Source organism: Xanthomonas arboricola pv. juglandis (genome assembly GCF_001013475.1).
Classification (GTDB): Bacteria; Pseudomonadota; Gammaproteobacteria; order Xanthomonadales; family Xanthomonadaceae; genus Xanthomonas; species Xanthomonas arboricola.
Genome location: NZ_JZEF01000001.1, coordinates 1,260,791 through 1,301,316, shown reverse-complemented (window position 1 = coordinate 1,301,316; position 40,526 = coordinate 1,260,791). Strand labels below are relative to the sequence as shown.

The 40,526-nt window shown below is 60.4% G+C and carries 32 protein-coding genes and 2 pseudogenes (1 of these 34 cut by a window edge); 18 read left to right on the top strand and 16 right to left on the bottom strand.

Annotation, left to right across the window (positions count from 1 at the left end; genetic code table 11):
- Positions 1-458: 458 nt before the first annotated feature.
- The 3 genes from XARJCFBP2528_RS05385 to XARJCFBP2528_RS05375 all read right to left on the bottom strand — a co-directional run bounded on the left by XARJCFBP2528_RS05385 (position 459) and on the right by XARJCFBP2528_RS05375 (position 4,846).
- Positions 459-1,208 (bottom strand): hypothetical protein, encoded by a 750-nt coding sequence (locus XARJCFBP2528_RS05385; RefSeq protein WP_016904156.1) that lies wholly within the window; start codon positions 1,206-1,208, stop codon positions 459-461.
- Positions 1,208-1,681 carry a hypothetical protein gene (locus tag XARJCFBP2528_RS05380; RefSeq protein ID WP_016904155.1) on the bottom strand — a complete coding sequence of 158 codons (474 nt, stop codon included), beginning with the start codon at positions 1,679-1,681 and terminating at the stop codon, positions 1,208-1,210. Before XARJCFBP2528_RS05380 ends, XARJCFBP2528_RS05385 begins: the two co-directional genes overlap by 1 nt.
- A 63-nt stretch (positions 1,682-1,744) precedes the next feature.
- A complete protein-coding gene (locus XARJCFBP2528_RS05375) occupies positions 1,745-4,846 on the bottom strand; it encodes a hypothetical protein (RefSeq protein WP_016904154.1) in 3,102 nt (1,033 codons plus the stop codon).
- A 298-nt stretch (positions 4,847-5,144) separates the two neighbouring features.
- Here XARJCFBP2528_RS05375 and XARJCFBP2528_RS05370 point away from each other — a divergent pair, with 298 nt between their 5' ends.
- From XARJCFBP2528_RS05370 to XARJCFBP2528_RS24410, 5 genes and pseudogenes are all read left to right on the top strand, one after another.
- Positions 5,145-6,611 (top strand): DUF3375 domain-containing protein, encoded by a 1,467-nt coding sequence (locus XARJCFBP2528_RS05370; protein ID WP_016904153.1) that lies wholly within the window; start codon positions 5,145-5,147, stop codon positions 6,609-6,611.
- Positions 6,595-7,254: a DUF4194 domain-containing protein gene (locus XARJCFBP2528_RS05365; RefSeq protein ID WP_016904152.1), complete on the top strand. Its 660-nt coding sequence runs from the start codon at positions 6,595-6,597 to the stop codon at positions 7,252-7,254. The genes XARJCFBP2528_RS05370 and XARJCFBP2528_RS05365 overlap by 17 nt, the downstream gene beginning before the upstream one ends.
- Positions 7,247-10,606 (top strand): ATP-binding protein, encoded by a 3,360-nt coding sequence (locus XARJCFBP2528_RS05360; protein ID WP_047124431.1) that lies wholly within the window; start codon positions 7,247-7,249, stop codon positions 10,604-10,606. Before XARJCFBP2528_RS05365 ends, XARJCFBP2528_RS05360 begins: the two co-directional genes overlap by 8 nt.
- Positions 10,603-11,823, top strand: coding sequence for a Wadjet anti-phage system protein JetD domain-containing protein (locus tag XARJCFBP2528_RS05355; protein WP_016904150.1), 1,221 nt, complete (start codon positions 10,603-10,605; stop codon positions 11,821-11,823). The genes XARJCFBP2528_RS05360 and XARJCFBP2528_RS05355 overlap by 4 nt, the downstream gene beginning before the upstream one ends.
- A gap of 16 nt (positions 11,824-11,839) precedes the next feature.
- A pseudogene (locus XARJCFBP2528_RS24410) lies at positions 11,840-11,965 on the top strand (AAA family ATPase); the annotation flags it as partial.
- Between the two features lie 126 nt (positions 11,966-12,091).
- Here the strand turns inward: XARJCFBP2528_RS24410 and XARJCFBP2528_RS23825 are convergent.
- Together XARJCFBP2528_RS23825 and XARJCFBP2528_RS05345 are read right to left on the bottom strand one after the other, a co-directional pair.
- Positions 12,092-12,454, bottom strand: coding sequence for a hypothetical protein (locus XARJCFBP2528_RS23825; RefSeq protein WP_047124430.1), 363 nt, complete (start codon positions 12,452-12,454; stop codon positions 12,092-12,094).
- A 130-nt stretch (positions 12,455-12,584) separates the two neighbouring features.
- The gene (locus tag XARJCFBP2528_RS05345) at positions 12,585-13,604 is read right to left on the bottom strand and encodes an IS5 family transposase (RefSeq protein WP_047124271.1); all 1,020 of its coding nucleotides are present in this window, start codon (positions 13,602-13,604) and stop codon (positions 12,585-12,587) included.
- Positions 13,605-13,684: 80 nt separating this feature from the next.
- Between XARJCFBP2528_RS05345 and XARJCFBP2528_RS05340 the strand changes: the two genes are divergently transcribed.
- Together XARJCFBP2528_RS05340 and XARJCFBP2528_RS05335 are read left to right on the top strand one after the other, a co-directional pair.
- On the top strand, positions 13,685-15,328 hold the full coding sequence (locus XARJCFBP2528_RS05340; protein WP_052767991.1) for an ATP-dependent nuclease: 1,644 nt from the start codon (positions 13,685-13,687) through the stop codon (positions 15,326-15,328).
- Positions 15,325-17,172, top strand: coding sequence for a UvrD-helicase domain-containing protein (locus tag XARJCFBP2528_RS05335; protein WP_047124429.1), 1,848 nt, complete (start codon positions 15,325-15,327; stop codon positions 17,170-17,172). The genes XARJCFBP2528_RS05340 and XARJCFBP2528_RS05335 overlap by 4 nt, the downstream gene beginning before the upstream one ends.
- Positions 17,173-17,273: 101 nt before the next feature.
- On the opposite strand, the pseudogene XARJCFBP2528_RS05330 reads toward XARJCFBP2528_RS05335, so the two are convergent.
- Both XARJCFBP2528_RS05330 and XARJCFBP2528_RS05325 read right to left on the bottom strand, forming a co-directional pair.
- A pseudogene (locus XARJCFBP2528_RS05330) lies at positions 17,274-17,867 on the bottom strand (site-specific integrase); the annotation flags it as partial.
- 745 nt (positions 17,868-18,612) lie between these two features.
- Positions 18,613-19,715, bottom strand: a protein-coding gene (locus tag XARJCFBP2528_RS05325) for an IS3-like element IS1403 family transposase (RefSeq protein ID WP_102596355.1) whose coding sequence is annotated in 2 segments (ribosomal slippage) — positions 18,613-19,457 and positions 19,457-19,715 — 1,104 coding nt in all. Because the reading frame shifts where the segments join, the coding sequence is not laid out codon by codon here.
- 88 nt (positions 19,716-19,803) lie between these two features.
- Between XARJCFBP2528_RS05325 and XARJCFBP2528_RS23245 the strand changes: the two genes are divergently transcribed.
- On the top strand, positions 19,804-21,210 hold the full coding sequence (locus tag XARJCFBP2528_RS23245; RefSeq protein WP_144422020.1) for a hypothetical protein: 1,407 nt from the start codon (positions 19,804-19,806) through the stop codon (positions 21,208-21,210).
- Here the strand turns inward: XARJCFBP2528_RS23245 and XARJCFBP2528_RS05315 are convergent.
- Positions 21,164-22,213, bottom strand: a complete 1,050-nt coding sequence (locus XARJCFBP2528_RS05315) for a hypothetical protein (RefSeq protein WP_119106957.1) — start codon at positions 22,211-22,213, stop codon at positions 21,164-21,166. The genes XARJCFBP2528_RS23245 and XARJCFBP2528_RS05315 overlap by 47 nt on opposite strands.
- 330 nt (positions 22,214-22,543) lie before the next feature.
- On the opposite strand from XARJCFBP2528_RS05315, the gene XARJCFBP2528_RS05310 reads away from it, so the two are divergent.
- From XARJCFBP2528_RS05310 to XARJCFBP2528_RS23240, 4 genes are read left to right on the top strand one after another with little or no spacing between them, the layout of a single operon-like run.
- The gene (locus tag XARJCFBP2528_RS05310) at positions 22,544-23,179 is read left to right on the top strand and encodes a hypothetical protein (protein ID WP_047124427.1); all 636 of its coding nucleotides are present in this window, start codon (positions 22,544-22,546) and stop codon (positions 23,177-23,179) included.
- Positions 23,172-25,157 carry a hypothetical protein gene (locus XARJCFBP2528_RS05305; protein WP_047124426.1) on the top strand — a complete coding sequence of 662 codons (1,986 nt, stop codon included), beginning with the start codon at positions 23,172-23,174 and terminating at the stop codon, positions 25,155-25,157. The genes XARJCFBP2528_RS05310 and XARJCFBP2528_RS05305 overlap by 8 nt, the downstream gene beginning before the upstream one ends.
- Positions 25,147-26,067, top strand: a complete 921-nt coding sequence (locus XARJCFBP2528_RS05300) for an ATP-binding protein (RefSeq protein WP_047124425.1) — start codon at positions 25,147-25,149, stop codon at positions 26,065-26,067. The genes XARJCFBP2528_RS05305 and XARJCFBP2528_RS05300 overlap by 11 nt, the downstream gene beginning before the upstream one ends.
- Complete coding sequence (locus tag XARJCFBP2528_RS23240; protein ID WP_144422023.1) at positions 26,057-27,403, top strand: hypothetical protein; 1,347 nt, start codon at positions 26,057-26,059, stop codon at positions 27,401-27,403. Before XARJCFBP2528_RS05300 ends, XARJCFBP2528_RS23240 begins: the two co-directional genes overlap by 11 nt.
- Positions 27,404-27,674: 271 nt before the next feature.
- On the opposite strand, the gene XARJCFBP2528_RS05295 is transcribed toward XARJCFBP2528_RS23240, so the two are convergent.
- A complete protein-coding gene (locus tag XARJCFBP2528_RS05295; RefSeq protein ID WP_230673844.1) occupies positions 27,675-28,457 on the bottom strand; it encodes a hypothetical protein in 783 nt (260 codons plus the stop codon).
- A gap of 119 nt (positions 28,458-28,576) precedes the next feature.
- Here XARJCFBP2528_RS05295 and XARJCFBP2528_RS05290 point away from each other — a divergent pair, with 119 nt between their 5' ends.
- Positions 28,577-28,924, top strand: a complete 348-nt coding sequence (locus tag XARJCFBP2528_RS05290) for a helix-turn-helix domain-containing protein (RefSeq protein ID WP_016905014.1) — start codon at positions 28,577-28,579, stop codon at positions 28,922-28,924.
- A 357-nt stretch (positions 28,925-29,281) separates the two neighbouring features.
- The gene (locus XARJCFBP2528_RS05285) at positions 29,282-30,073 is read left to right on the top strand and encodes a single-stranded DNA-binding protein (protein WP_047124424.1); all 792 of its coding nucleotides are present in this window, start codon (positions 29,282-29,284) and stop codon (positions 30,071-30,073) included.
- A gap of 260 nt (positions 30,074-30,333) precedes the next feature.
- Here the strand turns inward: XARJCFBP2528_RS05285 and XARJCFBP2528_RS05280 are convergent, their stop codons facing one another.
- From XARJCFBP2528_RS05280 to XARJCFBP2528_RS05255, 6 genes are all read right to left on the bottom strand, one after another.
- Complete coding sequence (locus tag XARJCFBP2528_RS05280; RefSeq protein WP_016903431.1) at positions 30,334-31,455, bottom strand: FAD-dependent monooxygenase; 1,122 nt, start codon at positions 31,453-31,455, stop codon at positions 30,334-30,336.
- Positions 31,456-31,542: 87 nt separating this feature from the next.
- A complete protein-coding gene (locus XARJCFBP2528_RS05275; protein ID WP_016903430.1) occupies positions 31,543-32,148 on the bottom strand; it encodes an isochorismatase family protein in 606 nt (201 codons plus the stop codon).
- Positions 32,149-32,169: 21 nt separating this feature from the next.
- Positions 32,170-32,922, bottom strand: coding sequence for a pirin family protein (locus tag XARJCFBP2528_RS05270; RefSeq protein WP_016903429.1), 753 nt, complete (start codon positions 32,920-32,922; stop codon positions 32,170-32,172).
- Between the two features lie 142 nt (positions 32,923-33,064).
- A complete protein-coding gene (locus XARJCFBP2528_RS05265) occupies positions 33,065-34,123 on the bottom strand; it encodes a DUF2955 domain-containing protein (RefSeq protein WP_026064554.1) in 1,059 nt (352 codons plus the stop codon).
- Positions 34,113-35,186, bottom strand: coding sequence for an HlyD family secretion protein (locus tag XARJCFBP2528_RS05260; protein WP_053052088.1), 1,074 nt, complete (start codon positions 35,184-35,186; stop codon positions 34,113-34,115). The genes XARJCFBP2528_RS05265 and XARJCFBP2528_RS05260 overlap by 11 nt, the downstream gene beginning before the upstream one ends.
- The gene (locus tag XARJCFBP2528_RS05255; protein WP_016903426.1) at positions 35,183-36,040 is read right to left on the bottom strand and encodes a pirin family protein; all 858 of its coding nucleotides are present in this window, start codon (positions 36,038-36,040) and stop codon (positions 35,183-35,185) included. The genes XARJCFBP2528_RS05260 and XARJCFBP2528_RS05255 overlap by 4 nt, the downstream gene beginning before the upstream one ends.
- Positions 36,041-36,161: 121 nt before the next feature.
- Here XARJCFBP2528_RS05255 and XARJCFBP2528_RS05250 point away from each other — a divergent pair, with 121 nt between their 5' ends.
- Complete coding sequence (locus XARJCFBP2528_RS05250; RefSeq protein WP_026064552.1) at positions 36,162-37,088, top strand: LysR substrate-binding domain-containing protein; 927 nt, start codon at positions 36,162-36,164, stop codon at positions 37,086-37,088.
- A 13-nt stretch (positions 37,089-37,101) separates the two neighbouring features.
- Here XARJCFBP2528_RS05250 and XARJCFBP2528_RS05245 read toward each other — a convergent pair whose 3' ends face one another.
- Positions 37,102-38,001 carry a LysR family transcriptional regulator gene (locus tag XARJCFBP2528_RS05245; RefSeq protein ID WP_016903424.1) on the bottom strand — a complete coding sequence of 300 codons (900 nt, stop codon included), beginning with the start codon at positions 37,999-38,001 and terminating at the stop codon, positions 37,102-37,104.
- Positions 38,002-38,118: 117 nt separating this feature from the next.
- Here XARJCFBP2528_RS05245 and XARJCFBP2528_RS05240 point away from each other — a divergent pair, with 117 nt between their 5' ends.
- The 3 genes from XARJCFBP2528_RS05240 to XARJCFBP2528_RS05230 all read left to right on the top strand — a co-directional run.
- A complete protein-coding gene (locus tag XARJCFBP2528_RS05240) occupies positions 38,119-39,180 on the top strand; it encodes an alkene reductase (RefSeq protein ID WP_026064551.1) in 1,062 nt (353 codons plus the stop codon).
- A 38-nt stretch (positions 39,181-39,218) separates the two neighbouring features.
- A complete protein-coding gene (locus tag XARJCFBP2528_RS05235; RefSeq protein ID WP_016903422.1) occupies positions 39,219-40,037 on the top strand; it encodes an SDR family NAD(P)-dependent oxidoreductase in 819 nt (272 codons plus the stop codon).
- A gap of 327 nt (positions 40,038-40,364) precedes the next feature.
- Positions 40,365-40,526 carry the 5' end (the start) of an ApeA N-terminal domain 1-containing protein gene (locus XARJCFBP2528_RS05230; RefSeq protein ID WP_144422025.1) on the top strand. 1,116 nt of this gene lie beyond the right edge of the window, so only the first 162 of its 1,278 coding nucleotides appear in the window; its start codon is at positions 40,365-40,367; its stop codon lies beyond the right edge, outside the window.

Below are 40,526 nucleotides of genomic sequence, written 5' to 3'. Positions count from 1 at the left end.
GAACATCTCAAACGGCAGAATCGAGGTTGTTCGAGGTGCCCGTAAGGTGTTCTCCCGGACGGGATGATGCCATTCTGCAGTCGAGGAGACCACGAGCCGGCGGCTTTACCTGGTGATTCCCCGACAGTAAACGGGCGTAGCTGAGGAGGACAGCTTGGGAGAAAATGTGGCTGTCGATTAGGAAGATTTATCGGGGGTAGGGAGGTGCCAGGGTCTTGAGTCTTGGTCAATATCGTGTGCACCCAGCAGAGGCCATCCGACAAGGCGTACCGGATCGAGAGAGAAGACGTATCCAGCGGCTTGTCATGACAACGGCCCACGAAATGATCCGGGAGCGCGTTCCGGCCGCAGTGAGGATCAATCTGCACATCTACCGCCAGCTGCTCGATCACCTTATCGTTTCAGGTACCGGCTCGAGTTCAATGGCGGCCAGAGGCTACTGATGATCCGCCTTGCTTCTAGGTCAACGGCTCATACCAATGCTGGCTCTGGGTGAGCTCACGGAACTCCCTGCCAGGATGGAGCACGACGCGGCGCACCATGAAGCCTTCAAGGGTACGTATGGAGTAGTCCTCAAACTTTTCCGGATACTCATTTGACCTGATGCCTTGGTGAATGAGGTCAAGTCGTGCCACGGCTATCGCCAAGCCATTCGTAGCGGAAAGAAATGGCACGGGCACTACTGCTTCGACCAGGGCAGGACTTCCCATGGATTTGAGAACAGGGCCGAGCTCCGCGTCTCCGGCGTTCAAGTTGTAGAGTGCTTCACCGCCCCAGTGTCCGAGCAAGGAGCGAACGGCGTACTCTCGGACTTCGTACGCTGGGTAAAAGCAGAACCACGCCTTGCCGGATCGATTGCTATCGCGCACCTGATTGTTCGCAAGCAAACGTTGCGCTTGTTCTTCGGCAAGCTCGCCGCGCGTGACCTGGGACGCAATACGTCTTTCCAGTAAGCCGATGCTGAGCACCTCCAGCCCTTTTTCGCGAATGTGCACCGCTTCTTCTTCGGTCAATCGGGTGAAGTGGTAGCCAAGCAGGCCATGTGGCATGAGAGCTTCGCCAAGCGAGCGGATAGCTGCATCGAACGCGTGCGCGGCGCGGTCCGGTAGGTCTAACTCCCACGAGCGGAATACCGGGCGCAATTCATTGAGGACGTCACGCAGCTCGCCAGCCCACGTATCAGGTTGGGAAAGGTCGAGCGCCGCCATCAGTCGTAAAAGGCGAGCTGGGACACTTCGGGATGCGATGCCATGGCCAAAAACATGACATTGATGGCGGCACGTGCCAGCCTATCGTCATGGCCGGGGTATCGCTGTTGCCGAGCATGCTCCTTACCACCATGCACAAGGTTGTTGCGCACTCGTCGAGCAGCATCTATCAAACGATCGCCCTCAGGCCCGTTACCCAATGGGGCATCCACAAACTCTATCCGGTGCTGTGCGCTGACCTGCATTTTCATCGGGGGCGGGTCATTGGGCCCGGTGCCCAATAGAAGGTCCTTGTCCTCCTGGTTTAGTTGACTTTGGATGTTCCAGCGCACATGGACGTAGAACGCTGACCATTGCGTGTCCGGCGTATTCCCGACGGCTCCATTGACGAACTCCGGGATTTGCTTGAGGGCAAACTCGATTCTGGAGAACGCCATGAGAAGCTTCAGCGCCGTGTGATGCTCTACATTCATGGGATTACCTTGTCGAAAGCAATAGTGAAGTTGTCCCCCACCGCGCGGCTCAAGGGAATTCGATCAGATACCAGGACACCGGCACTTGCCGAATTGCTCCAATAACTGATCCCAATCGCCGACGAAGGTACCTTCGAGCGCCGGAATGGATGCGAACTGCATCGGCACGAGGCCGGCCACGAGGAGGCAAGACCTGATCTTCGGCGCCGCGATGCCCGTAAAGCGAGCGACAGCGGGCAGGTGAGAGGCAGCGCACTCCACCCGCATCAAGTGGCGCTTGAGCTTGTCGGGCTTGCCATTCTTGAAGCCGCCTTGGTAATCCGACAGCAGCGCTGCAATTTCAGAATAGTTCCGACGAAACGACAAGTCCTTGCACTCGACTACGAAGACATCTTCGCCGCCGGGGCACCAGGCGAGGACGTCCACATCACCGTAGTCACGGTCGAGCTTGGCATTGAGAACGGCCGTCAGCTCGATCCCGGCGCGGACCTCCCAGCCCGCTGCGCGAAGCTGATCGGCGACTAGGGCATTGAAGGTATGTCCCTCGTTGGCTTTTCCCCACCACGCGTCGCGCATCGCAGGGGTCTGGAAGAAGCTCTGGTCCAAGGTGCCATGAAATGCGCCGCGAAGAAGATAGAAAAAGCCGCTTCTGACCAGACGGGGGGCGAGCATATACAGGGCATCATCGTCGTCGTTCATCTGCACGATCGGACGAGTGACGATCGAGAGGCGGCGCCCGAAGCGCCAAGGAAGAATTTCGCGCGACTTGAAGCCTTGGGGTGGCTGCGCCCAGCGAGGGCGTCGAGCTAGGAGGAGCTGATCGATGAATCTTTCGGCGGTCGCCGCGTCGCATCGGCTAGCCAGAAGCGCAACGAGCTCGCCGTGCCTGATTTGCAAGGTCGGGGCACGACGCTTGATCGCGTAGTCCTCGATCGCGTCGAGAAGTTGGCGTGCCTCATCAACGCCGAAGCCCATTTCCCCCTGCCAGGCTTCCAGGAACTCAGAGTCCAGGAGGTGTTCCGTGCGGTCGACACCCTCTTGGGGTCCGTAGTGGCGACGGAAGCCGCCGGCCGAGTCGACGTAGTTGCTGCCCACGGCCTGGCTGAGCATAGGGGCCACGACTTCGCGCCCGAACTCGTCGCGAAGGAGGATGTCGCCGAGCGCGGACACGCGCAGGTGTGGCCGCAATACCCCGTAGTGGATTCCGTCCGACAGTCCGCCCAACCGGGTCACGAGCTCGACCTGGGCTAGCAGCGCCTGAATTTGCAAGTCATCCGGCAGGCGCCCACCGGTGAGCGGTGCCTCGCAGGCGGCGATTTCAACAAGAACGCGGCTGGTGATCGCGGCCCCGGCCAACTTGGAAAGCTGCCCGACCACGGCATCGCGCACGTCCTGCAAATCGCCGTGCAGGCAAAGGACCGCCGCCGACGTCCGTTGCCACTGCAGCTCCCGGACATGGGCGGCTTCGTGGTTGAGCAGAATCCGTTCAACCAACGCGGTTCGATCGAGCTCACCAAGGCGGCTTGTCAGGTCGCCCACCTGCGCGTCGACCAGCCGATTCAGCAGTCCGACGCAGGCTTCCGCGCCCTCGACGTTGTTATCGCCGTCATGGACTGACCAGCCTAGCCCGATGCGCTGCGTCGCGCTCTCGATCTCGTCGATTCCCAAGACCTCGCCCGGCAGCGCATCGCGGACGAAATCGGTGAAATCATGCGCGTGGAGAACGTGGAAGTGCCGGCCCGTCTCGTTGGGCAGAAGCGACGCCACGAGCCCGTCGACTTCCGCTTCGGAGTATTCGACGTAGTGGATCCGAAAAACCGCCTGGAGGATCGCGGTCACCAGAGCGCGCTCGCCGGCGTTGGTCGGTTCCCTCCATGCATTGAGGAACCCGCGTGCTGCGTGTACGGTGACGGCCTCTGTACCGACCACTTCAACCCGCAGGAGCTCGAGCGGATCGGTCGGAACCTGAGCGTCCACAGCGTCCAGTTCTGACTGGACGTCCTCGAATGCGATGGTGATCTCTACCGCACCTTCGATGTCGGTGCCGTCCTCGAGCGCTGCCGCGACCGACGCACCCCAACGGCCGACCATGTCCCAGAGCCGGAACTCGGTATCGCGCGAGGACACGCCCGGTGAATCGACACGGAGCCACAGCGTCGTGCGCCCCTCGCAGGCGGCCAACAACGTGCCGGACCGGAGGCACTCGGTGCATGCGTAAAGCCGCTCGGCTGCGGGATGGGAGAACAGCGAACCGCGATCGACCCGGTGTAGATGATGGGGTTCGCTCCGCGGATCGAGCCCGACGTGAGCGTCGACGTTCCGATCGGCGTCTGCCCTGAGATCCCGGAGCAGGTTCAGCGGCAGGGACACCATCAGCCGCTGCTCCGGGGAGATGCGCCCATCGTCGAGGTCGCCGTGCGGGACCAGGTGCCCGTCGTTCTCCTGCATCCAGGCGAAGAGGTTGAGCACGCCGTTGACGTTCATCAACTCGACGCCGGCGTCCACCAGCGCCTTCTCGGCGGAGACCAGGCGCCACAAACGCTGGATCGACATGTCTTCCACGCTGCTGGCGCGGACGAGGTCAGCCACCGACATCGCTTCGCCACGCCAACGCGCGTCGTCAGGGCGCGTCACCGGGACGACCATGCCCTGACCCCATCCGCACATGACGACGAGATGCATCCCACCCCGGAAGTCATCCTGACTCTCGAGTTGCTGGGTATTGGACGCGATCGAGTAGTTGAGGGCCTTCTGCAGCGTCGGATGGATGTCGATGGGACGCTTGAACCAGGTCAGCTCATGCGATGCCACGGACGGCAACACAAAGTGGAGTACGACAAAATGGGCGCGATCGAAAGAGACGACAACTCCAGCGAGCGCGCCTCCCTCTGTCGGATGCCAGACCACTGGGCAGCCTGACTTCCACCCCAGCAACGTCGTGTCCGCGATAGCGTTCGACAGTGCCCGCGCGTACTGACCGTCGAAGTGCAGGACCTGGCGGGTGCCCAGCACAAGGTTGATGACCTGTTGGCGGATCGCCACGGTGACCGCTGTAGGGAGCGCCAGAACCACGCCATCGGGCACGCTGATCAGCGGCCGACGTTCAAGCTCGCTGACTCCTGGCTCCTGATCCATGAGTTCTGCGATGTGCTGGGACTGCAGCAAGAACGGCGCGAGGTCCCTGAGTGCGATGGCACCTGCAAACTGGCCCAGCGCATTTGCTCCTGCATGAACGCTTCGAGGACGTCAATATCAAAGGAGGCGTCTTCGGGTTCGGTCACGTGGAAGGGCTCGCTTTGCTAGGTGCATTCAGGGGAACAGTCTCATGATCTGAGAGCGATAGCGGTTAGGGTACGGGTGAGTCACCGACGTGACCAGAACCGAAGGCCTAATGGTCAATGCTTTTGGGACGCATCAAGGCTACTATCCAAGCTCAGGGAAGATATAGGTCGCAGGGGGCGGTATGAAGCCACAGCTTTACGCAAGCGCTTACGAGCGGCTTCGGGGAGAGGCGGCCTGGTCGCTGCTCACCGCGCACTTGGCACCTGTTGTGCTGGCACTGCTGCAGCATCTGCTCTATGCAAATGAGCGTGTGCTCCCCGCATCCGTCTTGATCGAGCGTTTGCACACGGAGCTTGGAGAGCTGCGGGCCAAGGGGCGGGACCTGACGGGTTCCGCCAGCTACTACGTCGACAGTTGGCGGCGCGAAGGCTGGATCGAGCGGCGCCTGATCGAAGGGGCTGACGAAGAGGAGTTCGAGCTCACAGCCGCCGCGCTCGCCGCGCTCAAGCTCGTGTCCGCGCTGCAAACCACGCGCGCAGTGGCGACCGAGAGCCGCTTGGCGCTCGTCATCGGGCAGCTTGCCCAGCTCGCCGAGCAGACCGACACCAATGCCGCAACGCGGATGGAGCGCCTTTTGGCTGAGCGCGCGCGGATTGATCAGGAGATCGCGCGGGTGTCGGGCGGTCAGGTCGACGTGTTGTCAGACGCGCGCGCGGCCGAAAAGCTGGCGGAGATCGTGGCGCTTGCCAGTGAGCTATCGGACGACTTTCGGCGGGTGCGCGATGACTTCGCGCGCCTCAATCGCGATTTTCGCGAGCGGATCATCCATGACGAGTCTCAGCGGGGCGAACTCCTGACGGATCTGTTCAATGATGTGGACGTGATTTCGCAAAGCGCACAAGGCCAGAGCTTTGAGGCGTTTTGGAGCCTCTTAGTGGACCCAGAAGAAAGCGCGCGACTGGAAGCGGGTCTGAGAGAGGTTGCCGCTCGGCCGTTTGCCGAGCAGCTTGGGCGCAGTGAACGGCGCCTCCTGCGTCACCTCACCCGCACGCTTTTGGATGGGGCCGGCAGCGTCCACAGCACGCGCACGCGCTTTGCCAGGAGTCTGCGCGGCTTCGTGCAGAGCAAGGAGTATCGCGAACAGCGGCGCCTGAGCCAGCTTCTGCGCGACGCCAAGGCACGCGCACTCGAAGTAGCGCCATTGTTCTCACCCAGTCAGAAGATCGGGTTTGAGCTTGAGCTCAGCTCAGCCACCTATCGTTCGATCTCGCGCCTGCGCCCGCATGACCCGGTTCAGGCGATGGAGCAGCCAGATCTCGGCGCTGCCGGCGAGGCAGAAGTGGATCTTCTCGCCATCGCCAATGCGGTGGCCGAATCGGACATCGATTTCCGAAGCCTCGCGGCGAACATCAAGTCGATGCTGACCGAAGTCGCGCAGTGCTCCATTGGCGATGCGATGGCCGTCTTCGCGCCTCAGCAGGGCCTTGGCACGGTCATTGGCTACCTAGCGCTTGGCGTCAAGCATGGCGACGTCGCGCCACTGGACACCGAACGCGTCAGCTGGCAGGGCGGAGATGGCGCGCACCGGAGTGCCGACATTCCACTGATCTATTTCTTAGCGGAGCGCGTTGATGAACTCCCTGGATGACCCTGGCGATGCAGTCGTCGTCGACAAGACGCTTTTCGTTGGCGACGCGGGCACGCTGCCCGTGGACGCGCGGCGCGCGCTCTGCAAGCTGCTCTCGGGCCCATTTCTCGATGACACCCACGGCGCGTGGCCCGCGCTACTGCGCGAGGAGGCGGTGCTTCGAAGCCGCTTGTCTGATCTGTTCCTGGAACTGGTGATCGACCGGGAGCGCAAGGTGGCCTTCGCCCGGCAAGCCGATACCGGAGAGGTCGATGCGCCGGTCTTGATGCGCGCCCAGGCGCTCTCCTTCATGGAGTCGGTGCTGCTCCTGCACCTGCGCCACGCCCTTGTGGAGGCGGAGGGACAAGATCAGCGCGCCGTCGTGTCTCAAAGCGACCTGACGGAGGTGCTGAGCGTTTACTTGGAGCAGGGCGTGTCCGATACGGTCGGCGCCGCGGCGAAGGTGAACTCGGCAATCGAGAAGCTCAGGACCGCTGGGATCCTCCGGATTCTTCGGGGCGGCGAGCGAAGATTTGAGGTCTCGCCGGTCCTGCGCCTCTTGTTCACGGCCGAAGACGTCGAGGCACTTGGGAAGCTCTACGCATCGTCGGCGCAGGCAGGCGGGGCACCTGAGGACATGGAAGAGGAGGGGGAGGATGCATAGTTCGGCCGAGGTGTTTCACTTGTCGGACCTGCCAGACCCGCAGGATGAACAGTTTCGAATGCGTCAGCTCAGCGTCCTCAACTGGGGGACATTCACGGGCCTGCACCGCATGCCGGTGTCCCCCGAAGGCACCCTAATCATCGGTCCGAGCGGCGCGGGTAAGTCCACGCTGCTCGACGCGATCTCCGCGCTGACGGTGTCCCCGCGCACGGTGCGCTTTAACGCGGCGGCCGACGAGAGTGGCAAGCGCGACCCGGATCGCACCTTGATGTCGTATGTGCGTGGCGCTTGGGCGGAGCGCGCGGATGACCAGAGCGCGCGCTCGCTCGCCAAACAGTATCTGCGCACGAATGCGACGTGGACGGCCGTGGCGCTCGAATACGCCAATGCGCTTGGGCGCGTGATGTCGATTGTGCGCGTGCTTTGGGTGCGGGGAGCAGGCTCAAACGCGAAGGTCGAGAGTCATTTTCTGGTCGTTGACGCGCCGTTTGATCTCTCGGAAATCGGCGAGTTCACGGGCGAGCGCAAGGCGCTGACGAAGCGCTTTTCAGATCCCCCCTACCGTTCGCACGAGAGCTTCACGGCCTTCTCGGAGCACTGGTGCCGAGTTGTCGGGATTGTCGAGCCCAACGCGCTGAACCTTCTGCACCAGACCCAGTCGACCAAGAATCTGAGTGATCTGAACGGCTTTCTGCGCGACTACATGCTCGCCGAGCCGAAGACCTTTGAGATCGCCGATAGCCTGGTCAGCGAATTTGTGGATCTGGATGAAGCGCACCGGGCCGTGGTCGTCGCGCGCGAGCAAATTGACGTCCTCGCGCCGTCCCGAGACGCCTACCGAGATCGGGAGGTTGCGGAGGGCCGGGTCCAGCACGTCAGAAGCCTGATCGTGAGCCTTCCGCAGTTTCAGGCGCAGGAGACAGCAAGACTTCTGCGCGATGAGGATGTGCGCCTCGAAAGCGTGATTAGCACGACGCGCATCGAGGCGGAAGAGGCGCATCGGCATCAGCACGCGCTGAGCGAAGCGCTCGAAAACTTGCGCCGCGCTGCGGACGCGGGTGGCGGAGGGGATCTGGCGCAGCTCGAAGCTGCGCGCGGGCAGCTCCTGCTGGATAAGGAACGGGTCGAGCGGAGGCGGACATCGGCCGGGGGCTGGGCCGGCGCGCTCGGACTGACGCTGGCGGATGATCAGGCCACGTTTGCAGCGCAGCTCCTTGCGGCGCGGTCGGAGCAGGCCCGGGCGGAGGAGCGCCTTGCAGGCGCGGAAGGTGAGCGAGACACGCTGCTCGTGGACGAGTCGCGCCTCAGGGAGGAGCTGTCCCTGCTCCGCAAGGAGATCGAGACGCTCGAAGGCAGCACGTCCAGCATCCCCCGCGACAAGCAAGAGATCCGCGCCTGGATGTGCCGTGATCTTGGAATCCCGAAATCGCGCGTCCCCTTCGCAGGTGAGCTGATCTCCGTCAAACCTGAGCACAAGGACTGGGAGGGCGCGGCCAATCGATTGCTGGGCGGCTTTGGCACCTCCCTGCTCGTGGATGTCAACGACTACCGCCAGGTTGCCGCTTGGGTCGATAAGAACCATCTGCGGAGCCGCTGGAGCTATTACCAAGTCGAGCCCACGCCGAGCACCGGCAATCGTGACCGGCGCCCCGGCCTGTTGCTGAACTGCCTAGACGTATCTGAGAGCCCCTACCGCCAATGGGTCTGGAAGGAGCTTTGGCACCAAGCCGACTTTGAGTGCGTCGAGAAGGCGTCGGACCTGATGAAGGGTCAGCGACGCATCACGCGGGCAGGGCAGATTCGTTTCAGCGGCGGTCTCCACCAGAAGGACGACCGGTTTCGCGTCGATGACGAGAGCCGCTGGGTGCTTGGGGACAATCGCGCCAAGCTCGATCGCCTCAAGCGAAACGCGGCCGACACGGCCGGCGCGCTTGCAAAGATTTCCCAAAGGCGTAGCGAAGCGGTGCAGAGCGCGGACGGCATACGGCTGCGCGCGCAGGCGGCGGCGCATCTTGTGGAAGTCGAGTGGCCAAGCATCGATCTGACCGGCGCTCTGCGCAGGATCGAGGAGAACCAGGAGGCACAGCGCGCTCTTTTGGAGCGCACGCCGGGGCTCATCGATCTGCAAGGCCAGCTGGTCCAGAAACAGGACGAAGCCAAACGGGCACTAGCGGACGCAACCCGCCTCACCCTCGACATCGAAGCGCTGGAGCGCCAGCGCGCCGAGAACGCAGGCGAGCTTGAGGCGGCATCCATTCGCGCGCTAGGGCTTCCGCCTGAGGCCGATGCGGGCCTGACGGCGCGGTGCGGCCCATGGACGCCGACCCTCAAAACGATTCATGGCGAACTTGCGCGCGTGCGGGAAGTGCTCGACCGAGAGAAAGATGTACTCAGTGAGGCGATCAGTGCACACGTGCAGTCGATCTTGCAGTGCTTTCAGACCTTCTTGCACCGCTGGCCGGAGGAGCGCGGCAGTCTCCAGCCGAACCTTCCAAGCGCGACGGACTTCTTTGCCAAGCTCGAGCGATTGGAAACGGATGGCCTCCCAAAGCACGAAGCGCGCTTTCAGGAGCTACTCCGAAAGCAAAGCATGCAGCGCCTCGCTGAGCTCTCCCAGCACCTGCACGAGGCGCGCTCGGAAATTGAAAACGGTATGGACGACGTCAACCGGGCGCTGCGGCCGGTGCCCTACAACCCGGACACCTATCTCTACATCCGCACGGAGGATCGGGGCCTCGATGAACCGCGCGAGTTCCGCAGGCGCCTTGGCACGCTGTTCGCGCAGCGGGGGGAGCTGACGGAGGAAACCGCTGAGGCGCAGTTTGAGGGCCTTCGCCGCCTCATTCAGGACCTTCGCGCGGATGACGCGGCCGGAAGGCAGTGGCGAGACCTAGTGCTTGATGTGCGTAAGCACGTTGAGTTTATTGCCGATGAGTGCGACCGCATCAGCGGAGTAGTCGTCGAGAACTATGGCGGGGCCGGCGGCAAGTCTGGCGGTCAGCGGCAAAAGCTCACCGCGACGTGCCTTGCCGCTGCCCTGCGCTTCAAGCTCGGCGGGTCGGACGGCGGCGTGCCGTCGTATGCGGCCGTTGTACTCGATGAGGCTTTCACCAAAACCGACAACGAATTCACCGCCACCTGCATGCGCATTTTCACCGGCATGGGCTTTCAGATGATCGTCGCGACGCCCATGAAGTCGGTGATGACGCTGGAAGAGTTCGTGGGCGGAGCGACCTACGTCTCGATCAAGGATCGCAAGGTGTCGAGTCTTCTGCACATCGCCTACGACGCCGATCAGCGGCGGTTGAGACTCCCCGAAGGCGCGCGGCGGGGGATGGAGCTTGCGGAGTGAAGGCGATCCATGAGGCGCGCGAGCAACTGGGGCGAGCGTGGGAGAACAGGTGGCTCGGGTGGCTCGCGGGCACCGGCACGTGGCCACTGACCCTTGCGCTGGGGCCGCCCTCGCAAAAGGAGGCGCTCTCAGACTGGACGCGCTTTGTTGCGTGGCGCGACGGCTGGCTAATGAGTGGCGTAGCTGTGTCATCGGTCAACCGGGCTTGGCCGAGCCTTGGCGGCGCACAAGTCTTGCCTGCGCATGTGTCGTTTGACGGGCCAGAGACGCTCGCCCATTTCCTCGGAACAGATAAGCTTGCGGCGTGGAAGCAGGCACGAGCGCGACTCTTGTCTTGGCAGGCGAGATGGCCGGGCAGCACGCCGGGTGGGAGAGGCCTTCGCTGGCTCATTGAGGCGCGTGAGGACGACTTCACTCGCATGCAAGCACTCTTAGAGTGGTTGAAAGATAACCCGGATGCGGATCTCTTCATTCGTCAGGTGCCTGTACCCGGCATAGACACCAAGTGGGCGCAGAAAAGCGGCACGGTCGCACTTGAGCTAAGTAGAACCACTGCAAGTAAGGAAGAGGCCGGTTTAGGAACGTTCAAGCAGGACCTTCCGCGTATTCGGATGCGGCTGCTGGACCCCTTGCTTCGCGCGAAGCTAGGAGGTCTTGATGATATATCTGCCCCCATCGCTTCGATCAGTGCGCTCTCGCTCCCCGTACGCTGCGCAGTCGTGGTGGAGAACCTCCAGACTTTTCTCGCGTTTGACGATATTCCCGGCGTTGCGCTCTTCTTTGGCCAGGGATTTGGCGCACGTAGCCTCTCAAAAATTGCGTGGCTGCGTGAGCTACCGATCGTCTACTGGGGTGACATCGACACTGCAGGATTTGAGATCCTGAACGCCGTTCGTAGCGAACTACCTAACGCATCGTCGTTTTCGATGGATGAGGCGACGCTTTCAAACAATCGAGCACTCTGCGTACCAGATCCTAAGCAGCGGCGAGCCGAGCTAAAGCGCCTTACGGCTGCAGAGCAGGCTACCTATTATTTACTTCTCAATGACCAATTCTTCGCGGGCATGCGCCTTGAGCAGGAGCGGCTGGCGTGGGGGCAGCAGTGGCCCAGAGTTCTAGAAGCAGTCGCCAGGATCGCTGCCCGCCATCCTTTGCATAACAGCGGACATCCACTACTGGCCGCGCCAGTGACTACTGATTCGATCGATAAGGAGTAGCGACGTGCTGATAACAATGGTCGAAATCGGGAACTACCGGAAGCTTTTGGCAGCGCGTATCTCCTTCGCTCCCGACAAGACGGTGCTGGTGGGCGCCAACAATAGCGGAAAGACATCCGCCATGACCGCGTTGCGACGTTTCCTTGTCGATACGCGCGGTTTTACCATCAACGATCTCTCGCTCGCGCACTGGCAAGCCCTGAATGCGAAGGGGGAGGCTTGGGAGACAGCGATAGCTGCGGACACAGAGTTGCCCGCGCCCGGCATCCTAGAGTTCCTGCCTCAACTGGATGTGTGGCTCCAGGTCAAGAAAGGCGAGATGCATTACGTGCAAAAGCTGCTTCCTACGCTGGATTGGCAGGCCGCTCCTCTCGGGGTCCGGTTTCGCTTTGAGCCCGAGGACGCCGTCAAGTTCCAGCAGGAGTACATCGCGGCTAGAAGAAAGGCGGCCGACATCACGATCGCTGCGGCCAAAGCTGCGGAAGGCAAGGAGGATCCGCCCCAATTGGAGCTCTGGCCGCTCAATCTGATCGACTTTTTGGAGCGGCGGCTGCGGACCTTCTTCAAAGTGAAGGCATACCTGCTGGACCCGGCGAAAGTGGAAGAGCCCACTGATGGGCACCTCGAACAACCTCGATTCTGCCGTTTGAGATGTTCGGTAAGGCGACAGGCCCCCCTCGCACCTGCCGGTCGAAGGGGCGCGAAGAGCCGACCCATGGCATTTCAAACCCGGATTGCGGCCTGTCAGCCGCCGTTTCCGCTCACGCCGGCACGATCCCCTGGCTCTGCAGCCGCGCCAGCCTCATCAGGTTGTGTGCGGCAACCTTCAGGCCGATCACCACCTGGGCTCGCGCCAGGCCAATCGTGCGCAGGCATTTGCCTCCCTGTTGGGCGAGTCGGGCAAACGGATGCTCGCCGAACGCCCGATCCTTGGCGATGCGATGGTTCCGACGCTGCTGGGCCAGGCTCAGCGGCTTGTCCGTCTGCCCCTTGTGCTGGATGTCCGCGCGGTAGCCTTGTCGCCTGAGTTCGGTTTCCCGAGCCTGGCTGGCATAGGCGCTGTCGGCCCGTACCGTGCGCCCGGTGTTGACTGGATCGAGCAGCGTCTCGAAGTGCCGGCTGTCGTGCACGTTGGCCGCACTCACCTCGTGCCGCCGGATGAACCCCCAGCGCCGATCCGTGTTGGCGTGCAGCTTGTAGCCGTAATGGGCCTTGCCGTGCTTGAGCGTCCAGCGCGCCTGCACGTCCTTCTGCCGCCGCTTGGCATCGCTCCAGTCCTGCACAGCCTCGCCTCGCTTGATCCGGGCGTTCTCCTCGCGCGTATTGCGCTGGATCGGCGCGCTGACGATGCTCGCATCAATGATCTGTCCACCCCGGGCAATGAACCCGGCCCGCTGCAACTGGCCGCTCACCGCCGCGCTGATGTCGCCGATCAGATCGTTCTTCTTGAGCCGCTCACGCCACACCCAGATCGTCTTGGCGTCAGGCACCTTGCCGCTGTGTTCCAACCCCAGGAAGCGCTGGAAGCTGCGACGGTCCAGCACCTGGTACTCCAGCGCCTCGTCGGACAGGTTGTACAACTGCTGCAACAGCAGCAGCCGGATCATCAGCTCCGTCGGCCACGCCGGGCGACCGCCCTTGGCACCCGTGCCCAGGCGAAGGTGGCCATCGATCACCGCCGCGATCGCGACGAAATCGATGTGCCGCGACAGCAGCTCCAGCGGATCGCTCAACTGCTGGCGCTTGGCTTCGCGCTCGGCCCCGGCAAACAGACTGATCATCGGCTCTTACCCTGGATGGCGGTGGAACTATGATGCCAAGGATCGGGGGTTTTTAGAGCTGCCCTGATGGCGTTGCTCGCATGCAGGCCCTCTCCGATGACGCCGAGCCCATTGAGGGCAATCCACTGGACGGCCTCATCCAGATCGATGAGATCAGCGCACAACGAGGTTTCGGGACCACCAGTGACCGCATGCAGCGCGAGGATGCAGGCGCAGACGCTCGCAGTGCAGGTCGACTCTCCACTCAGCTTCGCTCCTACTATGACAGGCACCTGGACTGGCGTGACGCGCCGGAACTGACCGATATCAAAGCCATGGAAGCGCTGGAGAAGGCGCGCAAGGCTTTCGATGACAGGCTATCTGAAGCTTTCGACAAGGCGCTGATCGAACTTCAGAAGCTTGGCTATCCAGGCATATCCGACCCAAAACTGAAGATTGCGACCAAGCTCAAGTTGCAGGACGGCTTGAGCCATGAGTCAGCCATTCTGTATGAAATTCCCGCGGCCGCGGGGGAGCACATGCACCGCTTGCCGGAGGACTCTAACGGGCTTGGTTACCAGAACTTGGTCTCGATGGTCTTCAATTTGATGAGCTACCGCGATGCATGGATGCGGGTGGGCAAGGCCGGAACAGGACACGATGTAAGGCCCACTCCGCCGCTGCACCTGATGTTGGTCGAAGAGCCAGAGGCGTATCTTCATGCCCAGGTGCAACAGGTTTTCATCAGGCACGCCTACGACGTTCTACGCAATGATCCTACCTTGGGAAAGTCGCTTGATTTCAGGACGCAACTCGTCGTGAGCACCCATTCCAGTCACATTGCCCATGCCTGCGATTTTGCGGCGCTTCGCTACTTCCGGCGGCTTCCCCCTTCCGAGGGCCGCAAGACCCCCACCGCCTGCGTGGTCAATCTCTCATCGGTGTTCGGCAAACCGGACCAGACGGCAAAGTTCGTGTCGCGCTATCTCAAAGCGACGCATTGCGACTTGTTTTTCGCTGATGCCGCCATCTTCATCGAAGGCAGTGCTGAGCGCATCCTTGTTCCCCATTTCGTCGAACAGGCCGATTTATTCGAGTACTTGCGGACGCGCTACATCACCTGGCTGGAGGTGGGCGGGAGCCATGCGCACCGGTTTAAAGGTCTGGTGGACACCCTGGGCCTGACAACATTGATCATCACCGACCTCGACGCGAAGGATCCGACTTCCAATCAAGCCAGGACCCCGGCGCTCGGCAAGGGACTTGAAGCGCGCAATGAAACGCTGCGCTCTTGGGCACCCAAGCAGACTGATGTAGATGTCCTCATGAGGCTGGATGAGAAGGAAAAGGCCATCGTGTATTCCAATGGCTATGCCGTGCGCTCCGCGTATCAGACCGGAGAGAAACTGATGCTCGGAGCAGTCGATGTGGAAATCCATGCCAACACGTTCGAAGACGCCTTGCTCTACAGGAATTATGATTTCTTCAAGGCCCGTAAGGCCACTGGCTTGGCGAGCAAGTTCCAGGTGATCGCCGACACCGCCCAAGACAGCAATCAGCTGACAACCGCTGTCGCCGAGGCGATCAAGGACGGTGATAAGGCTGAGTTCGCCCTTGAGCTCTTATTCAGCGACGACATCGAGCAATTACATTTGCCGGCCTACATCGTGCATGGATTGCTGTGGCTGAATGAGCAGCTGAAGCGCAAAGAGGCTGATCTTGCGCCCAAGGCGAGTGCAGCATGATCAGTGAGGCCGCCGCAGTCCCCAACGATGAACTCGATCGTCATGTAGACGAGGAGATCAAGAACTGCCTCGATCCTCGGGCTCCCAGAAGCTTCTTCCTGTTTGCCGGAGCTGGCTCGGGTAAGACCCGCTCGCTGGTTGGGGCACTGGACCACCTCCGCGACACGGCCGGCGCACGCCTGAGAATCCGTGGGCAGAAGGTCGCGGTCATTACCTACACGAAGGCGGCACGTGATGAAATCATCCGGCGCACGCAGTTTGATCCCATCATTGCGGTGTCCACGATCCACAGCTTTGCCTGGACCTTGATCGAAGGATTCAATCACGACATCCGAGAGTGGCTTCGAGTTTCACTCCAGGCCGACATTGAGGATCTGCAGGCCAAGGAAGCCAAGGGACGTGCAGGCACGAAAACATCCGCGGGCAGGATCGCCGACATCGCGTCCAAGACACGACGGCTAGCCCGACTCGACACCACCAAGACCTTCATTTACAGCCCTGACGGAGATAACCGGGGCAGGGGCTCGCTTAATCACGCCGAAGTGCTACATCTGGCTGGGGATTTTTTGAAGTCCAAACCCGTGCTTCGGCACATCCTGCGCGATGGCTATCCCTACATACTTGTTGATGAGAGTCAGGATACAAACCGTCACATTGTGGAAGCCTTGTTCACCTTCCAGGCCGCGCACAAGGACGAAGTTGTAGTGGGCCTCTTCGGCGACTTGATGCAGCGCATCTACGGCGATGGTCACCCGGGCTTGGGCGAAAACCTGCCCAGTGACTGGGCCACACCGACTAAGCGGCTGAACTTTCGGTGCCCCCGGCGAGTCATTGAGCTCATCAACAAGATCCGCGAGTCAACCGATCAGCAGACCCAGATCCCCCGTAGCGCCGCGATCGAGGGGCATGTACGGATGTACGTGCTTCCATCCGAAGGGATCGATAAGGTTGCCGCGGAAAAAGCCATCTGCACACACATGGCCGGCCTTACTGCTGATCAGGAGTGGCTGGATGAGGATGCGGTCAAAGTGCTCATCCTGGAGCATCGTATGGCGGCCCTTCGGATGGGGTTTGATGATTTGCTGGCAGCGCTCTATCCGGTAACACAGTTTCGGACGTCGCTGCTGGATGGCTCACTGCCCGTAGTCAACCTCTTCTCAAACCTGATCCTACCGCTATGGGACGCCAAGGACGACAAATTTGGCACCACACGAATCATGCGGGCAGCGTCACCCTTGCTGAGCCCATCTGCGCTGAAGCATGCTCAAGATCAGTTTGAGCAGCTGGGTAGGGCGCAGGCGGCAGTGGATGCGCTGATTGAACTGCTCGATAGCAATCCGTCCGTGACGTTTGGTGAAGTCCTACATAACGTGGCCAAGACCGGAATTTTTGCGATCCCCGACATGCTCAATGTCGCCTTGGCTGCCGCCACTGCTGAAGCGAACGACGCTGAAGACAAGCAGGAGCGTAGCGATCGAGACAAGGCCATCGCCGAGTTCCTCACGACCCCCTTTCTGCAGGTACGGGCCTATGCCAAGTACGTGAGTGGCAAAGCGCGTTTTGATACGCATCAGGGCGTGAAAGGACTCGAGTTCCCACGCGTCATGGTCGTCATGGACGATCACGAGGCGCGTGGTTTTCTATTCAAGTACGAAAAGCTTTTCGGCGGCGGCGCTGACGACAGCCAAACCGCGTCGACTCGTCGGTTGTTCTACGTTACCTGCAGCCGCGCGCAACGGTCGCTTGCATTGGTTGCCTATGCCTCCAATCCGGCAAGGGTTGGGGATCAGCTCCTGATCACAGGCTGGTTCAAGCCAGAAGAGGTCTTGATCGGCCTGCCGTAAGCCCTTGTAGCCTCTGGCAAGCAGACTGGGGCTGCAGTTCCCGAAGGGAAAGGGAGCACATACGATGAGCGGCATTCGCAGGCCGAGCTTGGGAGATAGGGCTACTTGAGAAGGCGAGCCGCCGGATTGTCTTCTGCGGCACCTGCCTGAAAGTACCCCAGAACCGTTGCCACAGAGCGATGTTCGGTCATAGCCATCACCGCCGGCAGTGGGACACCTTGCTTGCCAGCTTCGGTGACGAACCCCGACCTCAGACTGTGCCCGCCAAAATCCCCCTCTAGTCCTGCCATGGCTGCATGGCGCTTGACGATGGTGGCGATCGACCCTGGGAGTAGGGCGGGTCCCACCCGATCTTTCCAGAGCCTCCGAAACAGCGGCCCCTGCGTGATGTTGGCTGCCGCGAGCCAGGCAGCAAGCGCTTCAGCACTACGCCCAACGATGGGCTTGTCAGGCGTGGAGTCTGAGGTTGCGCCGGCCTGCTGTGTCTTTGAGTGCTCCAGGCGATAGATGTAGCCGCCGTCGCCGGTTTTGCGGAGATCACGCATATCGGCCGCTGCAACTTCACTGCGCCGACGCCCGCCACTGGAAAAGCCAAAGCAGAGGAGGGCGCGGTCACGGATGCCTTCTAAGCTATCGTCGCAGGTGGCCAGCATGGCCTCGAGCTCGAGCCTGGTGATCGCGGTCTTCTTCGTAATTTGAGCAAGCGCTAGAACGCGCACAAGGCAATGTTTCCGAGCTCTGCCAAGACCTCACGATCCAGCAGGCACGCGCTGATGCGCTTGAGGCACAACTGGTCAAATTGAAAGATCTGCCCGCAGCACTCGAAGCAGCCTGGCAGCAACATTTTGGACGGAGTCAGCCCAAGCATCCAAAACCCGTGCGCTCTAGGCAAAGTTGCGGCAAAGCGGCTCCCTGATCCCACGCAAGCCATGGTGCCGTGCTGACTGTGCGGAGAGCACCCAGACGTCACTTAAGATCGTGTCTCGCAGGAGGGAAAAAGCCCTTCAAAATCAATGAGGAGCATGATCCAAACAAAAAGGACACGAATTTAAAAAACTGACACATTGATAGGCCAACCGGGCTCGGCAAACCTGTGAGCACGTTCCCATCCTCTCATGCTATACAAAACAATCACTTATCGATTTTCGAGGGTTTGGTTTGGATCCAATATCACTGTAACAACGAAACAGGGAAACCTGTGACTATTCTGAGGTGAACGTCAAAGCTGTGACTTTTCCGATCCCCTGAATTTCTAGATAAATCGATCAACAATTTTTCCAAGTCATGCTTGGAGAAGGGCCTTGAGCGATGAGAAGTTTGAGCTGTACATACCCTGGGTGCGCGGCGCCTTGCTACCTGGAGAATCAACATATGCATTTCTCAACAAATTGGGCTGGTTCGCAGCAAACGACATCCCCCCGCCCTGAGTAGCGGCTTGGTTTAGAGTCCCGGGTTAATGATATCGGTGTTTGCCAGATGTTGGGCATACGCAGCCGGCGTCATGCCGCCAATTGCTTTCTTGGGTCGGTCCTCGTTGTATTCGCGTCGCCAGCGTTCGATCTCGGTGCGCGCGTGCAGCAACGTCGGGAACCAGTGCTCGTTGAGGCATTCATCGCGTAGCCGGCCGTTGAAGGATTCGACGTAGGCGTTCTGGTTCGGTTTGCCTGGTTGGATCAGCCGCAACTGCACGCCACGGGCATGCGCCCAGGCGACCATTGCCTTACCGCAAAACTCCTTGCCGTTGTCGGTGCGGATCACCTGCGGCAGGCCGCGACTGTGTGCCAACCGATCCAGGACGCGCGCAACCCCGTGCCCAGAGATCGCGCGCTCCACCTCGATGGCGACCGCTTCGTGCGTTGCGTCGTCCACGATCACCAGACACTTGATCACTCGGCCTTCGGCGGAGCGGTCGAACACGAAGTCCATCGACCACACCTGGTTGGCCTGCGCTGGCCGCAGCAGCGGCTGACGCTCGCCTATTGGCACTTTTTTGCGCTTGCGCCGTCGGACCTGTAGCTGCTGTTCGCGGTACAACCGCTCCACGCGTTTGTAGTTCACGATGCGCCCTTCCTGTCGCAGTTTGAGATAGATCATCCCCACGCCATAGCGACGATGGCGATGCGCCAGCGCAAGAATGCGCTCGCGCAGTTCGCCGTTGCGGTCTTGGCGTGGGCAATAGCGCAGCGCGCTGGCGCTCATGCCGATCACTGCCAGCGCACGACGCTCGCTGGCACCACGCCCGATCCACTCGCGCACCAGCATACGACGCGCCGGTGCGCTCACCACTTTTTTCGCAACGCATCCTTGATCAGGTCGTTCTCGAACAACTGCTCGGCCAGCAACTTCTTCAGCCGCGCGTTCTCGGCCTCAAGGTCCTTGAGCCGCTTGGCATCGGGCACGCTCATGCCGCCGAACTTGCTACGCCACAGATAGTACGAGGCCTCGCTGAAGCCATGGCGCCGGCACAGATCCTTGATCGCCACGCCGCCTTCGGCTTCGCGCAGGAAGCCGATGATCTGCTCTTCGGTAAAACGCTTCTTCACGTCCAATCTCCTTGGGGTAGGGAATTGGACTCCAAACTGAGGGGCTACTCAAAATTGGGGGGACGTCGCAAAAGGCCCACTTCAGTTAATGCGTGACCTTCAGGGCAGCGAGAAAAATCAGAAATCCCGTAAACCAGACCGAATCGACTATGCCAGCGTAGTGAGTGAGTTGCGCGACCAGGCGCACAAGTATTGGTGGCCAATCCAGCAAGGGCAGCTAGGCGAGTACTTGATTGAGTCGAATTTCTTGACGCTAAAGGACTACCCATATTGGGCATGGGAAAACAAACGTCTCCGCTTCTGCACAGAATGCGTCGCGCTTGGAATGCACTTCACGGTCGGTCAGCTGAATTATATTGAGTTCTGTCCTTATCACGAACGACGACTGACCTCGCACTGCCCGATCTGCGGGAGGGGGATGAAGTACAGCGCTGCCTTGCCCCGCCCAGCATTTAGCTGCAGTGTCTGCGGCGGCTCTCTTTTGGCAGCCGATATGACCGATATATGCGCGAATCAGCGCATCCGGCGGCGGATTTCACGAACTTATCAAGAGCTTTTTGTGGCAATGAATGCTTGCGCGCCGATTCACTCCATGATGACGGGATCGATTGACAGGCGAGGCCGGCTCCCGGGGGTCAAGGAAGCTACAACAGCGATGTTAGAGCCCGATAGACAATTTTCCGAGAAGCTCCCTTTTGTACCGAGCTTTGCCGCTATCAAAGTCGCTCTCAATGAGCGGGGACAGCCCTCCATCCATAGTGTTAAGAAAACCACCCGTGCCGCAGAAACTTGCTCGATCGAGAAGGAAAGTCGTACCGTCATCCATCAAAGTGCCCAGTTGCGTGCGGGTGCCTGGCTCCTTGGACGGTATTGCGATCACCTTACGTGTATTGCCACTTCTCGGGAGGTGTTCAGAACAAAAATGATAGGGCAGCTTCTTGCTCGAACCATACATAAGCTTTGTTGCATCGGAAACGGGTTTGTGGTGTGGGAGATGTGCCGCATTGACCGCGCACACGAGAAGCTTCCCTACGAACTCTGGGACGCGTGGGGCCTTAGGAGCACCGCCGAGCGATCCTTCGGATCCTACGTCCTTGAAAAGGCAAGTCTGACAAGTTCCATTGCGACCTTCTTGAGAAGCGATCCGGATGAGCTATTAGGGTGGCTAGCAAATAAGTTGCCCACGAGCTTTCGGAGTTGGGAAGCGTCCAGGACAAATGGGGAAACACCGGCGATACTCTGGCAAAACATCAATGACGTCGATTTTTCGGAACTCTGTGAAGTTTCACGCCTTACCGAGGAGGAGAAATGGCAGTTGATTTCGGCTCACTGCACGGAAAGTTATGACGCATTGCAAGAGCCGGCACTAGCTAAGATGCGTGCGGAGTGTGCAGTTAAGAATCTGGAGCGTGAGTACGGGTCGCGCCAGCGTGCGGCGATTTCTATGCCTATTGTGCACGCGAGGATAAACGAGGCGAACGGGTGTTCCTACTAGCCCGTGAATCGCCGGGCAGCCTTTCATATGCGATGTGGTTAGTGCCTGTCGTGATCAGGAGCGACTGATTGTATTCGAGCGAGATATCCCCATGTGTTTTGAGCAACTCCAATCGCAGCGCAATGAGCGCCGCTTCGATGCTCGCATGGGCGGGTGTATATGAGGTCAAGCCCTCAGTTGTCACCTCCAGGGCGCCATCCCGGTAGCGCTCAGGCAACGGATGATCGATTCGTTCGTACCATGCTTCACCGGCCGCATGTAGGCAAGCGCAGGCATCGAGCATGTCCTGGTTTTTCCTCATCAGGAAAGGCAGTACCCAAAGGTCTCCCAGTGCCCGAGGGAGCTTTGAAGGCGCGGATCGGTCACCCCATACCGAGACATTGGCCACGGCGTCTTGCAAGTAAGGTCGAAGCTGTTCGCCCAGTCGCTGGCCGTCTTCGAAGGCGCGTTCGTGCATTGAGGCGGAGAATGCGGTAACCGCGTTGTCAGCTAATTCCCTTGCCTCTTGTGTCCCCCGGTGCCTGCGCCAGGTGACCTCATGCAGAAAGGCGATGGCAAAGAGCAGTGTGCTGGGGGTAGCCGCTTTAATCAGCGCGCTGGTGCATCGGTGCTCAAGATCGGCGTATAGCGCCGGATCCAGGTGCTTCACGGCGGCCATAACGCGCCCAGGCACCAGCAGAAGACCTCGCGAGTTGGTGTAAACCAGCAACTGCTCGCGTGAGTCCAACAATGAGGGCGGATCAAGCTGCATGTAGCGGTTGAAATCGCGCAGCAACCAAGCGCGTGACGCCGGCACACGTTCACATACCCGTTCGAGCAGGTTGAACTTCTTGGTCTTGTCCTTGATCTCTTTCCAATAGGCGCCGTCGGGGTTCTTGCCCGCGTTGTGGATCTCTTCGAAGACCCGAGGTGTCAGCCCCTCATAGATCGCCCCGGTGAAGCCCTCGCAGGGCAAAAGCAGAGTTCGATTCAACCACTCGACGTCGCATTCCAACGACTTCAACAGGTATCGGGTCCATACCCATGCGCCTATCTGACGAAATCCGCTAGCACAGTCCAGCACCATGATCGGGGCTCTTCGGGCGAGGATTGAAAATCAAACCACGGCAGGAGATTGGATCTGACGACCTTCCCTGCGAGTAGTCTGTACGCCAGCACTACTGGAATTAAAAACTAATTCACAAAAAAGAGCCCGCCACGGCAATGGTCGGACTCTTGAGGCCAGGTCGTTTGGAGGACCTGTTGATGCCGAAGACACTATACACCCCTTCCCGCCACGCGGGTCAAGGTCGCACCCGCTTGCCTTCCGCCGCTGGTCTGCGCGGGCAACCTAATGGGTAAGACCCCGGCGCAAAAGAAGCGCAACCAGTACCTGGCCTCCGTGCGTGCCAGAGGGGCCAGCGGCCACAACCTGTGGTTTGTCAGCCCCCCGCAGGACACGCAGGCGCTCCCGCTAACGCTGAGTTCGGACATCGAATTGGAGGCCTTCTTCTACCTAGAAGGTTCACCGGATGTGGCGTTCGTCGACTATTCCCCCCTGCGCCACGGGCGAGCGCACCCGCACCCGGGGCGGCGGCACTTCGCTACCGTCACCACGCTGGAGGGTACCGAGCTCGACGTCGACCTGGCCCTTGAGGCCAACAAGACATCGGTGGCGGGCCGGCGATTGGTCAGCCTGGCGGTGCTCAACGCAGCCAAGGTACGTGTCCAGAGCTGGCGGGCGATCGTTCCCACGATCAACCGGTGCCGATCGCATTCCTTGGGCCCGCTGATCATTCGCTGCCGGCATCTGCTGGAAGAGCATGGCGACTTAGCTGTTCGGGATCTGTGCCAGCAGCTAACCACCGAAAGTACCGCGCTGGTCACAGGCGCAGTGGCCACGCTGCTGCGTTCGCGCGAAATTGAAAGCGATGTAGATACCCACCTGTGGGGTCCCGGTACCGTGCTGCGGACACATCGTCATGGGTAGCCGCCTGACTCTGAAGACGACGCCTCCCGAGCGTTTGGTTCTCGCCAGCTGGGCCATGCCATCACTGGAAGGCCTGGATGCGGCGGAGACGAAGCGGTTCTATTCGCTCAAGGAGGCCATTACCGACTACGTGCACGGCTCACGGATCACGCAACTGTTGCAGGCCAAATCGATCTGGAGAGAGGTGTTCTATCGAGCCTACGACAAATGTGTCGCGCTTGACGGGCGAGGCATGCCGATCGGCTGGGTAGGGCTGCTGCCCTATTTGGAGATCCAGCCGCGGCAGCGACGGAAGCCCTTGCCGAAGCATCAAAGCAAAGGGCTAGCGGGGGCACTTGCGCAGTTCCTACGCCAGAACAGCGACATTGCCGCAGCATTGGAGTCGTACTTGCTGCTCAACGCCAAACGAAAGCCCGGCGGCGAGGCGGGCGTGCGACACAAGTCCGTCCACATGGAATTCTTGCGTCTATGCGAGGCCAAGGATCCCGACATGCAGTCCTGGCCTTTTACCTCCCGTCGGCGCGGGGCGACGGCCGTGCGGGGGTTCACCAAGGCCTTTCTGATCCAACACTACGACGCGATCGTGGCTACCCAGTATGGGGACAAGGCCGCGACCAAAGCCAAAGCCGGCAATGGCCATGGCTCTCGCCTCGTTGCCTGTATGCCAATGGACATCGTCGAGATGGACGAGCATGCCATGGGATGCATCGGCACCGTCAGGATCGAGACGCCTGAGGGTTTCCGGTTTCTGGATGCAGGCCGAATGACGCTCTTGCTGTTGGTTGATCGCCACAAGGGCTGGATCATGGCCTTCAAGGTGATCTTCCGTGAGGCGGCCAACGTCGGCGATGCAATGGACGTGCTTCACGCAGGCGTACTCGGTGAACCGGACTGGGCCCACCGCAAGGACGGTCAGCTGGCCACGCGCCCTTTGGCCGACCTGGACGACCGCTTCGGCTGGTGTGGATTCAACTGTCTGTTGCTGGACAATGCGCTCATCCATCTAGCTGACGAACTGGTCTCACGTGTGATGTCGCTGAGCGGATGCGCGGTGAACTTTGGCCCAATAAAGACTCCAGCCAGGCGCCAGTTAGTGGAGCGCGTTTTCAACGAACTGGAACGCGCAGGCTTTAAACGGCTTCCTCAAACCACCGGTGCTGGACCACAAGATCCTAGGCGACAGAAGGCGGAAGAGGCTGCCCGCGCGTGCATCCTGTCAGAGCGCGAGATTGTGACCCTGGTATCGAATCTGTTGCGCAACTTCAACGAGAAAATGGGCAAAGCCAACTTGGCGGCCAGCCCGGCCCAGCGCATGCACGCGCTCATTTGCGGGCCCGAACGCGATCAGTACCAGTTTCCATTTCTACCTCCGCTCCGGGAAGGCGAGGCAGATCTGTCCAAGTCGATCATCACCGTGCCAATTCGGGGCAACAAAGCCACTGGTCGTCGCCCTTACTTTTCTTTTCTGGAGGTCGACTACACGAACCCGGCCATGGCGAAGGATTGGGCGCTGTTGGATGAGCAGGTCGACCTACAACTGCATGTCGCGCGGACCAATATTCGATTCATTGAGGCGTTCTGCCGTCAGCGCCCCTTGGGCACCTGCCAGGCCGGTGGCCGCTGGCGCTGGAGCGATCACTCGATCGATCTGCGGCGCCAAATCAATCAACTCCTGCGCGAAGGCTACATCGAGAACGACAGGAACGAGGATGTCGTGGCCGCGTTCTTGAAAAAGGTGGCGGACGAATATGTCAGGGCCAAGAGTAAATCCAAGCCGGCCAAGGCGGCCATGCGACATGTGGGCGATCACAACGCCCGTCGCGATGTGCCCGGTGACGCCCCCACCAATTCCACTCAGGTGAAGCAGGCTGAGGTCGCGGTGACGGACCTGCTAGATCGGGCCAGCGAATCAAAAAGTTCCCACTACATGCAGTGGGATGACATAGGTGCCTTCAACGGAGACCGTCATGACTATTGAGGAAATACTGCGTTTGCGTGATCAGGTATGGGATGAGCACCCGGTGATCATCGAGCGAGCGGTGCTGCCTACGCTTGCTGCCAAGGACGTCCTGGGTCGTGTTTGGGCGCTTGGCCGTAAGGGCAGGGGTTCCATTGCCTTCTTCGCCCAGCCGCTGTCGGGTAAGAGTTCATGTGCCGAGTTGTTGTTGGTGGAAATGAAGCGAAAAAAGCCTGGTTGCGGCGTGCTGATCTTTGAGGTGGTCGAAGACACCAATCCGGCCGAAGGGCGCTTACTTTCGGAAATCCTCAACCAGATCGACTATGCGCCCAAGATCGCCAGAGACTTGGCCGGCAAGCGTACCCAAGTGCATCGTGCTCTGCTGGCCCTCTCAGGGGAAGCCCGGCACCTTTTTCTGATCTTCGATGAAGCCCAGGAGCTGAGCTGTGACGAGTTTGCCTGGCTCAAGTCGGTCATCAATCGCCTGGTGCGAGACCGCGTGAAGGTCACGGTCGTTTTGTTCGGGCAGGTCGAGCTCAAAGAGAAACGGCAACAGTTGAAGGCCGCACGCTCGGATCTGGAAAAGCGCTTCATGTCCACATTGAACGAATTCAGGGGGATTCAGAACGCCGCGGAACTGGAACCGCTGCTGGCGGCGATTGACGCCGGTTCTGAGTTTCCTGTGGGTTCGGGCATGAGTTACCTGCAACTGCTACTGCCCAGGTTCTATGAGGGAGGGGGGCGGCTTGCCAGCAGTAGTGCGCTGTTCTGGCGCGAACTAAAACAGCAACGCTTGCCTGGCGTGGGGACCGTCGTGGCCATGTCCAGTGTGGCAGGGTTCTTGGCATCGTTCTTCATTCACCTTCGTGGTGCAGACAGTGCGGAGCTGAAGATCACGTCGGAACTGCTTCAGCAGATTGATGTCATCTGAGGCCTCGGCGCCGATGGGTTTTGTCGCTCATCTTCCAGAGCATTGGGAGAACAACTCCCTTTTAGGGGCATACGCGGCGATCGGCCGATTCAACCTGTGCCGCGCATACGATATTGCCAAACTAATCGAGCGGCCCTTATGCACGTTACAGCCGTGTCGTCCGCCTTCTACCGCCCACCTGTTCGAATTCATGAATTGGGTAGCGCAACTGAAGGTGGCGAGCGACGAAATTACGCATCCGCTACTTCGTCGCGTGATCGCCAAGGCGCGGCAAGATCTCACTGAAGTGCCCTTGGAATGGTATCGAGCTTCGGTCTTTTGGTGCCCCCAGTGCATGAAGCGGAATCATCACAAGGCGATCCACCAGCATCGCTCACTTTGGTTCTGCCCTGAGCATCAAGTTCGCCTTGAACAGTTCTGCAACTATTGTGGCCAGCACAATGGCTATCGTGTCTTCTTTGATCGGGAGCCGCTGCGTTGCGGCGGATGCGGATGTCGTCTGGATGGCGTCGATGACGGCGCCAAATTACAGCCTGCCGCACCTAAAGCGTATTCGGTCGAGGATCTCCGGACCTGCCGGGTAGCTGAGCGGGTCTGGGTTGCCGGCCTGCCATGGTCATCCAGATCCCATCATGCGTTGGGTATTTCGCCCCACGATGTCCGCATTCATGCGGCGGAGAGGATGCGCGCAGCAGAGCCCTCCCCACAAAGCCGGGTGCTCAGCCAGTACTTACGCTTTATCCCGCCTTGGCAGATAGCCAAGGCTCACGTCCGTAATCACGAAGAAGCCATTTCTCGCGTTGCTGCGCAGGCACGCACCTTGGCGCGAAAATCTGGCCATACTTGCATGCAAGGCATGGCTGATGGATCAGGCAAACATCAGCCTACGTGCCCCTGCAGCATTGGATTCTCCCTGTGGTGCTTGCGCACCCGGCGCGGGCAAAACAACAGTGCGTCTTGGTCGGACGATGTCAATCTGTTGGCATATGAAAGTTCACATCTGGGCTTGTGTTTGTCTGTGAGCTGGCTAGCACACGTGCAGGCACAGCGTATGGGAAAGATCTCCGCCCATGAGATGATGCTCGCGTTCTGGGATCTTCCCTTAGAGACACAATCACCCAGCCCGCGTAGGGAGCACATCTCCGAGACGAGAGCCTTTGTCTCACACACCTTTCAATGGTCTGCCGTTCACTGCTGTCATGTCAGTGATCAGGTGATGAGCTTGAGGGAGAGGTTGTCCACTTCGGGACGTCCATCATCGCGTCATGTCCAGAGCGATGTGATCGCAGATGCGCGCTGGATCATGAATCAGATAGGTGTCTCTGCAAGGCACTAACCCCGCTTTCGGGTGTGATACATGGGTGTTACCGGCGCTGATGAGGAGACGGCTGCGCACTTACTCGGAGCGGGTTTGCAAAGCTCTTTCAGACCATCTGTGGCTACGGATACGTGTGAAATCACAGGAGGGTCCGGCGCGTCTACCTGATGAAGCTCAATCAATGTCGTCGCAGCAGATGTAGGCTCTTGGGGCTTCGACCGTGCAGTTGACGAGCAAGACGCTGGATGGCAGTAGTAGCAGATTGGCACACAGGTGTGCGGTGGGGGGGCTAGATCAACTCAAGTGCCGGGGGTGAAATCCAGTACCTGTCACCAAGGCCGGTCGCTATGCCGGCAAACACCGCTGTAAGCGCACAATCCGGGAGTGAATAGGATGGGGAAAAACAGAGCTTTCCCTCGAGGCTACCCTGCGTGAGCTTTAGCCGACGTGGCAGCTCGCTACTCAACGTGAATTTCAAGATCTCGACGTTGCCTGGGTACTGCAGAGAAATCGATGCCATGCTCCGTACGGCCGCCCAGCACGCATAACGCCAGTGCCCTAAGCTGTATCGCGAATCGTATGGCATGAGAAGACCAACCAACTCCCCCAGGAAGATTTCGGGGAAGTGGTGGATGCGCAATTGGTGCTGAAGGTAGGCGGTCACTTCCTGTGGGACGAGCTCCTGCCAAACGCGCAACCAAGTCTCTGCATAGGGAGGCTCTTGAGCCGCAGTTCGTAGGTAGTCCTTGAGTCGCGCATCCAGTTCTGCGAAGGGGACATGTGCCCACGTGTATGACCAGGCAAGCTTGTCCCCGGTAACCGTATTGCTCTCCGGAAAGGCCTGATGATCGAACCGGATGACCCCCAACGCATCCAGTACCGAAAGTACGTTCTGCGTGCCCTCCAAGGTGGGTGCCACACGTACCCCTGCATGGTGCGCCTGTACCAGAGCTAGTAGATAGAGGGCACCACGGCCGCCCAGGTGGTGGACGTCGCCAATGGTTGGGGCATCGGGACGCCCTGGATCCCAAGACTGCGGTTTTGAGTTGTTCATTTGTTCGATGAAGGACACAAGGCGGTCGACCCAGGGCTGCGGGCTGCCTACTGACCGTTGCTATGGCATCTAAGAATATCTTAGTATCCAAGCGCCGGTCACTTCCGCCATCCTTAGCTCTCCTTGAGGGGGCGAAAGTGAACAGGCGGACGGCAGAACATCCGGTTTTTGCGCTGCGGCTAGCACAGGCGCGCGAACGAGCCGGGCTATCTCAGAAGCAGCTCGGCATCCTTGCCGGCTTGGATCCCGCCGTGGCCTCTCCACGTATCAACCAGTACGAACGCGGCAAGCACGAACCCCAGATCAAGACAGCCAAACAGTTGGCTGAGGTGCTTGGCATACCCGCGGCGTTTCTCTACACCGAAGACGAGCTGTTGGCCCAACTGCTTCTGCAGTGGAACGACCTATCCGTTCGTCAGAAGAAGGATCTCATCAAAAGCATTGAGAAGACTCCGGCGAAGCGGGAACCGCGCAAAGGGCGGTGAAGACAGAGGTTGTGCCCCGAACGACCAGGCGAGCCTTGGTTCTTCTGGCGTCGCACGACATGAGATCACGGCCAAGTAGTGTGGCTTGGTCCACCAAGTAGCATGCTCATCGTTTGAGGGTTCCTAGTGTCCGCACGCGCGCATCGCCAGCTCACCGTTCCTTTCGGGATGAAAGACGGACGACTTGTCTTCGTGTCCGATGTCGCATCTGGCTTGGATTGCGAGTGCACGTGTCCGGAGTGTGGACAAGCGCTTGTTGCGCGTAATCGGGATTTTCCCGGACGACGCCGCGTCCGGCACTTTCAGCACTTGCGCGCGTCCTCATGCCCTGGTGGTTATGAAACGGCTGTACACCGCATGGCAAAGGACGTGCTGGCCACGGCAGATGCAGTCCTGCTGCCGCGATGGGCTAGCGGGGATGTTGTTATCGAGCCGGAGCTGTTGGGAATCGCGACCGCTGGGCTGGAAGTGCCGCTGCTCGAAGGGGCCGCCCGGCCCGACGTCCTCGTGCATGGAATGGCCTCGGAGATTGAGTTCAATGTGCTCTGCTTTGAAGTCCGCGTTCGACATGCTGTGGACGAGCCAAAGCGTAGTCTGTTGGCCGCTAACGGTATCGACGCGATCGAAATCGATCTATCAGATCTCGATGACGAAGCCGTAGCCGACCCCTCAACATTTCGGCGCGAGGTGCTGGAAAATTCACAGAACAGGCACTGGATTCATCTATCGCACGCGCCCTACGTCTCCCAGCGTGCTGATAGAGCGCTGATCGAAGTTGAGGACCTGACCGTTACCGAGCGCATGCTGATCACGAAAGCCGGGCGACCGTTCACCATCCGGGAGCAGTGGGCGTTCTTAGTAAAGCCCGGGTCCCGCGACCGCGTGCGGATTCAGATCCCAGACGAGACGGTTGGGGAGCAGGTTCAACCCTATTCGCGCGGAATGCACACAATCTCGAGCCGTTCCATTACGGTCGACGAGTGGGGGCGCCTGCGCCTTCGTTACAAGATGTATCTTGACCAGATTCAGATGAATTCTTCCGAGCCCGAGGGAACCCAGCGGGGTCTGTTCGAACCGTGTGAAGAGAGGGAGACGGGTCCGGGCTTCAGAGTGCGAGTGCGCAACTGGAAGGGGAGCCCTGGCTACTAATCGCTCTTCCTGGGCAAGCCAGGGGAGCAACCCGTGAGCGCGCGGAACGGGCGATCGGTGTCCCGGTTCAGCGGCATGTTGCATGCGTGTCGTCGCCTATGTGAATGACGTTCCTTGTCAGCTATGATCCCCTGAAGTTTCGGCTAAGTGTGCTGCAAGGCATGCAGAGAACAGGCACTGCGAAATCGGGAGATAAGGGATCGTTATCAGGGGTTGGGTAGAGGTCCGCTCCTGGCCGTCAGCGGACATGGGGCTCAAACTCAGCTATTTGCAGCGTACTGAACGTATTCGCGGCTGATTCGACGGGAGTGAGAAACAAGTCCTCTCGCGTAGGGAAGCCGCGTTGAATCGTAGATCGACAACGCCTTGGATATGCCGTGTGCGTCGTCTCTATGGTCAGCCAGCGCCTGCGCCAAGACGCCAGCGTCTTCCACACCAGTCAGGTAGCCTCGCCCTGTCATCGGGGAGACGGTATGTGCGGCGTCTCCGATGATGGCAATTCTCCCTCGAGCCAGGCGTTGTGGCAGGTACTCCGCGATGGGCGCTCCACTCAGAATTTTGTCGCCCGCGATACCTGCCTCGACAGCCTCTGCCCAGATTTCCGGCCATACCGATGGAATGGCGGTGAGAAGTTTCTCGCGGACGGAGGCGTCGATCGTTCCCCGCGCCAAGGTTCCCACGATGCCTCCCGATTCGGTCAGGGAACCAGTGCTGCGCAGTAGCGTCTCTTGGTGCGCATCGAACCACGCGAATGTTATCTGCCTGGTGCCTGGTTCAAGTGACCCATCGCGTCCCGGTAGGACTGCAGCGACCAGTCGATAGCCCGCAACGAAATCAATCCAAAGTCCACCGTCGGAGGGCCACGCAACCGGTTTTGAAAGCAGTCGCTCATCTACAAGGCCGCGCCATACCAGATAGCCTGCATACTGCGCGTACGGCGCCTCCGGAGAGATCGACCTGCGTATCAGGCTACGGTAGCCATCCGCTCCAATGACTGCACGGCCGGTACGGGTGCTTCCGTCCTCCAGCACTATGAACGGTTGACTATGTTCGTCGTTCACCGCCGACACACCCATTCCTTCTTCAATGCTGATACCTGAGGTACTTGAAGCTCGATCATGGAGCCAGCGGTAAAGTGCATTCCAGGTGGTGAGTTCGCGGTAGGCCGGCACCACTGGCAACACGGGCGCGCTGCGCGGATCGAAGCCGGTGACTGCCTTCAGTGCGTTGAGGTCCACGCTCAGGCTGTCGCCTCCCTGCACGTGTCCTGTGGTCCGCTCGATGATGCGTACCGGTATGCCCCGCGTGCTGCATGCCAAGGCGAAGGTCAAGCCTGCCAACGAACCGCCGATGACCAGAACCTCAGACTGCTCGCTTTGCATGCGCTTCAAATGTGCCTCGAACGATAATGCTGATGGTGAGGAGGGCCGGCCGGGGGCAATGCGCCCCGACCGTGTTGCCAACCTGGTTCAGGCAATGCCTGCGCCCATCGCCGGGAATACATCGCTGAACAGCAGGCCGATCAACTGCTGGCCATTGGGCGTGGACCAGTCCTGGGCAATCTCGGCCATCAGGGTGTTTGTGGTGGTGAGCACGACGCCTGCGTCGTGCATGCGCTGGCGGGAAAGCTCCTCGGACAGGTCACTCGGCGAGCCAGACGCGTCCATCACAGCCTGAACTGCAAATCCTTCCAGCGCGGCATCAATGGACGGGAAGATCAGGCACACGTCCGTGGTGACACCTGCCATGATGAGGTTCTTGCGGCCGGTCGCTATCACGGCATCGCGGAACTCCGGGTACGCCCAGGCATTGACTACGCCGGGACGCTTTACGCGGGCTTGGTGCGCTTCAGGAAGGATCTCGGCAATCTCCGGAAGGATCGGGCCCTGCGCGTTGTCTTCCTGGCTTGAGGTGATGATGGTGGGCAGGTTGAGAATCTTCGCCATTTTGGCCAGCGCAATCGACTGCTTGGCGGCCAACGTGGTGTCGATGTTCTTGATCAGCTGCATGGTGCCCACTTGGTGGTCGATCAGCAGCAGGGCGGTGTTTTCGGCAGTGAAGCGTTGCTGTTTCATGGTGGTGCTCCTCGGGGTGGATTAATGCAGTGGGAAGGGTTGGCCGCTGAACAGCACGACCTGGGCAGCGCCCTCTTGCGCGGAGAGAACAAGCGAGCGCGGTGCGTCGTGCTCGGCAAAGACCGGAACGCTGAGATCATCCGGGGTAAACCTGTGGCCTTGGATACTGACGGCGCCATGGATGGGCATCGCGAACAGGGCGACACCAGCCGCCAAGGGAATTTCAACGCTGGCACCTGATTCCAGGCTGATGTCCAGCAGCGTCACATCGGTCGGTGGAATCAACGGTGACTGTTGGCTTCCGTAGCGGCCCACTGGTACCCGGATCTGCACCCCTGGATGATGGATCACTGGCACCGCATCGGGTTCAATGGTCAGCGGGAAGGGCGCGATGTGACGCTTGGATGCGGGCAGGGCCACGAAGATCTGCAACCCATGGACTGACTTGCCCGGTTCCGCTGGAACTTCTTCATGCACCACCCCACTACCGGCAGTTGTCCAATGCAGTCCGCCTGGGCGAATCAGATTCTCGGTACCGATCGAATCGCGGTTGGACATACCCGTCTCCGAATCCTGAAGCAGGTAGGAGACTGCTGACATGGCAGAGTGGGAGTGGGGGGGGAAGGTCGGCCCGCTCATCCGGTAGTGGTCCACCCCCAGGAACGGGGAGAGCGACACTGTCTGGCCGCGCAGCCCGTCGGCGCGGAAATGGCCGCCGTTCCCGGCACGGTGCAGAGGGGCAAGGGAAAAATCGAGGTGGGAGGGGTGAGCCATCGAGGTGCTCCGTCGTTGCGATGGGAGAATCTTGCTCCTCTGCGCGGACGGGATAAAGATGGCCGTTTGGATATGATTGCTGCATCTGTGGGGCAATCATGTGGCGTGTCGCCCTATGCCCTGCGGGCGTCTCCTGGCGATTTCAGCGGGACTGCACCGCCGTTTCCAGCCGCGTGGCTGCGAAGCGGTTCAGTACAAGGTGCGTCGCGTAAAGGAAGAACAAGGTGGCGGCCACAGAGAGCGCAACGGAGCTGATCCGGTAGAGAGAGTTGGTAAACAGGTCCGTGGACGGAGTGGCGAGGCCAAACAGGGCTGCCAGCCCTGTCAGTGCGCCGAAGCCCCGTGCGGGACCTGACGCCTCACGCGCGTGCTCGGCCGCGAACAGGAGCAGCCCGAAGGCGTAGAAGGGAATCACCAACAGAAGTCGGTCATAGTGGGTGTAAAGCAGCAACTGGATAAGGAGGGCAAGCACCGAGCCGACGACGGTACCTGTCATGCGCTGCAGGCTGGCCATCTTCGAACCACTCCAGGTCATCGGAAACAGAATCAGCAGGGTGGCAACCTGTGCGGACAATGAGTCGCGTAGATCCGCGACCTGGAAGACGATGAAGGAGAGCGTTGCACCGATGCTGCCCAGGAGAATCTGATGGCGGATCGTGCTGGCAGTCTTCTTCACACGAGGCGGTGGCTGTCGCGGCGATCTGTCGGGGAACAGTGCATAGGACACTGCTGCCACGGCTACGGCCATTGCAGTGGCCCACGCATGATTGCCGAAGAGATTCAGGACATCGGTCTCAGGATAGCTGGCCAAGTGCACCAGCGTGTGGGTGGATGCCAGCGACATCGCGCCGAAGAGGAAGGCTCTTCCTGTTGCCAGCAGCCAGAAGCACATCATCGAGAACAGCAGAACCAGCAGCGTCATCACAAAGGGAGAACGAATGAAGACGGCCGCGATCAGAGTGGTTGCGGTGATGTTGACTGCCGCGCTGTACAGGAACTGCCGCGCGATGTGGGCATTGAAAAGCGGTACAAGTCCCATCAGCAGCAGCGGGTAGATGGCATAGAACAACCCGTAGTTCCAGCCGAAGGCCTTGGACACGGCAAACGCCAGCGTACCCCCGAAGACCAGGCGCTTGACTTGTGACCAGCCATTCTCGGTCAATGTGTGCCGCAGCGAGGGTGCTTTGGCATCAGTAGACATAGTGCAACCAGCTGATCAAGCGGATCTGTGCACCAGCCAGTGCGTCGGCAATACCGCTGTGGTGTGGGTACAGTTGGATGGTGGCGCGTGCACCGGCAATCAGCGATGCATCAGGCGCATCCAGCAGCCGCAGGTTGACCCTTGCGCGCTCGGCTTGGCGCACCCAGCGGTCCGTCTGTTCGGTGACGGCCAGCTGACCGTCGGCGGCTTGCTGGCCATTGCGAACACCAGCATCGATGCTAATGACCTCCGCACGGAATACTTCGCCTGGGCGGGCGTCAAACACCACGGCAGCACGGTCCCCGGCCACCACGTGGCGCAGCGACTTCTCGCGGAAATCGCCGTAGAGCGTTGGCACAGGTGTCACCAGTGCAAGTCGGGGCACCCCGGCTGCCGCGTATGCCCCTTGCTCCAGCTGCATGTTGCTGACGGTGCCTTCGCTTGCCGCGCGGATGGTGGTTCGACCGAGTCCGGTATGGGCTGACTCCAGTCGAATCAACGCTTGGCGTGCACTCAGGTTGTCGCCCTTCAACGACCCACGCTCAACGGTAAGGCGTTGCAGTTCGCGTGAGGCAATCTGTACCTGGGCGGCGGCGACCGCACTGGCCGATGCCAGCTCATCGGCCGCCTGCCGCGAAACGAACTGGTCAGCCGCAAGCGCCTTGTAGCGCGCCGCCTGGCGCGAGGTTTCCGCGGCTTGCGTACGAGAGGACAGGAGCTGTGCCTTCGCGCCGGCAATGTCTGCATCGATGGCACGGTTATCGCGTTCGGATGCCTCGAGCTGAAGCTGCGCGTCCGCCACCGCCTGCGCGTAATCCGTCGGGTCGATGGTAAACAAGACATCCCCGCGCGCTACCTTCTGATTATTGCGGACGTTGATGGAAACGACACGGCCGCTCACCTCCGGTGCTACCTGGACAACCATGCGGCCAAGGCGTGCCTCCGGGCTCACCGGCATGTGCAGGTCAGCGAAAATGAAATACAGGAACAGCATCAGGCCCAGGGTCAACGAGCTGTATACCCACCGGCGGAACCGCTGCTCCGGAGACAAGGGCGCTTTCATGCGATGCCCTCCAGCGGCAGCAGCCGTCCCATCTCGCCGCGCGTGTAGCGATCCAAAGCCTCGATAAGTTGTTCCTGGTCGTTCATGATGAATGGCCCATGCACAGCCACCGGTTCGGCTAGGTCGGTACCGGTCAGCACCAGAATCTGCGCAGCGCCATTGGGCTCGACCTGTAATGGGCCCGCTTTGGTGAAGCGTGCAGCGGTCGCTTGGAAGGCTCGAATCTTCCGAACCTCGCCCCCGGCCTGGACCTCCACCTCCCCGGACAACGCGTAGACCAGCGCGTGACGGCGTGCCGGTACCGGGTAGATCCAGCTGCCCATCACATGTACATCAAACAGGTCGAAGGGCTCCGCAGGGTCGAGGCGACCAATCGCCCCCGACAGGCGCCCGCTCAGCACGCGGGTTCGGTTGAACTGCTTGTCCATAATGACCGGAACGTCGCAGGCTTTCAGGTGCATTACACGCGGCGGCAGTACCTTCGTCCGCCGCGATTGATTGACGAAGATCTGGATGCCGTGAACCTCTCGACCGATGGCTGCGGGGAACTCCTCGTGGACAATTCCCGATCCTGACTGCGTCCACACGACCGCACCCGGCTCGATGACCACGTCGTGCTGAAGTGAGTCGCGGTTGCGAAGGCCGCCCGCCGAGCTTTCCAGTACGTAGGAGACGGCGGAAAAGCCCGCGTGTGGGTGTGGTGCAAACGTCGGACCGCGCATCCGGTAGTGGTCCAAGGCCATGACCGGTGCAGCCAAACCTTGCAGACCCTCCAGGTCCAGCCGCCGTGCGGAGAAGTGCGCACCGTGCTCTACGTGGATGGCGTCCACCACGCCAGACATGACCTGACTCATGAGTGTTTCCAGAAACAGGGTACAGGTGCCCCGAAGCCGATTACCCTACATTTGCAACAGTGTTGCGATAAGATGTCAAAACCACCAAAGACTGGTGCGGAATTGCACCAATGGCTGCGCGATGGATGACCTGAATGATCTGGCTTACTTTGCTTCGGTAGTTCGCCATGGCGGATTTTCTGCTGCTGCGAGAGCATCCGGCATCGAAAAGACCCGACTAAGTCGTCGGGTTGCGGCGCTGGAAGATGCACTGGGGGTGCGCCTGTTGCAGCGAACCACACGCCGCATCGCCCTGACCGAAGCGGGCGAGCGCTTGTATACCCAGGCCAGCCGTCTGGTGGAAGGCGCAAAGAGTGCCTACGAAAGTGTGGCCCACCTCAAACGCGAACCCTCGGGCACCGTCCGCTTGAGTTGCCCCCAGGTGATGGCGCAGAGCTATCTGGCCCCGATCCTGCCCGGGTACCTGGTGTCTCATTCGAAAGTAAAGCTGGAGCTGGACACGCGCGACCCAGAGGCGGACCTGCTCAGGGAACGCTTCGATCTGGCGGTGCGCGCCAACGTACGCATGGATGACACGGCAGGGCTGGTGGCAAGAGAGCTGGGGCGCGCACGACGTGTGCTGGTCGCGAGCCCGGCGCTGCTTGATCAGACGGGTCGGCCACGGCGGCCTGGCGACCTCGCCGCGATGGACACGATCAGTCGCCTTCGCGACGCCTACGAGGGCCAGGCAAGATGGACGCTGAGTTCCCGCCTTGAAGGCGAGGAGACAGTGATGCACGGCCCGCGGCTGTCCTCTGATGATCTGCGCCTGCAGCTGGAAGCTGCCATTCATGGCTTGGGTGTGGCCCTGCTGCCAGAACCCATCGTGTCCGGTGCGGTGCTCAGTGGCATGTTGGAGGTAGTCCTGCCCGATTGGTCGGCCACCACCCATGTCATCCACCTGCTTTACCCGCCACCGCGCGGCATGCTGCCGTCGGTGCGGAGCCTGATCGACTACCTGGTACTGCACCTGCCGGCCAGCATTCAACAACGCAGCGTGCAGGTCTAGCCGACCTGCTGCTTCAGATGCCTGTTGAGGCGTGGGGCGTCGTGGTGGAAAGCCGGTCACGCAGGAACTCGATGAATCGCTGGGTTTTCGCTGGTAGCAGTCTGGTTTCGGTCATTGCATATGCCGTGAGCGGAACGCCTCTCCAGTGCGGCAGGACCCGCTGCAACCTGCCAGCTGCCACGTCTTCCTCCACCGCCTTGGGTGGCATCAGGATGATCCCCAACCCTAGTCCACCCAGGCGACGCATCATGCCGATGCTGTTGACGATGAAACGGCCTGCCACCAGCACCTTCCGCTTCTCCTTGTCATTCTGAAGGGTCCACTCACCATCGCGCTGCATGTGGAAGCACTGGTGTGCGGTCAGATCCTCGGGATGCTTGGGTTCTCCTGCTTCGGACAAGTACCCAGGTGCGGCGTAGAGCTCTGCCGAGAAGCTGGCAATCGCGCGCGCTATGAGACTTGAGTTCTCCGACTCCCCGATGCGAATGGCGACGTCGAAGGGTTCGGTGAACAGATCGACCCGGCGCGGAGTCAAGTCAAACTCAAAGCTGATGCCGGGATAGGCGCGGGCAAAATCCGCAATGTGCTCTGCCAGGTACATCGCTGCGAAGTCTACCGGCATCGACACGCGCAGGACTCCCGCGGGCTGGGCAAGCATGTTGCCAAGCTGCTCGTGCGCAAGCCTTGCCTCTTCGACGATGTGCTTGCAACGCTCGTAATACAGGTGCCCGGCTTCAGTCAGCTCCAGCTTGCGCGTGGTCCGGTGCATCAGCCGCAGGCCAATCGCCTTCTCCAGGCTGCTGATCCTGCGCGAAATGGTTGAGTTGGGGATGCCGGTGATCTCCGCTGCTCGGCGGAAGCTCATCACCTTAACGACCTCGACAAACAGCGCCATGTCGTTCAACAGTTCCATGATTGCGTCACCTATGGAGCAATATTTTCCAGATTACCAGCTTTATCCCGTAGGCGGAATTCTCCACGATGAAGGCCTTCCCCCAGATGCGAGCCGCAGCGCGGCCAGGAATTGCACATGAGCGCCTTGTTCACCGAAGTTCAAGTGGGTCGTTACACCCTTTCCAACCGCATCGTCATGGCCCCCATGACGCGTTCTCGCGCTAACGATGCCGGAATACCCGACGACATGGTGGCCACCTACTACGAGCAGCGCGCCAGCGCGGGCCTGATCATCAGTGAAGGCGTATTTCCCTCCGCGCTGGGGAAGGGCTATGTGCGCACCCCCGGGATCGCAACCGATGCGCAGGTCGCCGCGTGGAAGCGCGTGACATTCGCCGTGCACGCACGTGGCGGGCGCATTTTCATGCAGATCATGCATACCGGCCGCGTCTCCCACCCGCTGCTCCTCCCGGGCGGCGCACAGCCTGTCGCTCCTTCGGCCATCAGGGCTAGCGGCCAGACCTGGACCCAGGAAGGCCAGAAAGATTTCGTAGTACCCCACGAGCTGAGCACTGCCGAGGTCAAGGAAGTCATTGAAAGCTACCGCCTCGCCACCCGGCGGGCGCTGGAAGCCGGATTCGATGGCGTCGAGCTGCACGGCGCCAGCGGCTACCTGCCCGAACAGTTCCTGTCCTCGTCCACCAATCATCGCACCGACGAGTACGGCGGAAGTCTGGCCAACCGCGCACGATTCGTGCTCGAAGTGCTGCAGGCGATGGCCGAAGAAGCAGGCTCTGATCGGGTAGGTCTGAAGATCTCGCCCGAGATGAACTTCAACAACATCAGCGACGCTGACCCGGTTGAAACCTATACCTACCTGGTGGACCTGTTGAAGCCGCTCAAGTTGGCCTACCTGCATGTAGCCCTGTTCGGCAGCGACACTGACTACCATTCCCTGCTGCGCCCGCGCTTCGCCGGCGCGTATCTGCTGGGCAGCGGGCTGGAAAAGGCGAGCGCGGAAAATGCGTTGCAGGCGGGTCGAGCAGACGCTGCGGTGTTTGGAAGCAGCTTCATCGCGAACCCGGATCTGCCGGCGCGCCTGCTCGCCGACGCGCCACTCAATGCGCCGGACAAGAGCACGTTCTACTCCGGTGGCGCAGCCGGATTCGTCGACTACCCGGCACTCGAAACGGCCTGACAGGCTGTTCTTCCATCCAGCGTCATGCGAGGTGAATCATGAAAAGCAACAATCCAGGCCGCCTTGAAGGCAAACGTGTTCTCATCACTGGAACGGGCGGCGGGCAGGGGGCCGTGGCACAGCGCCTGTTTGCCCAGCAGGGAGCAACTGTCATCGGCTGCGACTTCCGTCCAGGTGCCGCAGAGGCGACAGCCGAGGCATTACGCAACGAGGGATATTCCGCTTTCGCCAACACTGTGGACCTGACCAATCCTGAAGACGCTGGAAAGTGGGTGCGTGAGAGTGCTGAGCGCATGGGCGGCCTCGACGTGCTCTACAACAACGCCGCAGGTTTCGGCTTTGCACCATTTACACAGATGGATCTGAAGTTGTGGCGGCATGTGATGAACGTGGAGCTCGATCTGGTGTTCCACACTACCAGTGCTGCGTGGCCGCTACTGATTGAGGGCGGCGGCTCGCTGATCAACATCGCCTCCTACTCGGCCTTGCTGGGCATTCAGCCGCTGGCGCAGGTTGCCCATGCCACCGCGAAGGGGGGCATTGTTTCAATGACGCGAGCCTTGGCTGCAGAGGGCGCGCCGCACGGCGTGCGGGCGAACTCGATCGCACCAGGGTTCATCAGCACGCCAGCGACGGACAAGGCAGTGGATCCGGAAGCGAAGGCTTGGCAGTTGCGTCACGCGCTTATCCAGCGTGCGGGAACCAGCGAAGACGTCGCCTACATGGCTCTGTATCTGGCATCCGATGAATCCAGTTGGGTCACCGGACAGAACTTCAGCGTGGATGGCGGTGCTACGGCCGGTTGGCGAGACGACCAGGAGACCGCTCGGCTTGCCACTAAGGCCACTGCAGCCTAGCCGTCCCGTTTGCTCGCCACTGTACGGGCGGCTCATGGCTCGCCCGTGCAGGCGCGTCGCGGACGTAGCACAGGTGACGAACCGCTTCCGCGCGCCGATCTTGGTTCCTGGCCGTGTCCGCTGCTGGCCGAAAGCAGACGCTGGGCGGGCAGGGGATTAGGAAGATTTATCGAGGGTAGGACAGTTCTGCACCCAAAGCGGCCATCCTGTGCCCGACGCCCGAGCTCGGTTGGCTTGCTGAATGCGCCGTGGGATGAGCCAATTACCCTGGGAGCGTACATTTACGATTGAAACCTCATTGCGGGCGACCTGGTGGAGAGGATTAAGTTGAAGGACACAGATACGCCACAGTCACTCTTGGGCCGCTTCTGGCTACCCACCCACGGTGAAGACACTGCTGTTTCCGGTGTGCTGGACTTCAATGATGCTGGTGCCACGGTGCGCCTAGAGGGCGCGTTGACTCCAACCGGCTTGCTGGCCAATGCCATT

Coding starts and splice junctions, on each gene's coding strand:
- XARJCFBP2528_RS05385 (WP_016904156.1), bottom strand. CDS start 1,208: ATGGCGGCGCTCGACCTTTCCCAACCTGATACGTGGGCTGGCGAGCTG.
- XARJCFBP2528_RS05380 (WP_016904155.1), bottom strand. CDS start 1,681: ATGAATGTAGAGCATCACACGGCGCTGAAGCTTCTCATGGCGTTCTCC.
- XARJCFBP2528_RS05370 (WP_016904153.1), top strand. CDS start 5,145: ATGAAGCCACAGCTTTACGCAAGCGCTTACGAGCGGCTTCGGGGAGAG.
- XARJCFBP2528_RS05365 (WP_016904152.1), top strand. CDS start 6,595: ATGAACTCCCTGGATGACCCTGGCGATGCAGTCGTCGTCGACAAGACG.
- XARJCFBP2528_RS05360 (WP_047124431.1), top strand. CDS start 7,247: ATGCATAGTTCGGCCGAGGTGTTTCACTTGTCGGACCTGCCAGACCCG.
- XARJCFBP2528_RS05345 (WP_047124271.1), bottom strand. CDS start 13,604: ATGATCAGTCTGTTTGCCGGGGCCGAGCGCGAAGCCAAGCGCCAGCAG.
- XARJCFBP2528_RS05340 (WP_052767991.1), top strand. CDS start 13,685: ATGCAGGCCCTCTCCGATGACGCCGAGCCCATTGAGGGCAATCCACTG.
- XARJCFBP2528_RS05335 (WP_047124429.1), top strand. CDS start 15,325: ATGATCAGTGAGGCCGCCGCAGTCCCCAACGATGAACTCGATCGTCAT.
- XARJCFBP2528_RS23245 (WP_144422020.1), top strand. CDS start 19,804: ATGCGTGACCTTCAGGGCAGCGAGAAAAATCAGAAATCCCGTAAACCA.
- XARJCFBP2528_RS05310 (WP_047124427.1), top strand. CDS start 22,544: ATGGGTAAGACCCCGGCGCAAAAGAAGCGCAACCAGTACCTGGCCTCC.
- XARJCFBP2528_RS05305 (WP_047124426.1), top strand. CDS start 23,172: ATGGGTAGCCGCCTGACTCTGAAGACGACGCCTCCCGAGCGTTTGGTT.
- XARJCFBP2528_RS05300 (WP_047124425.1), top strand. CDS start 25,147: ATGACTATTGAGGAAATACTGCGTTTGCGTGATCAGGTATGGGATGAG.
- XARJCFBP2528_RS23240 (WP_144422023.1), top strand. CDS start 26,057: ATGTCATCTGAGGCCTCGGCGCCGATGGGTTTTGTCGCTCATCTTCCA.
- XARJCFBP2528_RS05285 (WP_047124424.1), top strand. CDS start 29,282: ATGGCAAAGGACGTGCTGGCCACGGCAGATGCAGTCCTGCTGCCGCGA.
- XARJCFBP2528_RS05280 (WP_016903431.1), bottom strand. CDS start 31,455: ATGCAAAGCGAGCAGTCTGAGGTTCTGGTCATCGGCGGTTCGTTGGCA.
- XARJCFBP2528_RS05275 (WP_016903430.1), bottom strand. CDS start 32,148: ATGAAACAGCAACGCTTCACTGCCGAAAACACCGCCCTGCTGCTGATC.
- XARJCFBP2528_RS05270 (WP_016903429.1), bottom strand. CDS start 32,922: ATGGCTCACCCCTCCCACCTCGATTTTTCCCTTGCCCCTCTGCACCGT.
- XARJCFBP2528_RS05265 (WP_026064554.1), bottom strand. CDS start 34,123: ATGTCTACTGATGCCAAAGCACCCTCGCTGCGGCACACATTGACCGAG.
- XARJCFBP2528_RS05260 (WP_053052088.1), bottom strand. CDS start 35,186: ATGAAAGCGCCCTTGTCTCCGGAGCAGCGGTTCCGCCGGTGGGTATAC.
- XARJCFBP2528_RS05255 (WP_016903426.1), bottom strand. CDS start 36,040: ATGAGTCAGGTCATGTCTGGCGTGGTGGACGCCATCCACGTAGAGCAC.
- XARJCFBP2528_RS05250 (WP_026064552.1), top strand. CDS start 36,162: ATGGATGACCTGAATGATCTGGCTTACTTTGCTTCGGTAGTTCGCCAT.
- XARJCFBP2528_RS05245 (WP_016903424.1), bottom strand. CDS start 38,001: ATGGAACTGTTGAACGACATGGCGCTGTTTGTCGAGGTCGTTAAGGTG.
- XARJCFBP2528_RS05240 (WP_026064551.1), top strand. CDS start 38,119: ATGAGCGCCTTGTTCACCGAAGTTCAAGTGGGTCGTTACACCCTTTCC.
- XARJCFBP2528_RS05235 (WP_016903422.1), top strand. CDS start 39,219: ATGAAAAGCAACAATCCAGGCCGCCTTGAAGGCAAACGTGTTCTCATC.